At 72.8% G+C, this 57,671-nt stretch carries 48 protein-coding genes and 1 pseudogene (2 of these 49 running past the window's edge); 27 read left to right on the top strand and 22 right to left on the bottom strand.

Translation table 11 applies throughout. The features are described 5' to 3' along the window. Together FHU30_RS21775 and FHU30_RS21770 are read right to left on the bottom strand one after the other, a co-directional pair. A protein-coding gene (locus tag FHU30_RS21775) for an NUDIX hydrolase (RefSeq protein ID WP_253878385.1) crosses the window boundary here: on the bottom strand, positions 1-272 show its 5' portion. Its footprint begins 130 nt before the window's first position; only the first 272 of its 402 coding nucleotides appear in the window; the start codon lies at positions 270-272; its stop codon lies beyond the left edge, outside the window. A 52-nt stretch (positions 273-324) separates the two neighbouring features. Then, positions 325-1,671 (bottom strand): DUF1015 family protein, encoded by a 1,347-nt coding sequence (locus FHU30_RS21770; RefSeq protein ID WP_253878384.1) that lies wholly within the window; start codon positions 1,669-1,671, stop codon positions 325-327. Between the two features lie 70 nt (positions 1,672-1,741). On the opposite strand from FHU30_RS21770, the gene FHU30_RS21765 reads away from it, so the two are divergent. The 3 genes from FHU30_RS21765 to FHU30_RS21755 all read left to right on the top strand — a co-directional run bounded on the left by FHU30_RS21765 (position 1,742) and on the right by FHU30_RS21755 (position 3,422). Continuing rightward, entirely contained in the window at positions 1,742-2,173 is a 432-nt protein-coding gene (locus FHU30_RS21765; RefSeq protein ID WP_253878383.1) for a tetratricopeptide repeat protein, read from the top strand. 89 nt (positions 2,174-2,262) lie between these two features. Then, complete coding sequence (locus tag FHU30_RS21760) at positions 2,263-2,412, top strand: hypothetical protein (RefSeq protein WP_253878382.1); 150 nt, start codon at positions 2,263-2,265, stop codon at positions 2,410-2,412. Then, positions 2,409-3,422: an HAD-IIA family hydrolase gene (locus tag FHU30_RS21755; protein WP_253878381.1), complete on the top strand. Its 1,014-nt coding sequence runs from the start codon at positions 2,409-2,411 to the stop codon at positions 3,420-3,422. The genes FHU30_RS21760 and FHU30_RS21755 overlap by 4 nt, the downstream gene beginning before the upstream one ends. A 48-nt stretch (positions 3,423-3,470) precedes the next feature. Here the strand turns inward: FHU30_RS21755 and FHU30_RS21750 are convergent, their stop codons facing one another. Further along, positions 3,471-3,812 (bottom strand): SCP2 sterol-binding domain-containing protein, encoded by a 342-nt coding sequence (locus FHU30_RS21750; RefSeq protein ID WP_253878380.1) that lies wholly within the window; start codon positions 3,810-3,812, stop codon positions 3,471-3,473. Positions 3,813-3,927: 115 nt separating this feature from the next. Here FHU30_RS21750 and FHU30_RS21745 point away from each other — a divergent pair, with 115 nt between their 5' ends. The 11 genes and pseudogenes from FHU30_RS21745 to FHU30_RS21695 all read left to right on the top strand — a co-directional run bounded on the left by FHU30_RS21745 (position 3,928) and on the right by FHU30_RS21695 (position 17,640). Further along, positions 3,928-4,263 carry a hypothetical protein gene (locus FHU30_RS21745; protein WP_253878379.1) on the top strand — a complete coding sequence of 112 codons (336 nt, stop codon included), beginning with the start codon at positions 3,928-3,930 and terminating at the stop codon, positions 4,261-4,263. Continuing rightward, positions 4,260-5,069 (top strand): TlyA family RNA methyltransferase, encoded by an 810-nt coding sequence (locus FHU30_RS21740; protein ID WP_253878378.1) that lies wholly within the window; start codon positions 4,260-4,262, stop codon positions 5,067-5,069. Before FHU30_RS21745 ends, FHU30_RS21740 begins: the two co-directional genes overlap by 4 nt. Before the next feature lie 52 nt (positions 5,070-5,121). Then, a pseudogene (locus tag FHU30_RS21735) lies at positions 5,122-6,009 on the top strand (NAD kinase); the annotation flags it as partial. A 251-nt stretch (positions 6,010-6,260) separates the two neighbouring features. Continuing rightward, positions 6,261-7,958, top strand: coding sequence for a DNA repair protein RecN (recN, locus tag FHU30_RS21730; RefSeq protein ID WP_253878377.1), 1,698 nt, complete (start codon positions 6,261-6,263; stop codon positions 7,956-7,958). A 155-nt stretch (positions 7,959-8,113) separates the two neighbouring features. Beyond that, the gene (gene steA, locus FHU30_RS21725) at positions 8,114-9,352 is read left to right on the top strand and encodes a putative cytokinetic ring protein SteA (RefSeq protein ID WP_253878376.1); all 1,239 of its coding nucleotides are present in this window, start codon (positions 8,114-8,116) and stop codon (positions 9,350-9,352) included. Then, positions 9,349-10,308, top strand: a complete 960-nt coding sequence (locus FHU30_RS21720; RefSeq protein ID WP_253878375.1) for a copper transporter — start codon at positions 9,349-9,351, stop codon at positions 10,306-10,308. The genes steA and FHU30_RS21720 overlap by 4 nt, the downstream gene beginning before the upstream one ends. 6 nt (positions 10,309-10,314) lie before the next feature. Further along, entirely contained in the window at positions 10,315-11,244 is a 930-nt protein-coding gene (locus FHU30_RS21715) for a hypothetical protein (RefSeq protein WP_253878374.1), read from the top strand. Between the two features lie 114 nt (positions 11,245-11,358). Continuing rightward, on the top strand, positions 11,359-12,990 hold the full coding sequence (murJ, locus tag FHU30_RS21710) for a murein biosynthesis integral membrane protein MurJ (RefSeq protein WP_308211356.1): 1,632 nt from the start codon (positions 11,359-11,361) through the stop codon (positions 12,988-12,990). Further along, the gene (locus tag FHU30_RS21705) at positions 12,980-14,161 is read left to right on the top strand and encodes a glycosyltransferase (RefSeq protein WP_372503930.1); all 1,182 of its coding nucleotides are present in this window, start codon (positions 12,980-12,982) and stop codon (positions 14,159-14,161) included. The genes murJ and FHU30_RS21705 overlap by 11 nt, the downstream gene beginning before the upstream one ends. 199 nt (positions 14,162-14,360) lie before the next feature. After that, positions 14,361-15,377 (top strand): TerC family protein, encoded by a 1,017-nt coding sequence (locus tag FHU30_RS21700; protein WP_253878373.1) that lies wholly within the window; start codon positions 14,361-14,363, stop codon positions 15,375-15,377. A 79-nt stretch (positions 15,378-15,456) separates the two neighbouring features. Further along, positions 15,457-17,640: an acyl-CoA dehydrogenase family protein gene (locus tag FHU30_RS21695; protein WP_253878372.1), complete on the top strand. Its 2,184-nt coding sequence runs from the start codon at positions 15,457-15,459 to the stop codon at positions 17,638-17,640. 57 nt (positions 17,641-17,697) lie between these two features. Here FHU30_RS21695 and FHU30_RS21690 read toward each other — a convergent pair whose 3' ends face one another. After that, positions 17,698-18,042: a hypothetical protein gene (locus FHU30_RS21690; protein ID WP_253878371.1), complete on the bottom strand. Its 345-nt coding sequence runs from the start codon at positions 18,040-18,042 to the stop codon at positions 17,698-17,700. A gap of 146 nt (positions 18,043-18,188) precedes the next feature. On the opposite strand from FHU30_RS21690, the gene FHU30_RS21685 reads away from it, so the two are divergent. The 5 genes from FHU30_RS21685 (at position 18,189) to FHU30_RS21665 (ending at position 23,286) form a co-directional block, all read left to right on the top strand. Further along, positions 18,189-18,731 (top strand): hypothetical protein, encoded by a 543-nt coding sequence (locus FHU30_RS21685; protein ID WP_253878370.1) that lies wholly within the window; start codon positions 18,189-18,191, stop codon positions 18,729-18,731. Beyond that, positions 18,732-19,604 carry an AAA family ATPase gene (locus FHU30_RS21680; protein ID WP_253878369.1) on the top strand — a complete coding sequence of 291 codons (873 nt, stop codon included), beginning with the start codon at positions 18,732-18,734 and terminating at the stop codon, positions 19,602-19,604. A 32-nt stretch (positions 19,605-19,636) separates the two neighbouring features. Further along, positions 19,637-21,028 carry a vWA domain-containing protein gene (locus FHU30_RS21675; protein ID WP_253878368.1) on the top strand — a complete coding sequence of 464 codons (1,392 nt, stop codon included), beginning with the start codon at positions 19,637-19,639 and terminating at the stop codon, positions 21,026-21,028. Positions 21,029-21,089: 61 nt separating this feature from the next. After that, positions 21,090-21,608, top strand: coding sequence for an RNA polymerase sigma factor (locus FHU30_RS21670; protein WP_253878367.1), 519 nt, complete (start codon positions 21,090-21,092; stop codon positions 21,606-21,608). Positions 21,609-22,239: 631 nt separating this feature from the next. Further along, positions 22,240-23,286, top strand: a complete 1,047-nt coding sequence (locus tag FHU30_RS21665) for a hypothetical protein (protein ID WP_253878366.1) — start codon at positions 22,240-22,242, stop codon at positions 23,284-23,286. 1,109 nt (positions 23,287-24,395) lie between these two features. Here the strand turns inward: FHU30_RS21665 and FHU30_RS21660 are convergent. Next, positions 24,396-25,859 (bottom strand): MFS transporter, encoded by a 1,464-nt coding sequence (locus FHU30_RS21660; RefSeq protein ID WP_253878365.1) that lies wholly within the window; start codon positions 25,857-25,859, stop codon positions 24,396-24,398. Between the two features lie 94 nt (positions 25,860-25,953). On the opposite strand from FHU30_RS21660, the gene FHU30_RS21655 reads away from it, so the two are divergent. Both FHU30_RS21655 and FHU30_RS21650 read left to right on the top strand, forming a co-directional pair. Beyond that, the gene (locus tag FHU30_RS21655) at positions 25,954-26,454 is read left to right on the top strand and encodes a winged helix-turn-helix transcriptional regulator (RefSeq protein WP_253878364.1); all 501 of its coding nucleotides are present in this window, start codon (positions 25,954-25,956) and stop codon (positions 26,452-26,454) included. A gap of 550 nt (positions 26,455-27,004) precedes the next feature. Beyond that, on the top strand, positions 27,005-27,244 hold the full coding sequence (locus tag FHU30_RS21650) for a hypothetical protein (RefSeq protein ID WP_253878363.1): 240 nt from the start codon (positions 27,005-27,007) through the stop codon (positions 27,242-27,244). Positions 27,245-27,533: 289 nt separating this feature from the next. On the opposite strand, the gene FHU30_RS46215 is transcribed toward FHU30_RS21650, so the two are convergent. Both FHU30_RS46215 and FHU30_RS21635 read right to left on the bottom strand, forming a co-directional pair. Then, complete coding sequence (locus FHU30_RS46215; protein WP_301323472.1) at positions 27,534-28,211, bottom strand: TetR/AcrR family transcriptional regulator; 678 nt, start codon at positions 28,209-28,211, stop codon at positions 27,534-27,536. Between the two features lie 35 nt (positions 28,212-28,246). After that, entirely contained in the window at positions 28,247-28,576 is a 330-nt protein-coding gene (locus tag FHU30_RS21635; RefSeq protein WP_253878361.1) for an SPW repeat domain-containing protein, read from the bottom strand. A gap of 180 nt (positions 28,577-28,756) precedes the next feature. Here FHU30_RS21635 and FHU30_RS21630 point away from each other — a divergent pair, with 180 nt between their 5' ends. After that, the gene (locus FHU30_RS21630; RefSeq protein WP_253878360.1) at positions 28,757-30,379 is read left to right on the top strand and encodes an adenylate/guanylate cyclase domain-containing protein; all 1,623 of its coding nucleotides are present in this window, start codon (positions 28,757-28,759) and stop codon (positions 30,377-30,379) included. A gap of 303 nt (positions 30,380-30,682) precedes the next feature. Here FHU30_RS21630 and FHU30_RS21625 read toward each other — a convergent pair whose 3' ends face one another. The 5 genes from FHU30_RS21625 to FHU30_RS21605 all read right to left on the bottom strand — a co-directional run bounded on the left by FHU30_RS21625 (position 30,683) and on the right by FHU30_RS21605 (position 35,644). Then, on the bottom strand, positions 30,683-31,435 hold the full coding sequence (locus FHU30_RS21625) for a hypothetical protein (RefSeq protein ID WP_253878358.1): 753 nt from the start codon (positions 31,433-31,435) through the stop codon (positions 30,683-30,685). Positions 31,436-31,600: 165 nt separating this feature from the next. Then, complete coding sequence (locus FHU30_RS21620) at positions 31,601-32,230, bottom strand: MBL fold metallo-hydrolase (RefSeq protein WP_372503929.1); 630 nt, start codon at positions 32,228-32,230, stop codon at positions 31,601-31,603. Further along, positions 32,230-33,315, bottom strand: coding sequence for an S-(hydroxymethyl)mycothiol dehydrogenase (locus tag FHU30_RS21615; protein ID WP_253878356.1), 1,086 nt, complete (start codon positions 33,313-33,315; stop codon positions 32,230-32,232). Before FHU30_RS21615 ends, FHU30_RS21620 begins: the two co-directional genes overlap by 1 nt. Before the next feature lie 95 nt (positions 33,316-33,410). Further along, positions 33,411-34,085 carry a response regulator gene (locus tag FHU30_RS21610; RefSeq protein WP_253878354.1) on the bottom strand — a complete coding sequence of 225 codons (675 nt, stop codon included), beginning with the start codon at positions 34,083-34,085 and terminating at the stop codon, positions 33,411-33,413. Then, positions 34,082-35,644 carry a sensor histidine kinase gene (locus tag FHU30_RS21605; protein ID WP_253878352.1) on the bottom strand — a complete coding sequence of 521 codons (1,563 nt, stop codon included), beginning with the start codon at positions 35,642-35,644 and terminating at the stop codon, positions 34,082-34,084. Before FHU30_RS21605 ends, FHU30_RS21610 begins: the two co-directional genes overlap by 4 nt. Positions 35,645-35,806: 162 nt before the next feature. On the opposite strand from FHU30_RS21605, the gene FHU30_RS21600 reads away from it, so the two are divergent. The 4 genes from FHU30_RS21600 to FHU30_RS21585 all read left to right on the top strand — a co-directional run bounded on the left by FHU30_RS21600 (position 35,807) and on the right by FHU30_RS21585 (position 39,811). Further along, positions 35,807-36,982, top strand: a complete 1,176-nt coding sequence (locus FHU30_RS21600) for a glycosyltransferase 87 family protein (RefSeq protein WP_253878350.1) — start codon at positions 35,807-35,809, stop codon at positions 36,980-36,982. Between the two features lie 21 nt (positions 36,983-37,003). Next, positions 37,004-37,870, top strand: a complete 867-nt coding sequence (locus FHU30_RS21595; RefSeq protein ID WP_253878348.1) for an SCO6745 family protein — start codon at positions 37,004-37,006, stop codon at positions 37,868-37,870. A 74-nt stretch (positions 37,871-37,944) separates the two neighbouring features. Beyond that, positions 37,945-39,192 (top strand): lipase family protein, encoded by a 1,248-nt coding sequence (locus tag FHU30_RS21590; RefSeq protein ID WP_253878346.1) that lies wholly within the window; start codon positions 37,945-37,947, stop codon positions 39,190-39,192. 229 nt (positions 39,193-39,421) lie between these two features. Continuing rightward, positions 39,422-39,811, top strand: a complete 390-nt coding sequence (locus FHU30_RS21585) for a hypothetical protein (RefSeq protein WP_253878344.1) — start codon at positions 39,422-39,424, stop codon at positions 39,809-39,811. Between the two features lie 381 nt (positions 39,812-40,192). Here the strand turns inward: FHU30_RS21585 and FHU30_RS21580 are convergent, their stop codons facing one another. From FHU30_RS21580 to FHU30_RS21570, 3 genes are all read right to left on the bottom strand, one after another. Next, positions 40,193-42,565, bottom strand: a complete 2,373-nt coding sequence (locus FHU30_RS21580) for an ATP-binding protein (RefSeq protein ID WP_253878342.1) — start codon at positions 42,563-42,565, stop codon at positions 40,193-40,195. Positions 42,566-42,810: 245 nt separating this feature from the next. Then, on the bottom strand, positions 42,811-44,103 hold the full coding sequence (gene secY / locus FHU30_RS21575) for a preprotein translocase subunit SecY (RefSeq protein WP_253878340.1): 1,293 nt from the start codon (positions 44,101-44,103) through the stop codon (positions 42,811-42,813). Between the two features lie 66 nt (positions 44,104-44,169). Next, positions 44,170-44,655: a hypothetical protein gene (locus FHU30_RS21570; protein ID WP_253878338.1), complete on the bottom strand. Its 486-nt coding sequence runs from the start codon at positions 44,653-44,655 to the stop codon at positions 44,170-44,172. Between the two features lie 150 nt (positions 44,656-44,805). On the opposite strand from FHU30_RS21570, the gene FHU30_RS21565 reads away from it, so the two are divergent. Next, the gene (locus FHU30_RS21565; protein ID WP_253878336.1) at positions 44,806-45,858 is read left to right on the top strand and encodes a WD40/YVTN/BNR-like repeat-containing protein; all 1,053 of its coding nucleotides are present in this window, start codon (positions 44,806-44,808) and stop codon (positions 45,856-45,858) included. A 1,398-nt stretch (positions 45,859-47,256) separates the two neighbouring features. Here FHU30_RS21565 and FHU30_RS21560 read toward each other — a convergent pair. From FHU30_RS21560 to FHU30_RS21530, 7 genes are all read right to left on the bottom strand, one after another. Continuing rightward, positions 47,257-48,633: an aminotransferase class V-fold PLP-dependent enzyme gene (locus FHU30_RS21560; RefSeq protein ID WP_253878334.1), complete on the bottom strand. Its 1,377-nt coding sequence runs from the start codon at positions 48,631-48,633 to the stop codon at positions 47,257-47,259. A 283-nt stretch (positions 48,634-48,916) separates the two neighbouring features. Beyond that, the gene (locus FHU30_RS21555) at positions 48,917-50,530 is read right to left on the bottom strand and encodes an ABC transporter ATP-binding protein/permease (protein WP_253878332.1); all 1,614 of its coding nucleotides are present in this window, start codon (positions 50,528-50,530) and stop codon (positions 48,917-48,919) included. A 573-nt stretch (positions 50,531-51,103) separates the two neighbouring features. Further along, entirely contained in the window at positions 51,104-53,239 is a 2,136-nt protein-coding gene (locus FHU30_RS21550; RefSeq protein ID WP_253878330.1) for an MGH1-like glycoside hydrolase domain-containing protein, read from the bottom strand. A 2-nt stretch (positions 53,240-53,241) separates the two neighbouring features. After that, the gene (locus FHU30_RS21545) at positions 53,242-55,371 is read right to left on the bottom strand and encodes a beta-galactosidase (RefSeq protein WP_253878328.1); all 2,130 of its coding nucleotides are present in this window, start codon (positions 55,369-55,371) and stop codon (positions 53,242-53,244) included. Further along, on the bottom strand, positions 55,368-56,192 hold the full coding sequence (locus tag FHU30_RS21540; protein WP_253878326.1) for a carbohydrate ABC transporter permease: 825 nt from the start codon (positions 56,190-56,192) through the stop codon (positions 55,368-55,370). Before FHU30_RS21540 ends, FHU30_RS21545 begins: the two co-directional genes overlap by 4 nt. Beyond that, positions 56,189-57,118, bottom strand: coding sequence for a carbohydrate ABC transporter permease (locus tag FHU30_RS21535; RefSeq protein WP_253878324.1), 930 nt, complete (start codon positions 57,116-57,118; stop codon positions 56,189-56,191). The genes FHU30_RS21540 and FHU30_RS21535 overlap by 4 nt, the downstream gene beginning before the upstream one ends. A 3-nt stretch (positions 57,119-57,121) precedes the next feature. Further along, on the bottom strand, positions 57,122-57,671 hold the final stretch of the coding sequence (locus FHU30_RS21530) for an ABC transporter substrate-binding protein (RefSeq protein WP_253878322.1). 773 nt of this gene lie beyond the right edge of the window; the window shows 550 of its 1,323 coding nt (coding positions 774-1,323); its start codon lies off the right edge, out of view — the gene reads right to left on this strand; it ends in the stop codon at positions 57,122-57,124.

The raw sequence follows: 57,671 nt of genomic DNA, 5'->3' as shown, positions 1-57,671 counted from the left end.
TAGTCGGCGGCGTAGCAGGTCATCCGGACGACGGTGCCCTCGTCCTTGCCGTGCGCCTGGGCCTCCCAGGTGCCGACGTGCCGCAGCGTCGCCGGGTCCAGCGCGACGGTCAGCTCCTCGGCGATCTCGCGCAGCAGGGTCTGCTCGTCGGTCTCGCCCGGCTCCCGCTTGCCGCCGGGCAGGTAGTAGGAGTCCTTGCCATGCGAGCGGGCGCCGAGGACCCGGCCCTGTTCGAGCCGCAGCCACGCCACCTTGTCGATCAGTCGTCCCACGGCCCCGACCGTACCCGACCGGTTCCGGCGCGGCGCCCGCGCACCCCGCGGGTCAGGGCGGCGCCAGGAGGCGGAAGATCATGCCCATGCGCGGTTTGGGGCCGAACGAGGTGGACTTGCGCGGGACGCGCTCGCCGTTGCCCGCGACGGCCAGGACGTCCTCGAACCTCATCGGGTTGAGGATCACGGCGGTGCCGCCGGCCTGGCGGGCCCGGTCGAGCGCGGCGGCGGGATCGTCGTGGACGACCTCGACGCTGCGCTCGTTCTCCGGGACGCCCCAGACCCCCGCGATCAGCAGGTGGTCCAGGACGGCGGTGTCGAGGCCCTGCCAGCGCGGGGAGCGGTCCGGCGGCATGACGGCCGCCAGCCGCGCGGGGTCGGGGTCGGTGAGCAGGTGCAGGCCGTCCCCGCCGCCGAGCAGGAACGCCGGACGGTCCGCCGCGTCCGTGAGGGCTTCCAGGGCCAGCGGGAGCGAGTCCGGCAGGGACGTGACGTCCAGGACGCCCTTGGCCCGTTCCAGCGCCCGCCGCGGCGGCAGGCCGGGCAGGACGCGGTGGATGGCCCCCAGGCGCGGCGGGTAGCGGGTCGAGTCGACCAGCAGCGCGAGGCCGTGGTCCCACGGGCCGTCGCCGAAGCCGGAGCGGTGGTAGCGGGCCTGGAGCGTCCGGTAGGTGGCGTAGCGGTGGTGGCCGTCGGCGATCAGCGCCTGGCGCCCGCGCAGGTCGGCGGAGATCCGCGCGACCCGGACCGGGTCGGTGATCCGCCACATCCGGTGCACCAGGCCGTCCGCGGCGGTGAACTCCATGAGCGGGGGCGCCGCGGCGGCCTCGTCCACGATCCGGGCCGCGTCGCCGCCGCCCTCGTGGATCAGGAAGATCGGCTCCAGGTTGGCGCGCGCCTCGCTCATCAGGGCGAGCCGGTCGCGGACCGGGCCGGGGTAGACGTCCTCGTGCGGGAGGATCACGCCCTGCGACTCGGGGCGGAGCCCGACCGCGCCGACCAGGCCGCGCTGGAGCACCGCCGGGCCGTCCGCGGCCTCGTAGACGTACAGGGCGGGGTCGGCGTCGACGCTGAGCACGCCCTCGTCCAGCCAGCGGCGCAGCGTCTCGCCCGCCTCGCGGTACCCGCCGCCGGGCTGGCCGGGCAGGATCAGCCGGACGAAGTTGTGCCCGCCCTCCGACAGCAGCCGCCGCCGCTCGGCGTCGTCGATGAGGTCGTAGGGCGGCGTGGTGACCGTGGCCAGGTCGCCGACCACGGACGGGTCGAACCGGACGCCGCGGAACGGCGCCAGCTCCAGCCCCGCACCGGCCGCGGGCCCGGACGCGCCGAAGACGCGCGCACTGAACTCCTCCGAGGTCGTCGTCGGTCCGGAGGGGAGGTCTCGTTCCACTGTGGGCATGGTAACCGCCGGAGGGGATTCCCCCGGCGGCCGGGTACGGTCGAGATGATCGCAGTCCGAGGGAGGCCAGATGCGCGGTGACGGGCCGGAGCGGCGACCGGACGAGACCGGAGAGGATCGCGCCGCCCCCGAGGGCGGCGTCTACGACTGGTACACCCGGGGCCTGGAGCTGCTGAGGTCCGGCAGCGCCGCCGCGGCCGTCCAGCTGCTCGCGCGGGCCGCGGAGGCCGAGCCGTCCTCGCGCAGCGTCCGCGAGGCCCTGGCCCGCGCGCAGTTCGGCGCGCGGCTGTTCGAGCAGGCCGCCGAGAACTTCCGCATCATCGTCGAGCAGGACCCGGCCGAGGACTACGCGCTGTTCGGCCTCGGCCTGTCCCTCAGCCGCGTCGGCGACTTCTCCGGCGCGGTGGAGCACCTCGCGCTCGCCGTGGCGATGCGTCCGGACAACAAGGACTATGCGAACGCCCTCCGGCACGCCCGCGCCACCCTGGAAGCGCGCCGCTGACCGGCATCCTGTGGGATGGAACCCGCCCTCCGCCGAGCGCCGCGGCAGGCGCGCGACGCACAGGTGGACGGAAGAGTGGCTCGCCAGGGATGAAGATGTGGCCTGACGGCCGCTCTGGGACGCCGGGAGCGCGGACCGGGGCGTCCGGACGGCGCGGGCGCGGACCGGGGCGTCCGGACGGCGCGGGCGCCGAGGCCGGGACGGATTTGTCGGTGTGGTGGTGGAAGGGGCTGCGGTGAAGGGTTCGGACAGGCCGCTCAGCGAGGCGTACGACGTCGCGCTGCTTGATCTGGACGGCGTGGTGTACGTCGGGCGCAGGCCGGTGCCGAAGGCGGCGGAGTCGCTGGACAAGGCGCGCGCGGCCGGGCAGCGGCTGGCGTTCGTGACCAACAACGCCTCGCGGACGCCGGCGGCGGTCGTCGCGCTGCTGGGCGAGGTCGGCGTGCCGGCCGCCCCCGACGACGTGATCACCTCCGCGCAGGCGGCGGCGCGGCTGCTCGCCGAGCGGCTGCCCGCCGGCGCGAAGGTGCTGGTCGTCGGCGGGTCGGCGCTGCGGGTCGCGCTCTACGACCAGGGCCTGCGCCCCGTGTCGGTGGCCGCGGACGACCCGGCCGCGGTCGTGCAGGGGTTCAGCCCGGACCTCGGGTACGGGCTGCTCGCCGAGGGCGGGAAGGCGGTCGCGCGGGGCGCGCTGTTCGTCGGGTCCAACGGCGACACGACGATCCCCGGCGAGTCCGGACCGGCGAAGCCGGGCAACGGCGCGCTGCTGAGCGTGATCAGGACCGCGACCGGTGTCGCGCCGATCGTGACCGGCAAGCCGGAGCGCCCGCTGCACCGGGAGGCCATACTGCGCACCGGGGCCGAGCGTCCACTTGTGGTCGGCGACCGGCTGGACACCGACATCGAGGGCGCGTACAACGGCGGCGCCGACAGCCTGCTCGTGCTGACCGGCGTGACCGAGCCGCTCGGTCTCCTCATCGCGCCGCCGAAGCAGCGTCCGACCTACATCGCGCCGGATCTGACCGGGCTGCTCGTCCCGCATCCCGAGACCGTGCGGGACGGCGACGCCGACCGCTGCGGCGGCTGGACGGCCCGCTGGACCGGCGACACGATCGCGCTGGACGGCGGCGGCGACCCGTACGACGGGCTGCGCGCGCTGGCCGCCGCGTCCTGGCGGACGGACGGCACCGTCCGGCCCGACGCGGTGTGCGACGCCCTGGAGAAGCTCGACCTGCCGTCCGCGGACTGAGCCGGACGCCGGGGTCCGGCCTGCCGTCCGTCCATTGAACCGGGGGCGCTACATGAGCTTGCGGAGCCTGAGCAGGTCGAAGATGCTCGCCTCGATCTTGAGCCGGCCGGCCGCCCAGGCCTTGGCCGGGTTCAGCTCGTCGTAGGCGAGCGCCACCAGGTCGTCGCTGCTCGCGGTGAGCCGGACCTGCGCCGACCTCGGATCGTCGGTGGTCTCGAAGGGATCCAGGCCGCCCGCGTGCAGGCGGGTGCGGAAGGCCAGCCCGAGGTCGGGCACGCGGCAGCTGATCGTCCGCTCCACCACGTGCCGGGCGAGCTTGTCGGCGTCCACCTCGGCCAGCCGCTCTGCGATCTTGTCGAGCGCGGCGCGGCACTCCTCCTCGTTGGCCATGGTCAGGCCGTTCCCCGTTCGGTCGACAACGATGTCGTCCAGGGACGGTAGCGTTCTGACCGGACCCCGGGCGACCCGGGGCGCGCTGTTCGGGGTGTTTCTTGGAGGTAAAAGGGTGAGGTCCGACGAGGCCGGGGGGCCGGTGCCCGGCGGGGCCGCGGGGCCGCCGCCCGGGGGGACCGGCGCGCCCGCGCCGTCCGGCGACCCGCGCGTGGACGCGGTCGTCGCCCGCCTGGACGAGCTGGCCGGCCTGCCCGTGCCCGCGCACGTCGAGGTGTTCGCCGACGTCCACCAGGGGCTCCAGGAGCTGCTGGTCTCCGCCGACGGCGACCACGACAACGAAACCGGCACGGGTACCGTCCCGTCGCTCGGCGGCATGCCGCGCCCCGGCGCCCTCCAGCGTCCGCCCGCGCCCGGAGGGCAGCAGGGCGGGCCGGGCGGGGTGCTGTGAGCCGGCGCAGGCTGGACGCCGAGCTGGTGCGGCGCGGGCTGGCGCGGTCCCGCGAGCAGGCGGGCCAGCTGATCGCGGACGGCCGGGTGAAGGTCGCCGGGCAGGTCGCGGGCAAGGCGGCCACGCAGGTGGACGCGGGCGCCGCGATCCTCGTCACAGAGGACGAGTCCGGCCCCGACTACGTCTCGCGCGGCGGCCACAAGCTGGCCGGCGCGCTGGAGGCGTTCAAGGAACTCGACGTCAAAGGACGCGTCGCGCTCGACGCGGGCGCGTCCACCGGCGGTTTCACCGACGTCCTCCTGCGCGCGGGCGCATCGCGCGTGTACGCGGTCGACGTCGGCTACGGGCAGATCGCCTGGTCGCTGCGCACCGACGACCGGGTGACCGTCCTGGAGCGGGTCAACATCCGCGACCTGGAGCCGGAGCAGCTCGGCCAGCCCGAAGCGGAGCGGCCGAACCTGGTCGTCGGCGACCTGTCGTTCATCTCGCTGAAACTGGTCCTGGGCCCGATCCAGCGCTGCGTGACGCCGGACGCCGATTACGCGATCATGGTGAAGCCCCAGTTCGAGGTCGGCAAGCACCGCGTCGGCGCGGGCGGGGTCGTGCGCGACCCCGGGCTGCGCGCCGAGGCGGTGCGGGACGTGGCCGCCCATGCCGCGACCCTCGGCCTGGGCGTGCGCGGCGTCACGGCGTCGCCGCTGCCCGGGCCGTCCGGGAACGTGGAGTACTTCCTGTGGCTGCGGGCGGGCGCGCCGCCGCTGGCCGAGGCCGATCTGGAGCGCGCCGTCGCGGAAGGACCCCAGTGACACACACCCCACGGACCGCAACGGTGCGGTCCGTCCCCCTGAAGAGGTGGCGATGAGCGACAGGACGGTGCTGGTCGTCGCGCACACCGGGCGGTCCGAGGCCGTCCGCAGCGCGCAGCTGGTGATCGGCCGCCTCGCCGAGGCGGGCATCGCGGTCCGCGCGCTGGAGGGCGAGGCCGAGGACCTGTCCTGCCCGGACCTGGTCGAGGTGTGGCCGCGTACCCCGGCGGCGGCGGAGGGCGTCGAGGTCGTGATCGTCCTCGGCGGCGACGGCACGCTGCTGCGCGCCGCCGACCTGGCGCGTCCGGCGGGCGCGCCGCTGCTCGGCGTGAACCTCGGGCACGTCGGCTTCCTCGCCGAGGCCGAGCGCGAGGATCTCGCCACCACGGTCGACCGGGTGATCGAGCGCCGCTACGACGTCGAGGAGCGGATGACGATCGACGTGGTCGTCCGCCGCAACGGGTCGGTCGCGGGCACCACCTGGGCGCTGAACGAGGCGACCGTCGAGAAGGCCGAGCGGCAGCGGATGCTGGAGCTGGTCGTGGAGATCGACGGCCGCCCGCTGTCCCACTGGGGCTGCGACGGTGTGGTGATGGCCACTCCGACCGGTTCGACCGCCTACGCGTTCTCGGCGGGCGGCCCGGTGGTGTGGCCGGAGGTGGAGGCGATGCTGGTCGTCCCGATCAGCGCGCACGCGCTGTTCGCCCGTCCGCTGGTGGTGTCGCCGCGGTCGGCGGTCGCGATCGAGGTGCTCCCGGACACGGCGGGCGCGGTGCTGTGGTGCGACGGCGCGCGCACGCTGGACCTTCCGGCGGGCGCGCGGATCGAGGTGCGGCGCGGCGCCGAGCCGGTCCGGCTGGCCCGCCTGCATCTGACGCCGTTCACCGACCGGCTGGTCACCAAGTTCGGCCTTCCGGTGTCCGGCTGGCGCGGCCGCTCGCGGGTGGCCGCCCAGCACCACGATCCGGGCAAGGAGCCGCAGGTCGACGGCCCGGGCCCGCCCCGCTGCGAGCCTCCGCGCACCTCCGGTGGCGGCGGTGTTCCGGGCGACCGCGCGGGCGGCGTGCCGGGCGACGGCGCGGGCCCCGCGGCGGACGGTCACTCCACCGGCGCGGTCGAAGGGCGATAATCTCACCAGCGAGACGCGGAGAGCGGGCTGGATTGCGAGGGGTTGTGACGCGGGTGCGTCCCATGGTCGACGAGGTGCGGATCCAGGGCCTCGGCGTGATCGACGAGGCGGTGCTGGAGCTGTCGCCCGGGTTCAACGTCGTCACCGGCGAGACCGGCGCGGGCAAGACCATGGTGGTCACCAGCCTCGGCCTGCTGTTCGGCGGGCGCGCCGACCCGCAGCGGGTCCGGCCGGGAGCCGAGCGCGCCACGGTCGAGGGCCGGATCGTGGTCGACCCCGGCGGACGGGTGGTCGACCGCGTCGAGGAGGCGGGCGGCGAGCTGGACGACGGCACGCTGATCCTGCAGCGCTCGGTGTCGTCGGAGGGCCGGTCGCGCGCCTACGTCGGCGGCCGGTCGGTGCCGGTGAGCGTGCTCATCAACATGGCGGACGACCTGGTCGCCGTGCACGGGCAGTCCGACCAGCAGCGGCTGCTGCAGGCGGGCCGGCAGCGCTCCGCGCTGGACCGGTACGCCGGGTCCGCGCTGACCAAGCCGATGCGCGCCTACACCCGCACCTACCAGCGGCACCGCCAGGTCACCGCGCTGCTGGACGAGCTGACCACCCGCTCGCGCGAGCGCGCGCAGGAGGCCGACATCCTGCGCTTCGGCCTGGAGGAGATCGAGAAGGTCGATCCCAAGCCCGGCGAGGACGTCGAGCTGGCGGCCGAGGAGGAGCGCCTCGGCCACGCCGACGCGCTGCGCGGCGCCGCCGACACCGCGCACGAGTCGCTGCTCGGCGACCCGGCCGCCGCGTTCGAGGCGGCGAACGTGGTCAGCCTGCTCGGTTCGGCGCGCAACGCGCTGGAGGCCGTCCGGGAGCACGATCCGGAGCTGGCGGCGCTCGCCGACCGGCTCGCCGAGGCCGGGTACCTGGTCTCGGACGTCGCGACCGACCTCGCCGCCTACGCCGAGTCCGTGGACGCCGACCCGGCGCGGCTGGCGGCCGTCCAGGAGCGGCGCGCCGACCTGACCGGGCTCGTCCGCAAGTACGGGCAGTCGGTGGACGAGGTGCTGGAGTGGTCCCGCACGTCCGCCGCGCGGCTCACCGAGCTGGACTCCGACGACGACCGCATCGAGGAGCTGCGCGCCGAGCACGAGGAGCTGACCGCGCGGCTGGAGACCGACGCGGCGGAGCTGACGGCCGTCCGGTCGCGGGCGTCCGAGCGGTTCTCCAAGGCCGTGACGGCGGAGCTGTCCGCGCTCGCGATGCCGCACGCGCGGGTCGAGGTCGCGGTCACCCCGACCGGCGAGTACGGCCCGCACGGCGCGGACGAGATCGAGGTGAAGCTCGCGCCGCACCCCGGCTCCCCGGCGCTGCCGCTGCACAAGGGCGCGTCCGGCGGCGAGCTGTCCCGCGTGATGCTGGCGATCGAGGTGGTGTTCGCGGGCGCCGACCCCGTCCCGACGTTCGTGTTCGACGAGGTCGACGCGGGGGTCGGCGGCAAGGCCGCGGTGGAGATCGGGCGCCGGCTCGCCAAGCTGGCCCGCAACGCGCAGGTGATCGTCGTCACCCACCTGCCGCAGGTCGCCGCGTTCGCCGACCAGCACCTGCTGGTGGAGAAGTCCAGCGACGGCCTGGTGACCAGCAGCGGCGTCACCGCCCTCGACCGCGAGGGCCGCGTCCGCGAGCTGTCCCGGATGCTCGCGGGCCTCGCCGACTCCGAGCTGGGCCGCGCGCACGCCGAGGAGCTCCTCGACCTCGCCGCGCGCGACCGCTGATCCGGACACCCCGAGGTGTGCAGGGTTCCAGAGGATCATTTGTGCGCATCTGCGGGCCACGAGGTGCGCAAAGCGACAGACAGTGCGCGAACGAACACGCCCCCTCGACCGGCGTTACCGGTGTCTCCCTCCGCCCTCTGGCAGGATGTCAAGCGATGAACGACCCGTCTCCCACCACCGACAGCCCCGTGCGGCCCGCGAAGAAGCGGCCCCGCCGGGTGCTCGCGCTCGGCCGCGGTCGGGGTGACGGGCGGCCGGGGGTGGCCGCGACCGTCCGGCTCGACCGGCGCACCAAGAACCTCACCAAGCGGCTGCAGCCCGGCGACATCGCGGTGATCGACCACGTCGACCTGGACCGGGTCAGCGCCGAGGCACTGGTGTCGTGCCAGGTGGGCGCGGTGGTGAACGTCGCGCCGTCCATCTCGGGGCGGTACCCCAACCTCGGCCCGCAGATCCTGCTGGACGCCGGCATCCCGCTGGTGGACGACGTCGGTCCCGAGATCTTCACCAAGCTCAAGGAGGGCGACGACGTCCGGGTGGACGGCGGCGCCGTGCACAAGGGCGCCGAGGTCGTCGCCAAGGGCATCGAGCAGACCGCCGAGACGGTCGGGACGTCCATCACCGAGGCGAAGGCCAACCTCGGCCACCAGCTGGAGGCGTTCGTCGCCAACACGATGGAGTACGTCAAGCGCGAACGCGACCTGCTCATCGACGGCGTCGGCGTCCCGGACGTGGCGACCCGGCTGGACGGCCGGCACGCGCTGATCGTCGTCCGCGGCTACCACTACCGCGAGGACATCGCGACCCTGCGCCCCTACATCCGGGAGTACCGGCCGGTGCTGATCGGGGTGGACGGCGGCGCGGACGCGCTGCTGGAGGCCGGCTACCGCCCCGACATGATCGTCGGGGACATGGACTCGGTGTCCGACGCCGCGCTCACCAGCGGCGCGGAGATCGTCGTGCACGCCTACCGGGACGGCCGCGCGCCCGGGCTGGCGCGGGTGGAGGAGCTCGGCCGCGAGGCCGTGGTGTTCCCCGCCGCCGCGACCAGCGAGGACATCGCCATGCTGCTGGCCGACGAGAAGGGCGCCACCCTGATCGTCGCGGTCGGCACGCACTACAACATGGTGGAGTTCTTCGACAAGGGCCGGGCCGGGATGTCCAGCACGTTCCTGACCCGGCTGCGCGTCGGCAGCAAGCTCGTGGACGCCAAGGGCGTCTCCCGCCTGTACCGCAGCCGCATCTCGGGCTGGTCCCTGCTCCTGCTCGTGCTGGTGGCGTTCATCGCCATGACCACCGCCGTGTTCATGTCGCCGGCCGGGGACGTCATCCGCCCCCTGCTGGCCGGCCGCTGGCACGCCTTCCTCTTCTGGCTGACCGGACTCTTCACGTGATCGACTTCCGCTACCACCTCGTCTCCATCGTCGCGATCTTCCTGGCGCTGGCGCTCGGCATCGTGCTGGGCTCCACGACCCTGTCGCAGTCGGTGACCAACCAGCTCAAGCAGGAGGCGAACCGGGCCACCCGGCGCTCCGAGGACCTGTACCACAAGCAGCAGAAGCAGGACGCCCAGCTCAAGGGCGAGGAGCAGTTCGCCGCCACCACCGGGCCGCAGTACGTCGCGAACCGGCTCAAGGGCCAGTCGCTGGTGCTGGTCGAGACGCCCGGCGCCGGCGAGGACGGCGTCTCGCAGGTCATCGACCTGGCGACCAAGGCCGGCGCGACCGTCACCGGGCGCGTCGCGATCCAGAAGAAGGCCCTCGACCCCGACCAGAGCCGCACCCTGGACGAGCTGGCCACCCAGCTGAAGCCCGCCGGCACCGAGTTCCCGGCCGGCGCGGACGCCTACGCCAAGGCGGGCACCGTGCTCGCCGGCGCGATCGTCACCAACGACCCGGCCAAGGCGGGACGCGAGGACGCGACCGGCGCCGGCGTCCTGACCGGCCTCCGCGAGGCGGGTTACGTGACCACCAGCGGGAAGCCCGGCCAGCATGCGACACTCGCGGTGGTGATCGCGCCCGCCACCCCGTACGGCCCGGACACCGCCGACGCCACCAAGGCCCTGGTCACGCTCACCGCGCAGCTCGACGCCGCCGACCGCGGCACGGTGCTGGGCGGTCCGAACACCGCCGCGCAGCAGGGCGGCCTGATCACCGCGCTGCGCGACGACTCGGGCGTGAGCAAGAAGGTGTCCTCGGTGGACGTGCTGGACACCGCGTCCGGGCAGGTGGTCGCGATCCTGGCCCTGCAGAACGAGCTGGGCGGCAAGTCCGGGCAGTACGGCGTCGGCCCGGGCGCGAACGGCGGGTACCTGCCGTCGCCGCCGCCCGCCGCCGGGAAGAACGGATGACCCCTCATGAGCACTGACCCAGCCCGGTCCCCGCGGCGCGCGCTGCGCCTGCTGGCGGGCGCCGCGCTCGGCGCGGCCGCGACCCGCGCCGCCTACACCGCGCTGACCCGCCGCCCGCCCGGTGTCGCCGGACGGTCCGGGAACGAGTTGTGGGACCGCACCAACCACCGCGGCGAGCCCGTGACGCTGCTGGAGGGCCCGGCGTTCGCCGCGGGCGCCGCGGCGGCCGGGCTGCTGGCGCCGGGCGTCCCCGGGCGGGTGCGCGCCGCCGCGCTGCTCGCCGGCGCGGGTTCGGGCGTCCTCGGCGGCTACGACGACCTGGCCGGCTCGGGGGCCTCGCGGGGCTTCAAGGGCCACCTGGCCGCGCTGGCCAAGGGCGAGGTCACCACGGGCGCGGTCAAGATCCTCGGCATCGGCGCGACCGGGCTCGCCGCCGCGGCGCTGGCTGGCTCGCCCGCCCGCACCCGCACCGGACGCGCCGCCGACACGCTCCTGAACGGCGCGATCGTCGCCGCGTCCGCGAACCTGATGAACCTGTTCGACCTGCGCCCGGGCCGCGCCATCAAGGTCGGCCTCCTCACCGGGACGCCGCTCGCCCTCACCTCGTCCGGTTCGGCCGTGGTCGCCGCGCCGCTCGGGGCCGCCCTCGCGCTGCTCCCCGAAGACCTGGGCGAGCGCGCGATGCTCGGCGACACCGGTGCGAACGCGCTCGGCGCGCTGCTCGGCCTCGCCGCGACCCGGCTGCCCCTCGGCCCGCGCCTGGCCGTCCTCGCCGGTCTGGTCGGCCTGAACGGCGCGAGCGAGTTCGTCAGCTTCACCAAGGTCATCGCGGGCAACCCGGTCCTGAACCGGCTCGACATGCTCGGCAGGCGGCCCCCGGAGCCCGTCCGGACGGCCTCCGAGCCCGTCCCGGCGACGCCTCCCGCCCCCGCCTAGCCCGCGCCGCCGCGCCCCTCCACTCCACTTCACCGACGCACTGGATCAGCCACCGCCCATGCCCGCCACCACTTCGTGCCCAGCCTCCTTTGCCGTTGCTTCCGGTGGTGCGGGGTGAGCCTGACCGGGCGGCGGAAGGTCGCCGCCGGGCTGGCCGGGGCGGCGGTGCTGATCGGGGTGCTGACCGTCCTGTCGCGGCTGGCCGGGTTCGCGCGGACGTTCGCGCAGTCGCAGGCGGTCGGGCCGACCTGCCTCGGGCAGGCGTACTCGACGTCCACGCAGTTCCCGAGCATCGTCTACGAGATCGTCGCGGGCGGGGCGCTGGCGAGCATGGTGGTGCCGGTGCTGGCGCGGCCCGCCGAGCGCGGCGACACCGAGCAGGTGCGGCGGATCGGGTCGGCGCTGCTGACCTGGGTGGTGCTGGCGATGGTGCCGCTGTCGGCGCTGCTCGCGGTTACCTCGCGTCCGGTGATGGAGCTGCTGGTCGGCGGCACCGGGGACGGCTGCGTGCGGTCCGACATCGTCCGGGTCGGCGGCGACATGCTCGCGATCATGGCGCCGCAGATGGTGATGTACGGGATCGCGGTGGTGCTGTACGGGCTGCTCCAGTCGCACCGGCGGTTCGTCGCCCCGGCGCTCGCGCCGCTGGTGTCGAGCGTGGTGGTGATCGTCGCGTACGTGGTGTTCGTCCCGCTGGGGCGGGGTCACCAGAACGACCTGTCGGGGCTGCCGCTCTCGGCCGAGCTGGTCCTCGCGATCGGGACGGCGATGGGCGGCGTGGCGATGGCCGCGACGGCGGGCGTCGCCGCGTGGCGGCTGAAGCTGGGGCTGCGGCCGTCGCTGCGGTTCCCGGACGGGGTGGCGCGGCGGGTCGTCCGGCTCGCGGTGGCGGGGCTCGCCACGGTCGCCGCGCAGCAGGTGTCGGCGCTGCTGGTCGTCCGGCTGAGCTACGAGGGGACGCGCGGCGCGCTGAACCTGTACCAGTACACGTGGGCGATCTACCTGCTGCCGTGGGCGATCCTGGCGGTGCCGATCGCGACCAGCGCGTTCCCGATGCTGTCGGCGCGGACGGACGAGGAGCACCGGGCCGAGTTCGACCGCATCACCGCGCAGACCACGCGCGCGGTCATCCTCGTCTCGTGCGCGGGCGCGGCCGTGCTGGCTGCCGTCGCGCTGCCCGCGTCGGCGGTGTTCACATGGAAGGTCGCCGCGTCCGATCCGCAGCAGCGGATCGTGATGGCGCGGGCCGTGCTGGCATTCGCGCCCGGCCTTGTCGGCTACGGCTTGGTCGCGCATCTCGGACGCGTTCTGTATGCCTGCCACCGGGGGCGCATGGGCGCGATCGCGACGGTGACGGGCTGGCTGGTCGTGATGGCCGTCGATGTCGTCCTGGTCGTCACGGTCGATCGGGCGTGGGTCGTGGCGGCGCTGGGGTTGGGCAACACGGTCGGGATGACGGTCGCGGGCGTCCTGCTGTTGGCGACGCTCGTGCGCGCGCGTGGGGCGGCTGCCTTGCACGGGGTGCCACGTGTTCTGCTTGCGGGTCTTGTCGGTGGGGGCGCGGGTGCGGCGGCCGGGTATGCGCTGTCGTCGTGGTTCGGCACCGGGCATCGGCTGATGGACGTGGGCGTCGGCGTGCTCGCCGCGCTGGTCGCGGTCGTGGTGTTCGTTGCGGTGGTGTTCGTGATCGACGGCCGGGATCTGCGGGCCGTCCTGAGCCGGAGGGTCGTGCGTAGTGGGGACTGAACGGTCCTGGGCGGGGGATGGCCAGGCCGGGTCGCGGGAGGGGCTGGCCGGGACGCGCGTGGCGCTGGTGCTGGGGACGAGCGCGGGCGGCGTCGGACGGCATGTCCGGTCCGTCGCGGCGGGCCTGGTGGAGCGCGGCGCCCGGGTCGCGGTGTTCGGCCCGGCGGCGACCGAGGAACTGTTCGGGTTCACTGGCGTCGGCGCACGGTTCGCTGAGGTGGACCTCGCCGACCGGCCGCGTCCGGTGAGCGACGCCCGTGCGGTGGCGCGGCTACGCGGGCTGCTCCGGGACGCCGATGTCGTCCACGCGCACGGTCTACGCGCGGGCGCGCTAGCCGTCGCCTCGTGCGCGCGCGTTGCGCCCGGCCCACTGCGTATGGGACGCGGCTCGACACCGATCGTCGTGACACTGCACAACGCCGTCATCGCAGGCGGACGCACCGCCGCCATCTACGGAGCGCTCGAACGCGTCGTCGCGCGCGGCGCCAGCGTCGTCCTAGGCGTTTCACCCGACCTTGAGGAGCGGATGCGGTCGCTGGGCGCGCGCCACGTCGGGCACGCTCTCGTCCCCGCGCCCGCGCGAGGGCCGCTACCGGGGCCGGAGGTGCGCGGACAGGTTCGCGCGGAGCTGGAGGTGGGGGAGCGGCCCCTGATCGTGACCGTCGCGCGTCTGGCCGACCAGAAGGGCCTGCCGACGCTGCTGGACGCGTCCGCCGGATGGGCCCGCCGCGCGGTGCCGCCGCTCGTGGCGATCGCCGGGGACGGTCCGCTGGAGGAGGCCCTGCGCGCCCGGATCGACGCCGAGAACCTGCCGGTGCGGCTGCTCGGCCGCCGCACGGACGTCCCGGAACTGTTCGCCGCCGCCGACGTCGCCGTGGTGCCGAGCGTGTGGGAGGGGCAGCCGCTGGTCGTCCAGGAGATCCTGCGGGCGGGGCGTCCGCTCGTCGCGACCCGCGTCGGCGGCGTCCCGGGCATGGTCGACGACGCCGCCCTGCTCGTCCCCCCGGACGACGCGACGGCGCTGGAGAAGGCGGTCGGCCGCGTCCTGGACGACTCGGCGCTCGCGGTGCGCCTGGGCGCGGCGGCGGCCCAGCGCGCGACCGCGCTGCCGACCGAGAACGACGCGGTGGCACAACTTTCCGAACTTTACGAGGATCTCGCGCGTCCATAGTCTTCGGGGATTCCTTGCGCGAGGGCTACGGGAATGTGCCGCCCCTGATGTACGGTTGGTACCAGGTGGAGGGGAGTATCCCTGCGCGCGGTTCCCGTCAGTACGGGCGGTCGGTATCGTCCCGGGTTCCGCGGTCCGGCACTTTCGGTGCCCGGCGGGAGAGACCTCCGGCAGTTTCGCATGCCGGAGGAATCCTGAAATGCACGTCTCCCCGTGGGTCTGGGCACTCACACTCGTCGGCCTCGTGGCGGTCATCGCCGTCGACCTGTTCGTGATCAACCGGGACGACACCAAGGAGTTCACGACGCGCCGGGCCGCGTTCTGGTCCTGCGTCTACATCGGGCTCGCCGTCCTGTTCGGCTTCGGCGTCTGGGCCTTCTCCGGCGGGACGTACGCGGCGCAGTACTTCGGCGGGTTCGTCACCGAGAAGAGCCTGAGCGTCGACAACCTCTTCGTCTTCATGGTCATCCTCAGCCGGTTCGCGGTGCCGAGGCACGCCCAGCACACCGTCCTGATGGCAGGGATCGTCATCGCGCTGGTGCTGCGCGGCATCTTCATCGCGGTCGGCGCGGCCGCGATCGCCCAGTTCACCTGGGTCTTCTTCATCTTCGGCGGGTTCCTGATCTGGACCGCCTGGGGCCTGGCCCGGGAGAAGGACGAGGAGGCCGAGTTCAAGGAGAACGCGCTGCTGCGCTGGTTCCGCCGGGTCGTCCCCGTCCGCGACGAGTACGCCGGGAACCGGATGCTGGTGCGCAGCGGCGGCCGCTGGACCGTCACCCCGCTCATGGTCGTCATGGTCGCCATCGGCAGCACCGACGTGCTGTTCGCGCTCGACTCCATCCCCGCGATCTTCGGCCTCACCGCCGAGCCGTACCTGGTCTTCACCGCCAACGCGTTCGCGCTGATGGGCCTCGTCCAGCTGTACTTCCTGCTGGAGGGCCTCGCGACGCGGCTGGTGTACCTCGGCAAGGGGCTGGCGTTCATCCTCGGGTTCATCGGCGTCAAGCTCGTCCTGCACGCCCTGCACGAGTACGGTGCCGACTGGGCCCCGGACGTCCCGATCTGGCTGTCCCTGTCGGTGATCGTCGGGACGCTCGCCGCGGTCACCGTGGCGAGCCTGGTCGCGCAGCGCCGCCAGGACGCCCGCGAGGCCGCGGATTCGGCGGGTTCGGGCGCGGCGGATGCCGGTGCGCCGGTGGAGTCCGGCAACGGGTGAGAGTAGGGTCACAGCCGCCAAACAACAGAACTCCGTTCTAGAATCGGAGTCAATCTGCGGTCTGAGGAAAAGGTGACGCATGGCCATCGGGTTGACCGAAGAACATGAGGCCCTCGCCGAGTCGGTACGCGGCTTCGCCGAGCGGTACATCACCGAGGGCGTGCTGCGGGCGGCCCTGGAGGCGGACGCGGAGACCCGGCCGCCGTTCTGGTCGGCCCTCGCCGAGCAGGGGCTGCTCGGCCTGCACCTGCCGGAGGAGCAGGGCGGGCAGGGCTACGGCCTGCTGGAGCTCGCGGTGGTCCTGGAGGAGCTCGGCCGCGCCGCCGCGCCCGGACCGTTCCTGCCGACCGTCCTGGCCAGTTCGGTGATCGCGGCGTCCAGCAACGCCAAGGTCCGCGCCGAGCTGCTGCCCGGCCTCGCGGACGGCTCGGTCACCGCGGCCGTCGCGCTGGGCGGGAACCTGTCCGCCGTCCGCGACGGCGACGCCCTGAAGGTCACCGGATCGGCCGACACGGTGCTCGGCGCGTCCCTCGCCGACGTGATCGTGCTGCCCGCCGGGGACGAGTGGGTCGCGGTCGACGCCGCCGCCCTGACCGTCACGCCGGTCGAGTCGCTGGACAAGGTCCGGCGAGTCGCCAAGGTCGAGGCGGACGGCGTGCAGGTCGACGCCGACCGCGTCCTGGACGGCGTGACCGAGCGCCGCGTCGCCGACCTCGCCGCCGCGCTGTTCGGCGCGGAGGCCGCCGGCCTGTCCGGCTGGCTGGTCGACACCGCGGCCGACTACGCCAAGGTCCGCGAGCAGTTCGGCCGTCCGATCGGGCAGTTCCAGGGCGTCAAGCACAAGGCCGCCCGGATGCTGATCGCCGCCGAGCAGGCCCGCGCCGCCGCCTGGGACGCCGCCCGCGCGCTGGACGAGGGCACCGGCGAAGCGGCGTTCGCGGCCGCCGTGTCCGCCGTGATCGCGGCCGACGCGGGCGTGAGGACGGCCCGCGACGCCATCCAGATCCTCGGCGGTATCGGGTTCACCTGGGAGCACAACGCGCACGTCTACCTGCGCCGCGCCCTGACCCTGCGGGCGCTGCTCGGCTCGTCCAAGCAGTGGGCCTCGCGCGTCGCCGAGCTGGCGCTGGCCGGCGGCCGCCGCGAGGTCGAGCTCGAACTGTCCGACGACACCGAGCCGCTGCGCGAGCGGATCCGCGCCGAGATCGCCGAACTGGCCGCGATCGAGGACAAGGGCGAGCGCAACCGCCGGATGGGCGACGACGGCTGGACCGTCCCGCACTTCCCCGAGCCGTGGGGGCGCGGCGCCGGGCCGATCGAGCAGATCCTCATCCAGCAGGAGCTGAAGGCCGCCAAGGTCAAGGCCCCGAACCTGGTCATCGGCGCCTGGCTGGTGCCCTCGCTCGTCCGCTACGGCACCGAGGAGCAGAAGGAGCGCTTCCTGCGCCCGACGCTGCGCGGCGACCTGGTGTGGTGCCAGCTGTTCTCCGAGCCGGGCGCGGGCTCCGACCTCGCCTCGCTGTCGATGAAGGCCGAGCGCGTCGAGGGCGGCTTCCGCCTCACCGGGCAGAAGATCTGGACGTCGGTCGCGCAGTTCGCGCAGTGGGGCTTCTGCATCGCCCGCACGAACCCGGACGCGCCCAAGCACGACGGCATCACCTACTTCCTGGTCGACATGAAGGCCGAGGGCGTGGACGTCCGGCCGCTGCGCGAGCTGACCGGCGAGGCGATCTTCAACGAGGTGTTCCTGGACGAGGTGTTCGTCCCGGACGACTGCGTGGTCGGCGAGGTGGACCAGGGCTGGCAGGTCGCCCGCAACACCCTGTCCAACGAGCGGGTGTCGCTGTCGACCGGCGGCGGCCTCGGCATGGGCGTGCCGGAGCTGCTCGACTTCTTCAAGGGCAAGGAGCTGGACGCCGTCGCGACGGCCGAGGTCGGCGCGCTCGTCGCGCAGGGCCAGTCCATCGACCTGCTCGGGCTGCGCACGACCCTCAAGCAGCTGAACGGCGTGGAGCCGGGCGCGGAGTCCAGCGTCCGCAAGCTGCTCGGCGTCCAGTTCAACCAGGAGGTCGCCGACTACTGCTGGGGCTCGCAGGGCGCGACGGCCGCCACCGAGGTGCCGCTCACCGAGGCCGGCATCGTCGCCCGGGCCATGCTGTTCAGCCGCGCGATGACGATCTACGGCGGCACCACCGAGGTGCAGCTGAACATCATCGGCGAGCGGCTGCTCGGCCTGCCGCGCGACCCCGAGCCCGGCAAGTGACCTCTCGTTCGTCCTAGCCGGATCGTTCGTCCTCGTCGGATGCGCCGTCCCCGGAGGTCAGTCGCGCCGGGGGCGGTGCATGTACGACACGTTCAGGACGACCAGGGCCAGCCAGACCAGCGTCACCGCGCCGGGACCGCCCATCGACACGCTGATCGCGGTGAGCGGGACCGAGATCACCAGGCTGACGATCAGCAGGGTGAGCGAGTGGTCGCGTCCGGTCCGGCGGGCGCGGGGGAGCGGCCGCGGCGCCGGGGCGGGGAGCGGCGCGGCGCCCTGGCGGGCCGCGAGGTGCTCCTCGAAGCGCGCCGCGATCACGTCGGCGAACGCCGCGTCGTAGTCGGGCCCGAGCTCGCGGCGGGCGGCGAGACCGGCGGCGAGGTCGTCACGTGGAAGGGTCATGGTCCTGTTGTAGGACGGGCCCTCCCGGGCCGTCCTCACCCCGGCGGGCGATCCCTCGGCTGGCTCCTCCGGGTGAGGACCGCCACCGGGGTCTACCCGCCGGTAAACTGCCGGTTCCGTCCCCCAGAGATCATCCGGAGGTCCAGGTGAGCAAGCGGACACGCGCCGTGTCGCGGCTCGGCCGCGCCGCGCTCGTCGCGGCCCTCGGCATCGGCGTCCTCGGCGGCTGCGGAGGCGGCGGCGGCGACAAGGCGAAGAGCGCGGGGGACAACGCGCCCGTCAAGCTCGCGCCGCTGCCCAAGGTCGACCCCGCCGACGTGAAGGCCCTGGTCGGACGCTGGGACGGCGCGGGCAAGGACTACTTCCAGTTCAAGACCGACGGCTCCGGCGTCTGGAGGAAGGACGGCCAGACCCTCTGGAGCGGCCTCGCCATCCCGGACGAGAAGGGCAAACTGCGCTTCCGCTTCTCCTGGCAGGGCGGCGACCCCAAGAGCGGCAACTACTGGGGCGCGACCGTCAGCGACGACGGCGGCAAGATGACGTTCTCGGGCACTGGGCAGACCTACACCAAGGCGTCCGGCGGCAAGAGCGGTGACGACAAGTCGCCCAGCGACGGCAAGTCGCCCAGCGGAAAGCCCGGCGACGGCAAATCGCCGAGCGGCAAGCCGACCTCCCCGAAAGGCCACTGAATGACGGTCCACGCCCTGTTCGCCTCACCTGACGACGTCGCGGCGCGGCTCGCCGAGGGCGGCTACCTCACCGACGAGGCCATCGCGACCACGGTGTTCCTGGCGCAGGCGCTAGGGAAGCCGCTCCTGGTCGAGGGGCCCGCCGGGGTCGGCAAGACCGAGCTGGCCAAGGCCGTCGCGCGCGCGTGCGAGGCGGAGCTCATCCGCCTCCAGTGCTACGAAGGGCTGGACGAGGCACGCGCGCTCTACGAGTTCAACTACAAGAAGCAGCTCCTCGCCATCCAGGCCGCGCCGTCCGACCGGGGCTGGCAGGAGACTCACGACGACATCTTCTCCGAGGACTTCCTGCTGGAGCGGCCGCTGCTCGCCGCGATCCGGCGCACCGGGCCGACCGTCCTGCTGATCGACGAGGCCGACAAGGCGGACGTCGAGATGGAGGGCATGCTGCTGGAGGTCCTGTCGGACTTCCAGGTCACGATCCCGGAGCTGGGCACGGTCGCGGCGACGCGGCGGCCGTTCGTCCTCATCACCTCCAACGCGGCGCGCGAGCTGTCGGAGGCGCTCAAGCGCCGCTGCCTCTACCTGCACCTGGACTACCCGGCCGCCGACCGGGAACGTGACATCGTCCTCGCCCAGGTCCCGGGGATCGAGGCCGAACTCGCCGCCCAGCTCGTCCGGACGGTCGGGACGCTGCGCGCGCTGGAGGTCAAGAAGGCGCCGTCCATCGCCGAGACGGTCGACTGGGCGCGCACCCTGCTCGCCCTCGGCCTGGACGACCTGGACGAATCCGCCGTCGACCGGACGCTCGGGGTCGTCCTCAAGCACGTCTCCGACCAGGAGCGCGCCCGCAAGGAACTGGGCCTGAAGAGCTGACATGGCTCTTTTCCTTGAGCTGAAGGCCTGACATGGCGTCGCTGATCGACCGGCATACGGCGTTCGTCGCGGCGCTGCGCGAGGCCGGCTTGCCGGTGTCGGTCGCTGAGGGCCTGGACGCCGTCCGCGCCCTCCAGACCGTGGACCTCCTGGACCGCGAGTCCTTGCGCGCGGCCTACGCCGCGACCGTGGTGAAGCGTCCGACGCACCGTCCGGTCTTCGACACCCTTTTCGACCTCTGGTACCCCGCCGCCTTGGGAGACGGCTCGGTGCCGGCGTCCGAGCGTCCCGCGCGCACGAGGGGCGAGGACGGACGCCCTCTGCCGCCACCCCTCGACCCGGCCGTCCAGGAACGCCGCCAAGCGCTCTTCGACCTGCTCCTCAACGGGGACGACGCGGGCCTGCGGCAGTTCGCGCGCAGCGCCGTCGCCGAATACGGCCAGGCCGAAGGCCAGCAATCGTGGTTCGCCTCGGGTGTCACGCGGGCCCTGTCGCCCGAGACCCTGATGGCGAACCTCCTCAACGCCGTCCTGAACGGGCAGGAAGGCGGCGGCATGGCCGAACGCGTCGCCCGCCGCACCTTCGACGAGCGCATCTCCCGCTTCCAGGACCTGGTCGCCACCGAGGTCCGCCGCCGCATCGCCGAGGACACCGGCGTCGAGCGCACCGCCCGCATCTCGACGCGTCCGCCGATCGAGCACCTCGACTTCAACCGCGCGAGCCGCGTCGAGATGGCCGCGCTGCGCCGCGAGGTCTACCCGCTGGCCCGGCGGCTCGCGACCCGGCTCGTCCAGAAGCAGCGGGCCGGCAACCGCGGGCGGCTGGACTTCCGCCGGACCGTCCGCGCCTCCCTGGCCACCGGCGGCGTCCCGCTGACCACCCGCTACCGTCCGCGCCGCCCGCACAAGCCCGAGCTGGTCATCCTCTGCGACGCCAGCGACTCGGTGTCGGCCTTCGCGCACTTCACGCTCCTGCTGACCTTCGCGCTCCGCGAGCAGTTCACCAAGGTCCGCGCCTTCGCCTTCATCGACGGCACCGACGAGATCACCAAGTACTTCGCCCCCGGCAGCGACGTCGCCGACGCCATGACCCGCATGGCCGCCGAGGCGAACCTCGTCTGGATCACCGGCCGCTCCAACTACGGCAACGCCATCAAGGTCTTCGCGGACAGGTACGGCGACGCGGTCACCTCCAAGACGTCCCTGCTCGTCCTGGGCGACGCCCGCTCCAACTACGGCGACCTGTCCCTGCCCATCCTGGAGACCCTCGTGGACCGGGCCCGGCACGCCTACTGGCTCAACCCCGAGCCCCGCGCCCAGTGGGACACCGGCGACTCCGCCGCGTCCCGGTATGCCGCACTCGTCCCGATGTTCGAGTGCCGCAACCTCACGCAGCTCGCGAGTTTCATCGAGGAACTGGCGTAACGCTGCAACCTCCGGTCGGCCTGGGGCGTGTATCCCGCGAGAGCCGACGGAAGGAGGGGAAGTGGCGAAGGACGACGCGAGTTTCGCCGAGTTCTACCGGGGTGCGTACCCGAGCCTGGTGGCCGAGCTGTACGCCTGCACCGGCGACCGGCCGGACGCCCAGGAGGTCGCACAAGAAGCCTTCATGCGCGCATGGTCCCAGTGGGGGCGCGTGCGCGATCTCGACCACCCGCGCGCCTGGGTGGCGCGCGTCGCCTACCGGCTGGCCGCCAGCCGATGGCGCCGCACCGCCATAGCCTTACGCGCCCTGCGCCGCCACGGCCCCCCGCCGGACGTCCCGCCACCGGACGGAGCGTCCGTCTACCTGGTCTCCGCCCTGGCCAAGCTCCCCGAGCCCCAGCGCCGGGCCCTCGTCATGCACCACATGGGCGGCTACACCATCAGCGAGATCGCGGCGGTGGAAGGCGTCGCCAACGGCACCGTGAAGGCCCGCCTCTCCCGCGGCCGCACCCGCCTGGCCGCCCTACTGGACGACTCACCGTCGCACCCTGCCGAGCCAAAGGAGGCCCGCAGTGTCTGACCCAACCCCCACCCCGCCCCACCCCAACACAGACGGCCCCGCCCCGGACCGCCCCGCCCCGGACCGCCCCACCCCGGACCGCCCCACCCCGGACCGCCCCGACCCGGATCGCCCCGCCTCGGAAGCCCCCGGCGGGCGACGCCCCGGCCTGAACCGCCCCGAGGCGCGCCGCTCCGCCCCTGACCGCCCCAGTGAGGTCGGCCCCGACACAGGCGGCTCCGACTCGGATCGCTCCGCCCCGGAAGCCCCCGGCGGGCGACGCCACGTCCTGGACGGCCCCGAGGCGCGCCGCTCCGCCCCCAGCCGCCCTGAGACGGACGGCTCGGACCCAGATCGCCCTGCCCCGGAGGGTCCTGGCGAGCGACGCCCCGCCCCGAGCCGCCCCGCCCCGAGCCGCCCCGACACGGACAGCCCCGCCACGGAAGGCCCCACTGCGGAAGGCCCCGGCGGGCGACGCCCCGGCCTGAACCACCGCGCCACGGACGGCCCCGACCTGGACCGCCCCGACCCGAGCCGCTCCGACCTGGATCGCCCCGGCCCCCCGGATCGCCCCGCCCCGGAGGGCCCCGAGGGGCGACGCTCGGGCCTGAACCGCCCCGAGATACGCCGCTCCGGCCCGGGCCGACCCGGCGTGGACGGCCCCGGCCTGGCCCGCCCGGACGGGCGACGCTCTGACCTGGACAGACCGGGCCCGGACGCCCCTGACGCGGACGGTCTCGACCTGAGCCATTCCGACCTCGGCGGGCTCGACGGGCTCGACGTGGGCGGCTCCGACGGGCGAGGCTTCGACTTGGACGGTCTCGCCTCGGGCCGCTCCAGCGTGAGCTGGCCCCAGCTCGACCCGGGCTGCAGCGGCTCAGGGAGCGGCAGCCTGGGCCATGCGGACGGGCCCCCGTCCGGCGCCTTCGAGTTCGACGCCGTCTTCCGTGACGTGGACGTCGATCTCGACGCCGCCTTCGCCGCCCTGCACCGCGACATCGCGGGCGCGACGCTCGCGCCGGCGGCGTCCGAGATCGTCCACCGAGCCCGCCGCCGCACCCGCATCCGCGCGGCCAGCGTCACCGTCGCGCTTGCCGTCGCCCTGACGATGTCCCTGGGCACCTGGGCCACGGCCGACCTTGCCCATCCACCTGACCATCCGACCTCCGTGGCCCCGGGCGTCCGGCCCCTGACCGCAGCCGACCTCTCGCCTCAACAGGGCGCGGCCGACCTACAGCGCGACTGGGCGATGAGCGCTCAACCCCAGCCGTCCGTCCCAGGTTGCGGTGGAGCAGGGCCCGACTTCAGGGACACCGTCCAGCACCTCACGATGACCTACAAGCATCGTCACCTGGGGCCAGACGGCCGCGGCGAAATCCGTCAATCCCAGTACTTCGTCTTCCCCACCGCTCGGGCTGCTCGCCAAGCAATGGCCGTCCTCGCCACCCGTGCGCAAGCCTGCGGTCCCGAACTCCGGCTGTCCCGCCCGAAGTCCGGCGAGGAAGCGCTCTCCCTGAGCCTGCTCCAACACCCCACGGACGGCCCGGTGGAATATCGCGCAGCAGTCGTCCGCCAGGGCCCGGCAGTCCTGGTTTTCTCCGACTACCGAAAGGCTGTGACGACCCTGGACCTGGCTCTCGTCGACGAACCCGCCCGAGCAGCCGCCACCCACATCAGCACCCTGGGATACCGATCATGAAGCGAGCCCCTCCGCCACCACAGAATGGGCCAAGACCTCAGTCCCTCGGCCAGGCGCCTCGGCCAAGCGACTCCACCTGACAGCTCGCTCAGCACGCCACGTCCCGCATGGCTCGCCTCTCGGATGGCTCGCCCAGGACGGCTCATCCCGGACAGCTGGCTAAGTACGGCTCGGTTTGAGCGGCTCGGCCTGGGCGGCCCGTTGTGCACGGCGCGGCCTGGTCGGCTTGGCCCAGGCGGCTCGCCCCGGACAGCTCACTCGGCACGGCTCGTCCTGGACGGGTGGCTAGGGGTTGCTCGTCCGCGGCTCGACCCGAACGTCTAGGCCTGGTCGGCCAGTCGCGTGCGGCTTGGCCTGGTCGGCTCGGCCCGGGTGGCTCGTCCCGGACGGGGCGTACCGGTGGGCTGGCTGGGGACGGCTCGCTCAGCACGCACCGTCCCGCATGCCTCGCCGCTCGGATGGTCTTGCCCTCGCACCCCTGCGCGAGGAGGCCATGCGGGTGGTCCCGAGCGGCCAGGACGGGGACGGCTCGACCCGGACGGCTGGTTAAGGACGCCTGGCTCAACATGCCCCGCCCCGCATGCTTCGCCTTTCGGATGGCTTGCCCCTCGCGCCCCAGACGAGGGGGCCGTCCGGGTGGTCCAGAGCGGGCAGCACGGGACGGCTCGACCCCGACGGCTGGCTTGGAGGGCTCGCTCAGCATGCCCCATCCGCATGCCTCGCCTTTCGGATGGCTTGCCCCTTGCACCGCTGCGCGAGGAGGTCGTCCGGCTGGTCTAGGGCAGCACGGCTTGACCTGGAACGCCCATCGCGCGCGGCTCGGCCTGGGAGGCCGGTCGCGTGTGGCTTGGCCTGGTCGGCTTGGCCCAGGTGCCTCGTCCCGGTCGGCTCGGCTTGAGCGGCTCGGACGTGGCGGCTCGGACTGGGGGCCAGTCGCGGGCGGCTTGGCTCGGGCTGGGGGCTTGGTCGGGCGGGTTGATGGCGGGTGGCTCGTGCTCGATCAGTGCGTGCCGATGACCTGGGTCGGCCAGCCCATGAGCCGGGTGGCCTGCTGGTGGCCTGGGGCGTGGATGCCGCTGTCTTGATGAGCGGGGAAGGGGTGGGCTTGGTCAGCGGGCGGCGGGGGCTGGGGTGGTGCCTGCGGAGGTGCTGGTGATGGACGTGGACGTGGTCGGAGTGGCGCTGTTGGCGGCGCGGCGGCTCAGGGGGATGGCCGCGAGGGCGCCCGCCGCGCACAGGATGGCGGAGACGATGAGAGAGAGGTTCAGGCCGTGGGTGACGGCGTGAGGCGTGGTGCCGGAGCTGGTGTTGATGGCGAAGACCATCGCGACACCCAGGGCGGCGCCGGTGTAGCGGGCCGTGTTGTTGGCGCCCGAGCCCATGCCGGCGCGCTGCGGCGGGACGCTGTCGACGGCCAGGCGGGCGAGCATCGCGTTGGCAAGGCCGCTGCCGACCCCGGCGATCACGAGGCCCGGGATGAGGCGCGTCCAGGACGTCCCGGGGCTGAGGCCCAGCATGGCGAGTTCGCCGACCGCGCTGAGGGCCAGGCCGGCGCCGAGCAGGACGCCCGAGGGCCAGCGCGCGGGGAGGCGCCGGGCCTGGAGGGCGGCGACGTAGGAGAGCCCGGACCAGATGCCGAGGACGAAGGACGCGGCGAGCGGCGAGAGGCGCAGCGCACTGACCATGATCGTGACGAGGTTGCTCATCAGGCCGATGACGGCGAGGCCGGTGACCAGCGCACCGCCGATGGAGAGCAGGAACGCCGGACGGCGGAACAGGCCCAGGTCGAGCATGGGGGAGGTGCGGCGGGCCTCCACGGCGACGAACGCGATCAGCAGCACGATCGCGGCGGCCAGCAGGGCCAGGACGGTCGGACGCGTCCAGCCGGTGCGTCCCAGGGTGACGGCGGAGAGCAGCGCGGAGACGCCTCCGACCATGGTGATCAGCCCGGGGATGTCCAGGCCGCGGCGCAGTTCGGCGCGGGACTCGGGCAGCGCGCGGGAGGCGGCGGTGAGGGCCAGGGACGCCACGACCGTGACCCAGTACCAGAGCCGCCAGTCGACCAGCTGGGTGAGCCAGGCGGCGGCGATCGGCCCGAGCGCGATGCCGAGGCCGAGCATCGCGCCCCAGATCCCGGCGGCGCGGGCCCGGGCGTGCCCGGTGAAGGTGTGGCCGATGATCCCGAGGCCGGTGGCGAGCAGGGCCGCCGTCGCGACGCCCTGGACGATCCGTCCGGCCACGAAGGCGGCCGAGTTCGGCGCGAGCGCGCAGCCGATGCTGGACAGGGCCAGCAGGGCACCGCCGAGCGCGAACACGCGGCGGCGTCCGTGGTCGTCCGCGAGCGCGCCGACCACCAGCAGGGCGGCGGCGAGACCGAGGCTGATCGAGCTCATCACCCAGATCCGCGCGGTGGTCCCGGCGTGCAGCCCGTCCGCGGTGTCGGTGAGCGTCGCGATCGGCGCGGTGTAGTTCATCAGGCCCAGCAGCGTCGCCGCGCCTGGCAGGGCCAGTGCCGCCGTCGCGCCCGGCGGACGGGCCTCGTGGCGGGAGCCGTGGGGCGCCTGCGTCGTCATGCGGCCTCCAAGTTCAATGAACGAACCATTCCGCCGGTGACTCTAACACGCCGAAGTTCGTTCATTGAACCTGCGAGGAGGTATCCTGCACGGCATGGCACTCGGGAAGGACTACACCGGGCAGGACTGCACCCTGGCCCGGGCGCTGGAGGTGGTCGGCGAGCGCTGGACGCTGCTGATCGTCCGCGACGCCTTCTACGGCGTCCGCAGGTTCAGCGACTTCCTCGTCCACCTGGACATGCCCCGCGCCGTCCTGTCGGCGCGCCTGTCCACGCTGGTCGAGCACGGCGTCCTGGCGAAGGAGGGGCACGAGTACGTGCTCACCGAAGCCGGCCTCTCGCTCTGGCCCGTCGTCCACGGCCTCGCCTGCTGGGGCGAGCAGAACTTCGGCGAGCTCGGCCCCCACCGGCTGTTCGTCCACGCGGACTGCGGCACCCGCATCGCCCCGGACGGCACCTGCCCGACCTGCGGCGGCGCCCCCGTCCGCCCCGCCGACCTGGAGATCCACCCCGGCCCCTCCGCCGGCCTCCGCGACGACGCCGTAAGCAAAGCCCTCCGTACCCCCCACCGCATGCTGACCCCCATAGAAACCTGACCCTCCCCGCTCATCCCCTCCCCAAGACCACCCCGCCCCCCGGCCACCCCTCCCACGCCCGAACCCCCGCGCCCCCCCGGGCGACTACCCCTCCCCACCCAGGCAGGCGAGCGCCCCAGCCAGGTAGGCGAGTGTCCCAGCCAGGTAGGTGAGCGCCCCAACCAGGTAGGCGGGTGCCCCCAGCCAGGCGGGCGAGTGCCCCAGCCAGGTAGGTGAGCGCCCCAACCAGGCGGGCGAGTGCCCCCGGCCAGGCGGGCGAGTGCCCCCAGCTAGGCGGGCGAGTGCCCGCAGCTAGGTAGGCGGGCGCCCCAATCGGGTAGGCGAGCGCCCCAACCAGGCGGGCGAGTCCCCCCGCCAGGCGGGCGGGCGCGCCCGGCCGGGTAGGCGAGCGCCCCAGGCGGGCGGGCGCGCCCCAGCCAGGCGGGCGGGGGCCCCGGCCAGGTGGGCGGGTGCGCCCGGCCAGGTGGGCGGGGGCGCTCAGACAGGCGGGCGCGCCTCGTTGCTAGAGCCGTGACCGTTATGGTTCACCGCGTTGAGAGGGAGGGCCTCGGTGTTCGTTGAGATCGTCTTCGTGGGCCTGCCGATCGATCGTGACGAGGTGGAGGAGGCCCTGGAGGTTGAGTTCGGGCTCGACGGCGAGGTCACGGGCGCGGGGAGCGGCATGGGTCGCTGCCATCTTGACCTTGAGATCGCAGACGGCTCGGACGCGAGTGCGGCACTGGAGCGGTTGAGTGCGGTGCTGTCCGAGCTGGGGGTCGCGGACTGCGCGAGCCTGAACGTCAGTGAGTGATCAAGCCGCGATGCGCGCCCGTCCGTCCCAGCGGATGCCCTCTCACCACGGACGCGGTCGCGTTCACGGCGTTCGGCTGCCAGGACGTCCCGGTGGCGGGCGGGCTCGCTGGCGGTAGTGAACGGTCGGGGTCCGAACGCCATGTTGGGCTGGCCAAGGCGAACAGCCGGGGGTTCGGAGTGTGGCCTTGGGCCGGAGCCGGGCTTCTTGGCTGCGTTGGCGTGCCCGTGCCCGTGCCCAGCTCGCGTGGCGAACGGTCGAGGGGGCAGCGTGTAGGCGGCGGGTTGGGTTAAGTGCCTAGGGCTCGGGCTATGAGGTCGGCTACGGCGTCGGGGTCGACGTGGTGGCCGCTTAGCTGGGCCAGGTGTTCCTGGTAGAGGAGGACGGCTGCGAAGGTGGCGGCGGCGACCTCCAGGCGGGCCTGGTCGCCGCGGGCGCCGGGGAGGGCGAGTTCGAGGGCCAGGCGGGCGCGCCTGACGACCTCGCCGTTCAGGAGGCGGAGGCGTTCGCGGACGGTCGTGTGCGTGTCGGCCTCGCGGAAGAGGATGCGGCGCATCGAGGGGGAGGCGTGCAGCGGGAAGCCGTGTGCCAGCCGGGCCAGGGTGCCCGCCGGGTCGCCCGGAACGGCTCCGAGCGCGGCCGTGTCGGCGGTCTGCTCGATCCGGGTGCGCTCGGCGACCAGGGTGACCAGGACGTCCATCTTCTGCGGAAAGTAATGGAACACCAGCCCTTTGGGTACCTCGGCGTTCCGCGCGATCCGCGCCGTGGACGTCCCCTCGTACCCGCTCTCCGCGAACAGCCTCTCGGCCGCGTCCAGAATCCGCGTCCGTGCGTCAGGCCCGGGCCTCCCACCCGAGCCGCCGAGCCCCGCCCCGCCAGAGGCAGGGACTTCGGGAGAGCGAGGCGGTGCGCCGGTCGCGGGGGGAGGTGTGCGGGCGGGGGGCCTGGCGGGGGGTGTTCGCGTCATGGTGGGCCTCCCCTGCGGGCGGCCCCCGCCGGTGGTCAGTGTTTTGCGGTGCGGGCGCGGTAGGCGACCCACAGGCCGACGATAGTCGCGGCGCCGCCTGCGATCCATGCCGTCCAGGCGGCGGGGTGGTGGGCGTCGTACTGCCAGGCCCAGGGGGAGATGAAGATCAGGAGGGCGAACGCCGTGGTGGTCCAGGCGGTGGCGCCGACCGAGCCGAGGAGCGGGTACAGGCCCGCGACCATGAGCAGGGCGCCGAGGACCATGAGCGGCAGGCGGCCGTAGCCGTCGGTCCACAGGTCGGGGGCGACGAGCGCGGCCAGTCCGGCGGCGAACGCGACGGCGTCCTCCCATGCCGGCTTGCCCATGAGGAACCTCCGGGGAGATGGGCGGTGTGTCCGGACTGAAGGGATGCCCTGACTGACCGACCGGTCAACCCGGCGCGAACGCCATACCGCTGTGTCCGGATTGTCATATTTCCATGGCGGACAGTGAGGGACGACTGTGATGTACGGAACACCTGGGACGACCGGATACGCTCCACCTTCGTGGGGAGCGATGCGGTGGACGAGGGCGCGGGACGGCGTGCCCGCGCGCCCATCGGCGTCCTCCGGCGGCTGATCGACGGCTGGCCCGAGGACTCCCGCCCGCAGATCGCCCGCCGGGCCCGCGTCCTGGTGACCCTCGCCACCGGCCTCGCCAACCTCGGCGGCGCGCTGGTGGTGCTGGTGTTCACGCTGATCGTTCCCAATCCGGGCGGCCAGTCGCCGCACCGGATGCAGGCCGTCAACGTCTGGGTGTTCACCGCCTACGTGGTGCTCGCCGTGCCGGTCGGGCTGCTGCTCGGCGAGCGGTTCTTCCGGCGCGTCCGCCGCCTGGTGGACAAGCACGAGGAGCCGGACCGGCGCGAGCGCGCCCTGCTGCTGTACGGGCCGCTGCGGCTGATGGCCGTCCACCTCACGCTCTGGGCGGTCGGGACGGTCGGCTGGGTGCTTATCAACCTGCCGTTCTCCGCGCTGGTCGCGGTCAAGCTCGGCCTGACGAGCCTGCTCGGCGGGCTCACCACCTGCACGATCGTCTACCTGCTCGCCGAGCGGCTGCTGCGCCGCTCGGTGACCACCGCGCTGCGCGCCGGGACGCCGCGCCGCACCGGGCTGCCCGGCGTCGTCGCGCGTTCCGTGCTGGCCTGGGCGCTCGGCACCGCGGTGCCGATCCTCGGGCTGATCGTCCTCGCGGTCGGCTCGTTCGTGCTGAACCGGGTCACCGTGCACTCGTTCGCGGTCGCGGTGCTCGCGCTCGGCGGGACGGCCCTGGTCGTCGGGCTCGGCGTCACCTACGGCGCGGCGCGCGCGATCGCCGACCCGGTCGAGTCGGTGCGGCTCGGCCTGGCCCGCATCCGGGGCGGTGACCTGGACGTCGAGGTCCCCGTCTACGACGCCAGCGAGGTCGGCCTGCTGCAGGCCGGGTTCAACCACATGGCGGCCGGGCTGCGCGAGCACGAGCGGCTCCAGGACCTGTTCGGACGCCAGGTCGGCGAGGACGCGGCGCGCGTCGCGCTGGAGCACGGCGTGGACCTCGGCGGTGAGATGCGCGAGGTCGCGGTGCTGTTCGTGGACGTCATCGGGTCCACCCGGCTCGCCGCCGAGCGCCCGCCGACCGAGGTCGTCGCGCTGCTGAACGACTTCTTCGCCGTCGTCGTCGAGGTGGTCGGACGGCACGGCGGCTGGATCAACAAGTTCGAGGGCGACGCCGCGCTGGCGATCTTCGGCGCGCCGCTGGACCTGCCCGGCGCCGCGGGCCGCGCGCTCGCCGCCGGACGCGAGCTGGCCGCCCGGCTCCAGGACGAGGTCCCCGGCCTGTCGGCGGCCGTCGGCGTCTCCGCGGGCGAGGCCGTCGCCGGACACATCGGAGCCGAGGAGCGCTTCGAGTACACCGTGATCGGCGACCCGGTGAACGAGGCCGCCCGCCTCACCGACCTGGCCAAGGGACGTCCCGACCGCGTCCTCGCCGCCGCGACCGTCGTCGAGAGCGCCGACCCCGAGGAGGCCGGCCGCTGGGAACTCGGCGAGGAGATCCTCCTGCGCGGCCGCATCCGCCCGACCCGGCTCGCCTCCCCACGCCCCCCGGACCGAACAGCAAAGCCTCTTCCGTCCTCATTCAGCCCCAACTGAACCGAACGCCTCCGCCGTCGATCAGACCCAGCTGAGCGGGGCGCCTCCACCGTCGGTCAGGCCAATTGAGCCGCCCCCGTCAATCAGCCCCGACTGTGCCGAACGCCCCGCTGTCGATCGGCCCCGGCTGGGCGGGACGGCTCCGCCGTCGATCAGGCCCAGCGCCTCCGCGCTCGATCAGCATCAAATGGGCTGAATGTCCCTGCCGTTGATCGGTCCCAACTGAGTCGAATGTCCCTGTCTTCGATCAGTTCCAACTGGGCCGTGCGTCCTCAAGGTGGCGTTGCCGAAGCGGGCGGGGCGTTAGATGGCGCCTAGGGAGGCGCCGTTGAGGGTGGTGGAGTAGCGGGAGAAGTCGGGGCCGGTTTCTTCGCCGAGGTAGACGTCCGCGTGGCGTTTGCCGCCGTAGCCGGGGCGGAAGAGGTCGGTGACCGTCCAGCGGGCCTGGCGGAAGCGGGCGCAGACGGCCGCGGGGACGCCGGTGCCGCAGTCGGTGATCACGAAGCGCTGGCCTCGGGCCAGGACGTCGCGGTCGGCGGCGGCCGACTCCCACGCCTTGAGCGGACGGCCCGCCGGGTCGCGGGTGCTGTCGTCCAGCCAGTAGCCGGTGCTGTGCGACCAGTTGAGGAAGCGGCCCTTCTGCGGGCCGGAGGTGATGCGTCCGCTGCCCTCCGTCCGGATGATGCGGAGGAAGTCGGACGGGTAGGCGCCGAGCGGCGCGTGCCCGTTCGAGCAGTGGAGCGACGGGCAGCCCTTCACGGGCGTCATCGCGCCGCCGTGCAGGCTCTCGACGGCCGTATAGTAGGTCGTCACGCGCCACGAACCGGGCTTGCCGATCGGAGTGGACGCTATCGGATCCGATGCGGGCGGCGGCGTGCTCGCGGTCGGGGACGGGGACGGCGCGAGGGCCTCGGGAGCGCCGCTCGCCACGGGCGGCTGGACGTTCTGCTGCGGGTCGAACTTGCCGGTGGACGCGCTGGACGTCCCGCATCCCGCGCCGAGCGGGCCGAGCACGAGCAAGCCGAGCGTCGCGACCATGCCGTGCCGCACCCGCATCGCACCTCCCGGAAGTCACCGGATGTTCGCCGTTACCGGTCGTTCGCGGGGGCGCGTTCCGGCCCGTCCGCCAATCGGACACTATGCCGCACCATGGCGGCCCGTCCCGGGTTCGTCAAGACGGCGGCGCCGCGCAGGGAGCCGCCGTCGAGACGAACATCCAGGTCAGTGGCCGCGTGCGATCCACTCGTCCAGGTGCGGGGCCTCATCGCCGATCGTGGTGCTGTCGCCATGCCCGGTCCGGACGACGGTCCCGGCCGGCAGCGCCAGCAGCCGCTCCCGGATCGAGGTGATGATCGTCGGGAAGTCCGAGAAGGACCGTCCCGTCGCGCCCGGCCCGCCCTGGAACAGCGTGTCACCGGAGAACACCGTGCCGAGCGACGGCGCGTACAGGCAGACCGCGCCGGGGGAATGGCCCGGAGTGTGCAGGACGGTCAGCTCCGTCCCGGCGACCTCGATCACCTGGCCGTCCGCCAGCTCGCCGGACGGCGAGGCGTCCGGATGCCGCTGCTTCCACAGCATCAGGTCGTCCGGATGCAGCAGGACGGGCGCGCCGGTACGGACGGCGAGGTCGGGCGCGGCGTCGATGTGGTCGTCGTGCCCGTGCGTGGACACGATCGCGACGAGCCGCCGGCCGCCGACGGCCGCGGCGATCGCGTCCGCGTCATGTGCGGCGTCGATGACCACGCACTCCTCGTCGTCCCCGACGATCCAGACGTTGTTGTCGACCTCCCAGGTCCCGCCGTCCAGGGAGAACGTGCCGGACGTGACGACCTGGTCGATCCGCGCGGCCATCAGAACACCACCACCGAGCGCAGCACGTCGCCGTGGTGCATCTTCTCGAACGCGGCCTCCACGCCGTCCAGCGGGATGGTCTCGGAGACGAACGCGCCCAGGTCCAGGCGGCCCTGCAGGTACAGGTCGATGAGCATCGGGAAGTCGCGGGACGGCAGGCAGTCGCCATACCAGGACGACTTGAGCGAACCGCCGCGCCCGAACACGTCCAGCAGCGGCAGCTCCAGCGTCATCTCGGGCGTCGGGACGCCGACGAGCACGACCGTCCCGGCGAGGTCGCGGGCGTAGAACGCCTGCCTGTAGGTCTCCGGGACGCCGACCGCGTCGATCACCACGTCCGCGCCGAACCCGCCGGTCAGCTCCTGGACGGCCTCGACCACATCGATGCCCGTGCCGTTCACCGCGTGCGTCGCGCCGAGCTCCTTGGCGGTGGCGAGCTTGCGGTCGTCGAGGTCGACGGCGATGATCCGCGCCGCTCCGGCGAGCCGGGCGCCGAGCACCGCCGCCGCGCCGACCCCGCCGCAGCCGATCACGGCGACGCTGTCCCCGCGTCCGACGTTCCCGGTGTTGATCGCCGCGCCGAGGCCCGCCATGACCCCGCAGCCCAGCAGCCCCGCCACCTCGGGCTTCGCCGCCGGATCGACCCGGGTGCACTGCCCGGCCGCGACGAGCGTCTTGTCGGCGAACGCGCCGATGCCGAGCGCGGGGGACAGCTCCGTCCCGTCCTCAAGGGTCATCTTCTGCTTGGCGTTGTGGGTGTTGAAGCAGTACCAGGGACGGCCGCGCAGGCACGCCCGGCACTGCCCGCACACCGCGCGCCAGTTCAGGATCACGAAGTCGCCCGGCGCGACCTCCGTGACCCCCTCGCCGACCGACTCGACCACCCCGGCGGCCTCGTGGCCGAGCAGGAACGGGAAGTCGTCGTTGATGCCGCCTTCGCGGTAGTGCAGGTCGGTATGGCAGACCCCGCACGCCTGCACCTGGACCACCGCCTCGCCCGGCCCGGGGTCCGGGATCGTGATGGTCTCGATCCGCACCGGCTGCCCCTTGCCCGGTGCGATGACCCCGCGTACCTGCTGCGCCATCCTCGCCGCCTCCTGTCGGGTGTGATCCTGTCGCTCCGACCCTAACCGGGACCCGTCGCCCGTTTGCCCAGCTCCCCGCCCGAACCGCCGCGAGCTCAGGTCGAGGGGGCGACCAGGCCGGCGTTGTAGGCGATGATGACGAGCTGGACGCGGTCGCGGGCGTCGAGCTTGGTGAGCAGCCGCGCGACGTGGGCCTTCGCGGTGGCGACGCTGATGGAGAGCCGCTCGGCGATCTCGGCGTTGGACAGCCCGCGTCCCACCAGGGTGAGCACCTCGCGCTCGCGTTCGGTCACCGCGGACAGCGCGGCCGGGCGTCCGGCCGAGGACGGCTCGGGCCGGGCGGCGAAGTCGGCGATCAGGCGGCGGGTCACGCCGGGCGCGAGGAGCGCCTCGCCGGCCGCGACCACGCGGACCGCCGCGAGGATGTCCTCCAGCGCCATGTCCTTGACCAGGAAGCCGCTCGCGCCCGCGCGCAGCGCGCCGTAGACGTACTCGTCGTCGTCGAACGTGGTCAGCATCAGGACGCGCGCGGTCGCGGCCCGGGTGATGCGGCGGGTCGCCTCGATGCCGTCCATGTCCGGCATCCGGATGTCCATGACGACGACGTCCGGACGCCGCTCCTCGGCGAGCCGGACCGCCTCGGCGCCGTCGCCCGCCTCGCCGACGACCGCGAGATCGGGGCAGTCGGCGATGAGCACCCGAAGCCCGGCGCGGATCAGCGGCTGGTCGTCGGCCAGCAGCACACGGACCGCCCCGTCGGCCCCACTCACCGAACCACCCGAACCCGCCCCGAGAACGCGCTTTGCGTCGCGGACGAGCCTTGCGCCGCGGACGGGTCTTGCGCCGGGGACGAGGCTTGCGCCGGGGGCGGCACCTGCGTCGGGGACGGGCCCTGCGTCGGGTACGGAGCCTGCGCCGGGGACGGGCCTTGCGTCGAGGACGGGCCCTGCGCAGGGGACGGGCCTTGCGTCGGGGTTGGGGCTTGCGTCGAGGACGGGGCTTGCGTCGGGGGTGCGGTTCGCGGTGGGACGGGGATGTGGGCGGTGACCTGGAAGCCGCCTTCGGGATGCGGGCCGGCGGTCAGGTCGCCGCGCAGCAGGGCCGCCCGTTCGCGCATGCCGACGATGCCGAAGCCGCCGCTGTCGCCGGACGTTCCGCCCGTCCCGTCGTCCTTTACCGTGACGGTCAGCTCGTCCTCCCCGAATCCGATGGTCACGCGGCACAGGTCGGCGCGCGCGTGCCGGACGACGTTCGTCATCGCCTCCTGGACGATCCGGAACACCGACAGGTCGATCTCCGGTGGCAGCGGCCGCCGCTCGCCCTCCCAGCGGACCTCGACACGGAGGCCCGTGTCGCGGGTGGCGGCGACGAGCCTTTCGAGATCGGCCAGGCCCGGCGCCGGTTCGAGTGGTGCGGGCGCCGGGACACCGTCCTCCCCGTTGCCCTCGCCGGATTCCCGCAGCGTGACAAGCATCCGGCGAAGCCCGGCGAGGGTCTCGCGGCTGGTCGCCTCGATGGCGGCGAGCGCGTTGCGCGCCTCGTCCGGCTGGGTGTCGATGACCCGTCCGCCGACCCCCGCCTGGATCGCCACGATCCCGATGCTGTGCGCGACCATGTCGTGCAACTCGCGGGCGATCCGCAGGCGCTCGGCGGCGAGCGCGCGCTCGGTCTCCCGCGTGCGAAGCTCGACGACGTGCTCGCGCCGCTCGCGCATCATCCGCGCCGTGGTCATCGCCGCGAGGAACCCGAGCACCGCCACGGCGATGGCCTGCACCTGGTTCTCCGGGCCGGGCGGCAGGGCGGCGGCGACCGCCAACTGGGCGGTGAAGACGATCGAGCAGGCGATGGTCCTCGTCCGGCGGGGCCTGTGCAGGGCGATGTAGGCGAGCGCCACGTCGTCGATGAGCAGCTTGGTATAGCCGGTGCCCCAGGTGATGTGCTCGGCGAAGGCGACGAGCCACCCGAGGAGCAGCAGGAAGACGACCGCCGGGGTGCGGCGGCGGAGCAGCAGCGCGGGCACCGCCATCAGCACGGCCGGAATCATGATCGCCTGGGAGATCTCCCTCGGCTGCCTGTGCAGCTCCAGATCCAGCAGCATCGCGAAGAACACGACGCTGAGCCACGCCAGCACCGACATCGTGGCGCGCCGCAGGAACGCGACCGCACCCGCCCGCCCCGCCGGACCGTCCGGTCGTGCGCTCGGCTCGTCCGACCGTCGTGCGCCCGGTTCGCCCGACCGTCGTGCGCTCGGCTCGTCCGACCGGCTCCAGCGGGCGTCCGGACGGGCCGGTGGCGCGTGGGGGTGCTGGTCAGCGGGCTCGGGGGGCATGTCGCGATCGTAACCGGATGCGGCGTTCGCGGGTATTAGCCGCCGGGCGTACGCCCACGGGCTACCCGGGGCGCGCGGATTGTGGCCGGTGGCCCGACGACGCGGCGGGTGGGCGCGGGCGATCTTTGCGGCATGAAAATGTTCGTCCGTATCGTGCTGGCCGTGGAAATCGTGGCCCTGGCGGTCTGGTCCGTCCTCTGGGACTCGCTCGATTTCCGTATCTATCGGCTGGGCGGGGGAGTCGTCACAGAAGGGACGCGCCTCTACACCGAGCAGCTCGCCGCGCATTGGTACACCAATACGCCGTTCTTCGCGCTGCTCTGCGCGCCGCTTTCCGAACTGCCTCTCGCGGCGTCGCGCGTGGCCTGGCAGTTCGCCTCGCTGGCGGCGCTGGTCTGGGCGTGCGCGGGCATCCTGGAGCTGGCCGGACGACCCGTCTCACGGAACACGGTCGCTGCCATCGTCGCTATCGCGATACCGCTGGCGCCCGTCTATCACACCTTTTTCGAAGGCCAGGTCAACCTCTTCCTGCTCGCTCTTGTCATCGCTGACATCAGAGCCATCAAGCGCGGCGGGATGGCCGGTCTCGGAATCGGCATCGCAACGGCAGTGAAACTGACTCCGGGCATTTTCATCGTCCTTCTCCTGGTGACCGGACGTATCCGCGCGGCGTGCATCGCCGCCGGGACGTTCGCCGCCGCCGTCGCGGGAACCTGGCTCGTCGCGCCGGACGCCTCGCGCGTCTACTGGTCGGGGACGTTCCGCGACACCTCGCGCGTTGGCGTGACCTACATCAGCAACCAGTCGCCGTTCGGCATGCTCTCCCGGATGGTCGGCGGCCATCCGGACCGCGTCCAGAGCTGGTATCCGCTCGTCTCCATCGCGGTCGCGGGGTTCGGGCTGGCGGTCGCGGCCGCCTGGGCCCGGCGCGGGGACTGGCTGGGCGCGACGGCCGTGACCGGGACGACCGGCCTGCTCGTCTCGCCGATCTCGTGGGCGCATCACTGGGTGTGGGTGCTGCCGGTGCTGGTCCTGCTGGTCCGGGACGGGCGGCGGGTGGCGGCGGGGTGCGTGTACGTCCTGTTCGTCCTGTCCCCGCTGTGGTGGACGCCGCATGACAACACCTCGCGGGAGTGGGGGTTCCACGGCCTGATCACGCTGGTCGCCAACTGCTACCTGATCTCGGCGTTCGCGTTCCTCGCCTACGCGGCGGTCGAACTCCGCCGGACGCGGACCCGCACTCGCCCGCACTCGACCCGGTTCCCCGCGCCGCAGGAGGTCCCGCCACTCGAACTTGCCATTGACAAGACCCCGGTTCCGGAGGCATCTTGTCAGTGACAAGTTAACGGAAGGACCCTGATGCCGCTCCAGCCCGCCACCGCCCGGCAGCTCTGGCACCTCACCGAGCCCGTGCACGCCGTCCTCTACTACGCGCCCGAGGTGTTCGCCGAGGCCGCCGCGCTCGGCTACGCGACCGACACGCGCTGGCCGTCCTACTTCGCCTGGCGCGCCGCACCGCTGGGCGCGGCGGGGGCGAAGGCGGTCGGCTCGGCGTTCTACAGCTTCGCGCCGTCCATGGTCGCCGAGCACGTCCCGGCGGCCTGGCGGGTCGCCGCGCCCGGCGCCGTCCTGGACGCCCGCCTCCACGCGATGGACGCCGCCTACCGAACCCTCCTCGGCGACGACCTCGGATCACCCGAAATCGCCGAAGCGGCCGAGCTGGCACGGACCGCCGCCGAAGCCGCCGACCTGGGCGGACGCCCCCTGGCCGCCGCCAACGCCGAACTCCCCTGGGCGGACGAGCCGCACCTCGTCCTCTGGCAGGCCGCCACGCGCCTGCGCGAGCACCGCGGCGACGGCCACGTCGCGGCCCTGCTCAACGCCGGCCTCGACCCGACCGAGGCCCTCGTCTCCTTCGCGGCGATCGGCGCGGCGGGCCGCGCGACCTTCGACAGCCGCGGCTGGAGCGAGCAGGAGTGGGCGGACGCCGCCGAACGCCTGCGCTCGCGCGGGCTGATCGACGCTGATGGCATCGCCACCGAACAGGGACGCGCCCTCCGCCAGACCGTCGAGGCCCGCACGGACGAACTCGCGCTGCGGCCCTGGACCGTCCTCGGCGAGAGGGGAGTCGAACGCTTCACCGAGGCGATCACCCCGGCCTGGGTCGCCGCCGTCGGCAGCGGCCTGCTGCCCGCCGAGAACACCCTCGGCATCGGACGTGTCTGACCCCTAGGGGTGAGGCCGGGGTTCACCAGCTCGCGCGATGTGCGTTCGGACAGCCCCGGCCGAAGCTTGTTCGTATGATCACCAAGAACATCACCGCTCTCACCCTGACCGGCGCGACCGTCGTCGGCCTCGGCTCGTTCGCCGCCGGGCCGTCGCCCTCCGCGCACTTCGGCACCCCCGCGAACGCCGAGGCGCGCGGCTCGCTCGTCTCGGCCGAGCGGTTGCGCACGCTGTCCGCCGATGACGTCCGGAAAGTGCTCGGCCAGGCCGGTTTCGACGCCTCGCCGGTGCGGAGCGGCGTGGACGCCTACCGCCTGACCTACCGGACGATCGACACGAAGGGTCGTGCTACCAACGCGTCCGGACTGTTCGTCGTGCCGCGCGACAAACGCGGCAAGCTCACCGCCGTCTCCTACACGCACGGCACCACCAGCTACAAGCCGGACGCCCCGTCCACCAGCAACACCCCCTGGGCGGTCGGACCCGCCTACACCTACGCGGGCGCCGGGTACGCCGCGGTCGCACCCGACTACCTCGGGCTCGGGACGGGCCCGGGCGTCCACCCCTGGAAGGACGTGCCGTCCGAAACGTCCGCCTCCCTGGACATGCTGCGCGCCGCCCGCGCCTTCGCGCCCCGCACCGGCCACTCGCTCGACCGGAACGTCCTGCTCACCGGCTTCTCGCAGGGCGCCTCACCCGCGCTCGGCCTGGCCCGCGCCCTGCAGAACGGCGCCGACCGGCACTTCCGCGTCAAGGCCGTCGCCCCCGTCAGCGGCGGCTACGACTTCGCCCGCGCCGAACTGCCCGCCCTGCTGGACGGCCGGCTCGACGCCAAGTCCAGCACCCTCTACGTCGCGTACCTGCTGACGTCCTGGCAGCGCATCCACGGCGGCATCTACCGGACACCGCAGGAGGTGTTCCAGTCCCCGTACGCCGAGCACGTCGAGAAGTACTTCGACGGCACGACACCCGGCCAGGAGATGTTCCGCGGCATGCCGAACCGCCTCGCCGACCTGCTGACCCCGCGCGGCTGGGCCGTCCTCCAGCACCCGTCCGGCCGCTTCGCCGCCGCCCTGCGCACCGACGGCGAGGTCTGCACCGCCTGGACGCCCCGCATGCCCGTCCGCTTCTACCGGGCCGACACCGACGAGCAGGCGACGACGCTCAACACCGACCACTGCGTCACGTCCCTCCGCACCCGAGGCGCGAACCCGCAGGTGGAGAACCTGGGCAGGCCCCTCTACCAGGGCTCTCTCCACCTGGGCACCAACGTCACCGCCCCGGGCCAGATCGTCCGCTGGTTCGCCTCCCTACCCCGCTGAGGCTGGAACCGCCGACCGTCCGCTGGCCCCGGGCCCGGCCCCACCGACGCTCGGACCTCCTCGCACTGACCGTCCGCTGGACTGGGGGCGCCGCCGCGCTGAGGCTGGACACTCTGAGCACTGATCGGACGGAGAACGGGCACGGAACGGCCTCGAAACCGAACCTTCCGTGCCCGTACGTTCCTCGCGTCCGGCCCGAACCGAGGGCCGCTCGTGAAGGGGGCAACCCATGAAGATCAGGCGAATCGCCGCCGTCGGAACGCTGGCGGCGGCCACCGCCGCGACCGCGCTGCTCACCGCGTCCGCCGCCGGCGCCTCGTCCCAGGCGTATGGCTGGGTCGCGGCGAACGGCCAGCTCTGCGTCTACCAGAACGCCGCCTACCAGGTGCGCGGCGAGGGGCACGCGAACCTCCCCGGCGTCACCTTCCGCCTCCGCAAGACCGGCGGCACGACCGTCGCCGTCTCACCCGGCGCCGTCACCGACTTCACCGGCGAAGGCCGCACGTCCCTGGGCACCTTCCTGGGCGCCGGCCAGTACCAACTCTGCGCGAACAACAACAGCCCAGGCAGCGTTTACGTCAAGCAGCTCCTCATCCTCTCCGACAACGAGTTCAACTAACCCCACTCACCACCCCGCCTCGCACCTTCCAAACCCCGCACCCCCGCACCTGCCTTCCCCACGCCTCACGCCCCCGCCCGCCCGTCCGGCCTGGTGACCTCCCGGACGCGCCCCACCCCCGCCTGAAAGCCCACACCGCGCGTCCCCGCGCGGAAGCCCCACACCGCGCGTCCCCGCGCGGAAGCCCCACACCTCGCGCCCCCGCCAGTGCCCACGCGCGGCGCTGCCCAAGCGCACGCAGCGCGCTGATCACCTGCGGTGAGCTGCCCTTACGGAAGGCGTGAGCTTTCCGTGCGTGGAAGCTCCGGGGGCGGGATTCCTCTGCGAGGAAGCTTCGCGGGCCTTGGGTTGGTTGGGTGGGCGGACGTGCCGCGGAGGGCTTCAGGTGGGTGGGCGTTCGGATTGTTCTTGGCGCCAGAGGAGGTCGGTCAGGCGGTCGATGCCGGTGGCCAGGTGGCGGCGGTAGGTGCTGGTCGGGAGTGACAGGAGTTCGGCGGCGTCGCGTTGGGTCGGGGCTGGACGCAGGTAGGTGTGGTGGAGGGCTCGGTGGGCGCGGAGGTCGCGCGGGGAGGCCGCCAGTTCGTCGGCGGCGTCCTCGATCGCGGAGCGTAGTGCTGCCTCCGGGGACATTCCCGGACGCAGAGCAAGGGAGGTCGTGAGCAGGGGGTTGTCGCGCAGGCCGTCCGCCCGGCCCAGGCCGCGGAGCGCTTCGCGGACGGCTTCGGCGAACGCGACCCTGCTGAGGGGCTCGGCTCCGGCGGCGGGAAGGGGTTCGCCGGTCTCGCGCTCGATCAGCCCGGACAGCCAGGCCAGCGGCGATTCGCGCCGCCAGTCGTGCCAGTACACGCCGTGGTGGCGTCCGCCGACCTCGAAGTCCGCCTCGGGCAGGCGTTCGTAGCCGAGTCGCGCGCAGCCGTCCGCCCAGAAGTCCGGGTCGGTGAACGGGAGGAACGTCGCCGCAAGGAACGGCGTGGACAGTGCGGCGCGTGCCATGTGCAGGGTGATGAACGTCTGGACGGGGGAGAGCGCCTGGTGAGTGTCGGCGGCCATCCAGAATCGGACGAGCTCGGCTGTTTCGTCCCCGCGAAGTGCGGCGTCCCCGGTGAGTCGGGTGAACGCGCCCAGCACTGCTGGGTCGTCGCGGCGTTCGCCCGGCGCAACCTGCTCCAGCTTCAGGACGGTGCAGAATCCAGCCGGGTCGCCGCCGTCCGCGCGGACGACCCGGAACGCGTCCGGCTGCCTCTCCTGCCAAAGGTCGAAGTACGCGGCGGACGCCTCGCCCTCGTGCCGGACGACCCAGGCGCGCAGGACAGGCCAGTCGCCGGACGCGGGCGGCGTCACCGCGAACCGGCCCTCGTCCAGACCCGCAGGTCCGGGTAGGAACCGGCCTAGCACTGACCGGTCGCGATGCAGATACACCAGGTCGAGCAGGAGCGTCTGCCGGATGGCCGGGGGCGCGCTGCGCAGCCGATCCCGCAGGTGGTCGGCCACACGGGCGCGGATCTCCTCGCGTCCGGCCGGATCACGCCAGCCCAGCTCGGCGGCCAGCACCTCGCGGACCAGATCGTGCGGGACGAGCCCGCGCGGCCCGTGCTCCACGATCGACAGGCCGCGCAGCCATTCGAAGACCGCCGCCGCGTCCGCCCGTCCGTCGTCGGCGCCGGGCCGCCTGCCGGGTTGTGGGGGATACCCGGTGGAATGTGTGCGGTAGGCGTCCGGCTGTGTGCGGAAGGCGCCAGTGAGGGCGCTGTCATCGCTGGGGACGCTGGGATCGCGCCCGTCTGGATCCAGAACGGCCGCGAGCAATGGTTCGGTGACCGTCATGACCAGCGCGCATGTCTCCAGCGCCCGTCGGTGTGCGGGTGAGGGGACGCGGTCCACGAACGCTTTGAGCAGCGTTGCCAGGACCTCTGGTTCTGCGGCGGGCGCCGGACCGTCCCGCGGAGGCAGGTCCGCGACCAGCGCCAACGCCAGCGGATGGCCGCGGGTGAACGCCAGTGCCGCGTCCCGCCGTCCGGGCGCGAGGCCGCGGCGGTCGAGCAGTTCGCCCGCTTCGTCCGCGTCCAGGTTGCGCAGCGGGAGGTCGGCCAGCAGCTCGCGCCAGCCAGGATCCGCGCGCCAGGCCGCGGACGGACGGTCCCGGTCGGCGAGCGCCACGATCCACCGGTCGGGCAGCGACGGGATCAGCTCGTCGCGAAGCCAGCGCTCCAGCGTCCGCAGCCCCTCAAAGGTGTCCACCACAAGCAGGACGTCCCCGTCCCGACCACCCGAAGCACGTGCATCCTGTCCCGGCGCGACGTTGGTGTCCATGCCGGACGGGACGGCACCGTTCCGTCCAAGCGGCAGGCCGTCGCCGTCTCTATCCGACATGACGGCGCCGTCGCCAATGGACGGGACGGGACCGACCCGTTCTGACGGCAAGCCATTGCGGTCTCGTTCTACTGCGAGGCCGCCAACCCTGATGGACGGAACGGTACCGTAACGTTCTAACGAAAGTGCCGCGAGGACGGCGGACGCGTCGGCGGGTGTCTCTCGGCCGTCCAGCCAGATGGTCCGTCGTCCGGCGCGTCCGGCGAGCCAGGCGAACTGGCGCAACAGCGCGGTCTTGCCTATCCCGCCCGGGCCGTGGACGAACAGCACCCGCGCGTCGTCCGTGCCCGCGAGCACGGCCCGGAACCGGGCCAGTTCCGCCCGCCGCCCTACGAATCCCCGCCGCCGGGCCTCGTCGAGCCGGTCCACCAGTCGTGCGGTCACGCCGCCATCATGAACCGCCCCGCCACGCCGAGGAAGCGCCAGACCAGAACGGTTCCGGAATTCGCGCCGACCGTCTGCCCCACGGGCTGTCGCATGGCCGTACCCGCGCCGCCCGGACCCTCGCGCGGCGAGACGCGCACGGTCTGGCCTCGGCCGTAGGTCGTGAGCGCAGGGAAACGAAACCGCCCCGGCACGGGGAACCGTGACCGGGGCGGATGCGGAAGGAAAGCGCGGCGGCTGGTGCGTTAGCGCAGGAAGCCTTCGTAGTTGCGCTGCTGGAGTTGGGATTCGATCTGCTTCACCGTGTCCAGTCCGACGCCGACGACGATCAGGATGCTCGTCCCGCCGAAGGGGAAGTTCTGCGTGGCGTTCAGCAACGCGAACGCGACCATCGGGATCAGCGCCACCAAGCCCAGGTAGAGCGCGCCGGGCGTCGTGATGCGGGTGAGGACGTAGTCGAGGTACTCGGCGGTCGGGCGTCCGGGGCGGATGCCGGGGATGAACCCGCCGTACTTCTTCATGTTGTCGGCGACTTCAGTGGGGTTGAAGGTGATCGCGACGTAGAAGTAGGTGAAGAAGATGATGAAGACGAAGAAGATCGCCATGTGCCACGGGTTGTCCTGCTTGAGGTACGGCTGGACCTTCTGCAGCCAGTGCACATTCGGCCACAGCTGGGTCGCCAGCACCGGCAGGTACAAAAGCGACGAGGCGAAGATCACCGGGATGATGCCGGCCTGGTTGACCTTCAGCGGGATGTAGGTCGAGGTCCCGCCGTACATCCGCCGGCCGACCATCCGCTTGGCGTACTGCACCGGGATCCGGCGCTGCGCCTGCTCCACGAACACCACACCCGCCATGATCGCCAACCCGACGACGATCACCAGCGTGAACACGAACCCGCCCTTGGCCTTGTAGATCGACCAGAACTGGGACGGGAACACCGCCACGACCTGCGTGAAGATCAGGATCGACATGCCGTTGCCGACACCCCGGTCGGTGACCAGCTCACCCAGCCACATGATCACCGCGGTGCCCGCGACCATGCAGATCACCATCGTGATGATCGGGAAGATCCCGGTCTTGTACAGGATGTCGGCGCCCGAGCTGCCCTGGAACAGGTTCCCGGTCGAGGCCATCGCCACGATCCCGGTGCCCTGCAGGATCGCCAACCCGACCGTCAGGTACCGGGTGTACTGGGTGATCTTGGTGGTGCCGGCCTGGCCCTCCTTCTTCAGGGCCTCCAGCCGCGGGATCACCACCGTCAACAGCTGCAGGATGATCGAGGCGGTGATGTAGGGCATGATGCCCAGCGCGAACACCGACAGCTTCAGCAGCGCGCCACCGGAGAACAGGTCCACCAGACCATAAAGCTGGTTGGACTTCTTCGCGGCGTCCGCCGTGGACTTCAGGACGGAGACGTTGACGTTCGGGGTCGGCAGGTTCTGGCCGATCCGGAACACCACGATCATGAAGATCGTGAAGAGCAGTTTCTTGCGTAGGTCCGGGGTTCTGAACGCCCGGGCAAAGGCCGTGAGCACGGTGGGGCTCCATACGGATCAAGCCGCGCCGCCTCTCCTCGGCGGCCGCGGACGGGAATCGGGCTGCTACAGATCCGTGCTGGAGGGCGGTCCGCGAACGGGGTCGGTCTCGCCGAAGGCCCCCGACGGCGGACGCTGGTCACGAGCCGTCGAGAGGACGGCCCGGACGCCGCGCGCCGGAGCCGCGTCCGGACCCGGACCCGCCGTCCGCACGACGGCCTGGACGGCCGACGCCTCGGGCAGGGCCGCTGGGACGCTCTGCTTCCCCTGGTGACGCGACAGGACGGCCGCGTAGTACCGGTGGTAGAAGGCCGCGCCCGCCCGGAGCGCCTCGCTCCGCTGGGCCGCGCGCTGCCGGTCGCAGTGCTGGTCGGGGGCGTGCCGTCCGGCGGCCGCGCACTCCTGCCCGGCGACACCGGACGAGGTGGCGGAACTGTCCGGCGACACGCCGGCCATGCCGCCCGGAAGCGCGGACGCGACGGTCGTGACGAGCCCGAACAGGCCCGCCAGGAGCATGAGCAGCCTGCGGTGACGTGGCGTCGTGCCCTCCACGTACCTCCCCCGTCCGCTCGCGTGCCGTCCAGCGCACACCTTAGTGGCGGCCGGGAGCACCGTCCACACGGCCGACCCGACCGCGCGGCCCCGGTTTCGCGGCGATCATGGGCCTGGACGGGGCGATCCCGCTTCGCTACCTTCCGCGCCATGACTCTGACGCGGAAGATCGTCCGGAAACTCCCGATCGCGGGCCTGGCGGCGGCGACCCTGGCCGCGGGCCTCGGCGGGACGGCGCACGCGGGGACCCCGCACCTCGGATGGAAGATCACCGACACCGGCGTCCAGGCGCGGTTCCGCGGCCTGGCGGCCGTCGACCGGCACACCGCCTGGGCCGCGGGCAGCGGCGGGACCGTCCTGCGCACGGTGGACGGCGGCCGCACCTGGGCCAAGGTCGCCCCTGCGGACGCGGCGGGCCTGGAGTTCCGCGACGTCGAGGCGTTCGACGCCGACCACGCCGTCGTGCTGGCCATCGGCGAGGGCGACGCGTCCCGCGTCTACCGGACGTCCGACGGCGGCCGCACCTGGACCACCGGGTTCAAGAACGACGACCCGAAGGCGTTCTACGACTGCCTGACCTTCTTCGACCGCAGGCACGGCCTCGCGGTCAGCGACCCGGTGGACGGCAAGTTCAGGGTCATCTCGACCTCGGACGGCGGCCGCAGCTGGAAGGTCCTCCCGAACGCCGGCATGCCCGCCGCGCTCCCCGGCGAGGCCGCGTTCGCCGCCAGCGGCCAGTGCCTGGTCTCGCACGGCGCCCGCGACGCCTGGATCGCGACCGGCGGCGGCTCGCACTCGCGCGTCTTCCACAGCCGCGACCGCGGCCGCACCTGGACGGTCGTGGACTCGCCGCTGCCGAGCAGCGCGGCCCAGGGCGTCTTCGCACTCGCCTTCCGGGACGCCCGGCACGGCGTCGCGGTCGGCGGCGACTACCGCAAGGGCGAGCCGTCCCCGAACGCCGCCGGGACCACCGCCGACTCCGGCCGCACCTGGCGCCTCGCCCCGCGCCCGCCCGCCGAGTACCGCTCCGGTGTCACCTACTTCGGCCCCCTCCTCCTGGCCGTCGGCCCAACCGGCAGCGACCTGTCCCGCGACAACGGCCGCACCTGGACCCGCTTCGACACCGGCAGCTTCGACACCGTCTCCTGCACCCGAACCACCTGCTGGGCCTCCGGCGAAAAGGGCCGCATAGCCCACCTCTGACCCCCACCGCAACCCGCAGCTGCCCTCCCACCACCCCAACCCGCGCCCCCACCCCGCCCCCCGAGACAGCCGCGGCGCCCGTCCCAGCCCCCCGAGACGGGCGCCGCGCCCGTCCCGGGCCACCGAGATGGGAGCCGCGCTCGTCCTGGGCCGCCGAGGCGGGGGCCGCGCTCGTCCCAGCTCACCGAGATGGGGGGCGCGTTCGTCCCGGGCCGCCGAGATGAGGGCGCCCGTCCCAGGCCTGCGAGAGGGGGGCCGCGTCCGCCCTAGGCCAGCGAAGATGGGAGCCGCGCCCGCTCTGGGCCGCCAAGGCGGGGGCTGCGCTCGTCCCGGCCCACCGAGGACGGGCGCTGCGCTCGTCCCGGGCGGCCGTGGCGGGAGGCGTGCCCGTCCCAGCCCATCGAGACGGGGCCGCGCTTGTCCCGGCACGCCGAGGCGGGCGCCGCGCTCGTCCCGGGCCAGCGAGGCGGGGGCGGCGCCCGTCCCAGCCCGCCGAGGACGGGCGTCGCGTTCGTCCCGGGCCGCCGTGGCGGGGGCGTGCCCGTCCCAGCCCATCGAGACGGGGCTGCACTTGTCCCAGCCCCCCGAGGCGGGGGCTGCGGTCGTTCCGGGCCAGCGAGACGGGGGCCATGCCCGTCCCGGCCCACCGAGGACGGGCGCCGCGCTCGTTCCGGGCCGCCGTGGCGGGGGCGTGCCCGTCCCAGCCCATCGAGACGGGGCCGCGCTTGTCCCAGCACGCCGCGACGGGCGCCGCGCTCGTCCCGGGCCAGCGGGATGGGGCCCGCGCTCGTTCCAGCTCACCGTGATGAGGGGTGCATTCGTCCCGGGCCAGCGAGATGGGGGCCGCGCCCGTTCCGGGCCGCCGAGGCGGGGGCCACGTCCGCCCCAGGTCATTGAGACGGGGCCGCATGCCCTTTCCGCCGCGCCCAGGCATCCCGCCCGTGTCTGGGGGCTTCGCGAAGGTGAGGTGCGGTCGGTGATTGTTGACGCTGCTCGTAGGAGGGCTCACGTCTGTTAGAGGGTGTAACAGTTGGGAGAGGGTGCGGCGGGCGGAAGGGCCTGCAGCGTTTGAGGGACGGTGTAGCGAACCGGAGAGCCTGCAGCGTTTGACGGAGGGCGCGGCAGGACGGAGAGCTTGCACTGCTTGGGGGAGGGCGTAGTGAAACGGGCTCGCAGCGTTTGGGAGTGGTTGCAGGGGCCGGGAGCTTGCGGCGCTTGTAAGAGGGCGTAACGGCGCGGGCGCCTTGCAGCGTCTGGGGGAGGGAGTAGCGGGACGGGGGCTTCAGCGTTTGCAAGGGGGCGTAGCGGGGTCGGGAGCTGGCAGCAACCTGGGGGAGGGGGCGGTGGGCTGGGGGACTGGCAGCAGTCGGGGAGGGTGTGGCGGGGTGGGGGTGGGGGCTAGCAGTGTTTGCGGGGGGCTAGGCCGGTTGGGGCGGGGGAGCGGTCGCGGTAGGTGTCGGCGAGGAACAGGAGGAGGCGGTCCACGTCGGCGGTGTTGGAGGCGACGCCGAGGGACGCTCTGATGGCTCCTCCGGTGGGGAGGCCGAGGCGGTCCAGGTACTCGTCCAGCGTGCGGGCGCGGGTGCGGGCGGCGGCGCGTAGGAGTGGCAGCTCGATGCCGAACGCGGCCTCGCCTGCGCCCGGGTTGCAGAAGCAGCCCGTCCGGACGGAGATGCCGTGCGCGGCGGTGTCGCGGGCGACGAGCCGCTCGTCCACGATGCGTCCGTCCGCACCGAGGACGTTGAAGGCGACCGTCCCGCCGCGTCGTCGGACGCCGCGCGGCCCGTAGAGCCGGATCATCGGACGGCCCGTCCCGTGCCGGAGGGCGCCGAGGCCGTCCAGGAGCCGCGCGGTGAGGGACGTGACGTGCGCGTGGATGCGGTCCATCCCGAGTTCGGCGATCCATTCGACGCCTTCGGCGACGTCCGGGATGGCGAGGAAGTTCAGAGTGCCGTCCTCGAAAGCGCTCTCGTCGGGACTCAGCACATGCCAGCCGCCGAGTGCGCTGACCGCCTTGATCGTCCCGCCGGCGAACCAGGGGCGGCGCAGCCGGGCGAGCGCGGTGCGCCGCGCGATCAGGCAGCCGACGCCGGTCGGATAGCCGAACACCTTGTACCAGCTCACCGGCACGAAGTCGGGCTTCACGGCGGCGAGGTCGAGTTCGTTCGCGGGGACGAACGCCGCCGCGTCCAGGAGGACGTCGTATCCGCGCCGCTGCGCGAGCGTGATCCATTCCAGCGGGTGTTGCACGCCGGTGAAGTTGCTTTGCGCCGGGTACACGAACAGGCTGGGGGAGTGCCGTCGTCGCGGGAGGGCGGCCCGCACCTGCACGCCGTCCGCCCGCAGGTCACCGGGCCTTAGTGGGACGTACCGGACGTGCGCGCCGCGTGCTTTCGCGAACTCGCGGATGCCGTTCACCGAGTTGTGGTCGTCCAGCAGCATCACCAGCCGCGCCCCCAGCCGGAACGGGTACGCCTCGCCGACCAGGCGGCACGCGCCGGTCGCGTTCGGCGTGAAGACCACCGCATACTCGTCGGGATCGGCGTTGAAGAACCGCAGCACCGCCGCGCGCGCATGCTCCACGAGATCGGTGGACGCGCGCGAGGACGGGTTCTCCGAATGCGGATTCCCGAAGACACCGTGCAGGTTACGGTCATGATGACCGTCGATCAGCAGTCGTGGTGCGAGGCCCGCCCCGGTGAAGTCGAGATAGGTCTGACCCGTGTCGTCCAGCCGGGCGAACTCGCGCTTGCGCACCTCGTCGAACACGTCCATCAGGGGCACCTCCGGCACACCAGGACCTGCGCACCCTAAGACGATAAATCGCCCGAGGCGGTTCAAGTCAGCCCGCCCATCTCCCCACCGCCGACCCGCAAACCCGAACCCCCACCAAACCCGGCGCGGTGCCCCCCGCCGTCCATGGGCGCGCCCGCTGCGCCGACCCCGCCCCCCGCGCCGCCGCGCGGTGCCGTGTCGCGCTTCGCGCCGTCGCGCCTCGTGCTGGTGTCCACGGGGTGTGCTCTGCGCTGGCGTTCGTCGGTCGCGTGGGTGGCTGGGGTTAGGGGGTGGTGGGGAGGTGGGGGTTGCGGTGGGCTACTACTGCTATGGCGCTGGTTAGGGAGGTCAGGGTCAGGGTTGCGAGGATCAGCCAGTCGAGCCAGAGAGCGTGGTCGAAGGTTGTGCCGTAGGACGCTAGGAGGGGTGGGCCCAGGGGGGACGCGCCGGATGACCAGAGGGCGCGGATGCCCAGGCTGTGGCCCAGGGCCTCGAAGGCCCAGCGGTTCGACATGGCGTAGCTGATCCAGCGGCCGCCGGAAGCCATTACCGGGACGGGCAGGATCGCGCCGACGAACAGCACCTGCGGGAAGCACAGCATCGGGAGCGCGAGGGTCGCCTGGGACGGGTCGGTGACCGCTGCCGAGATGAGCAGGCCGAGGGTCAGGGCCGCTGCCGAGGACAGCGTCAGGGTGACCATGACCTCGCCGTATGCGCTCCAGGACGCGGACGGCAGGCGGTCCAGGACGCGCAGGACGGCCAGCATCAGCGCGTCCACCGCGACCAGCAGTGGGAGCAGGACGCCCACCTTGGACAGGACGTAGGCGGTCGCGCTCAGTCCGGCGAGCCGTTCGCGGCGCAGGACGGCGGCCTCGGTGCAGATCTGCAGGAGGCCGTACGTGAGGCCGAAGAAGAAACCGCCGAAGGCGATCCAGAACAGGATCATCACGGTCGTGCCGGGGTTCGGATGCGTGGGTGAGAACGCGCCGGGTTTGAACAGCAGCGCGAACATCGCCAGCACCATCACAGGTGAGCCGACCAGGATCGCCAGGGTGAGGCGGTTGCGGACGAGGATGTCGAGCGTGCGGCGGACGAGCAGGCCGCATTGGCGCACCGGTCCGATTCGTTGGCCGGATGTGTCGCCAGCCTGCGTGTCGTGCATTGTCGGACGTTCGTTCCGCAGGGCGGACGCGCCGTTCAGGGTTGTGTAGATGCCGGAGATCGTGGGTGTTCGGAAGTGTTCCAGCGCTTCGGCCGGGGTTCCGGTGAAGGCCAGCGTGCCGTCCGGTGAGAGGACGGCGATCCGGTCGCAGAACTCCACGTCCGGCGGGTTGTGCGTGGTCAGGACGGTCGTGGTTCCGGACGCGGCGAGACCGCGGAGCAGGCGCATCACCTCGGCGGCCGTGGCCGGGTCGAGGCCCGAGGTCGGCTCGTCCAGGAACAGGACGGGCGGACGCGTCAGCAGCTCGACCGCGATGCTCGCCCGCTTGCGCTCGCCGCCGCTGAGCCATCCGACGCGCTGGCCGGACTTGGCGGTCAGGTCGAGCGCGGCGAGCACCCACTCCACGCGGCGGTCGATCTCGGCGCGGGTCGTGCCGGCGGGGAGGCGGAGCCGCGCTTCGTACCGGAGTGTCCGGGCGAGGGGGAGTTCGCGGTGCACGATGTCGTCCTGCGGGACGAAGCCGGGCGGGCCGAACGCGCCCTCCCGCAGGACCTCCCCGGCGTCCGGACGGCGGATCCCGGCCAGCGCCTCCAGCAGGGTCGTCTTCCCGGCGCCGCTGCCGCCGATGATCGCCAGCAGCCCGCCCGGGCCGACGTCCAGGCTGATCCCCGTCAGGATCGGCCGCCGGGAGACTCCTCGTACGGTGATCCGCGCGCCCGCCGCCTCGGTCGTCATGAAGGCGAACCTAATCGACGCATGGCGCGTGTTGCGCGAGCTTGGGTTGGTTGCCGGGTCTCGGCAGCGGGCCATGCTGATCTCGGGCCTGGCGGTATAGCGTGTGCGCATAGCGTTCCGGCGTTGGAAAGATCCAATACGGTGGGCCTTCCGGACGATTCCAAAGAGCGGCATCAGCCCAAGAGGTTGTTTAGGGCGCTGCTGGGTAAGCCCTATGACCGCTATCTTGATTGGACGATCGCAAGAAAGATGGCGAGGTGGGAAGAGGGCCTCGGGCTCGACAAAGCCGAACCATTGGATATGTGGTCCGATGTTCCTCCTGGAGAGCCGAAGCGGAAGCAGGACGGCTTGCCGGAGGAGCGAAGTTCAGCAGTTGAGGGGTCTTCAGGGCGACCCAGAAGCGGGCGGCGTCCCCGCCTCACTGTTGCCGCTGAGATTTCGGCGGTACTTTCAGTGGTCGTTGCTGTAGCGGCACTTGTCATTACGTTTGCCCATTGACACGCTCCCACGGGTCGTCCAAAAAAAGAAGCGCGGCCCCAATTCGGAAAGGTGGGGCCGCGTTTCTGTTCAGGGTCAGTCGTCCAGGGCTAGGAGGAGGGCGGCGGACCAGCTGAAGTTGGGGGAGTTGAGGGGGGCTCCGGTGAGCGGGTCGTAGTTCTCGTGGAGGGCGCCGTCGCCTTGCATGCCGGACGCGTTGGTGCGGAGGCGGTCGGCGAGGGTGCGGGCGTCGGTGCGGTAGCCGTAGGTGCGGAGGCCGGTGAGGGCGAAGTACGCCTGGTCGATCCAGACCGGGCCGCGCCAGTACTTGGTCGACTGGAAGTACGGCGAGCTCTTGGAAACGGTCGGGAACGGCACCTTCGTAGCGAACTCGTTCGGATCGACCATCTTGCCGCGGACGGCGGCGGCCTGCGCGCGGGAGGCGACGCCGGCCCAGAGCGGGATCGCGCCCTCGATGCCGCGCCCGCGGGCGGTCAACGTGCCTCCGCCGTCAGAAGCCATGGACGCGTCGTAGAAGAAGCCCGTCTTCGCGTCGTACATACGCGCGCGCACGAGACCCGCGACCTTGGCGGACCCGGCGGCGAACCGGGCGGCGTCGGCCTTCTTGCCGAGGCGGGACGCGATGAGCGAGAGGTAGTGCTTCTCGGCGGCGAGGTAGGCGTTGAGGTCGACCGACTCCTGGTTGACCGAGTAGCCGACGACCTTCCCGGACGCGTCGGTGTTCGCCAGCATCCTCACGCCGAGGGACGCGTCGAAGCGCGGCGCGTTGTCCATGCCGCTCTCCCAGGCGGCGGCCTGGCGCTGGTCCTCTTCGGTGGCGTTGGCCGGGTCGACCGTCGCGCCGTACTCGGCGAGGCCGTTGCGGTCGTGGTCGCGCGTCCGGTACCACCAGTCGTGGTAGGCGACCAGCTTCGGGTACATCTCGCGCAGGAACGAGGCGTCCCGGTCCTGGAGGTAGACCTGCCAGACCGACCAGGCGGCGAGCGGCGGCTTGCTGTTGCGCTCGTTCCAGTTGCCGCCGCCCTCGGACGGGGTGTTGTAGAAGATCGCGTCCGGGATCATGCCGGCGTCCTGCGGGCGGTCCTTGGACGCGCCGGTGATCTGGTAGTCGAACATCGAGCGGATCTGGTCGCGGGCGAGCGACGGGTCGAACCGCGCCGTCCCGACCGCCTGCTTCCAGGTGTCCCAGGACCACAGGCCGCTGAACCACTTGTAGGTGATGGACGGCGTGATCCCGTTGTGCCGGATCGCGCCCGCCGGGCCGCGCCAGTTCGACACCAGCGTCTCGACCGACTTCACGGCCAGCCGGCGCCTGTCGGCGGGGACGCCGCGCGTCGCGCGCGCCACGTAATCGGACCAGCGCGCGTCGCCCTGCGCGGCCACGCGCGAGGGCGAGCGGAGCATGCCCGCGACCGCGGGGGCCTCCGCACGGCGCTCCGCGTCGTTGAAGGTGTAGGTCTCCGCCCAGGTCAGGGCACTGGACGAGCGCGGACGCACGGTCAGCGGACGGGCCAGGTCGGTCGTGTACGAGTCGCCCTGGACGGACGTCCGGACCGGCTCGGCATGGACGATCTGGAACCGCTCGGTGCCGTCGGTCAGGTAGTCCCAGGTCTTGCGGACCTTGGCGAAGTCCACCTGGACGCCGTTCCCGGTCGCTTTCAGCGACGGCGCGCTCTTCATCGGCTCGGCATCGGGACGCAGCAGCGAACCGGTCCAGCCGACCTGGATCGTCCGGGCCGTCCGGCCGGTGTTCTCCACGTACGCGCGCACGAGGGCGGTGTGGGCGCTGCCGAAACGCAGCTCCAGCGTCAGTTTCAGGCCGTCCAGCTGGTAGACCTGCCGCAGCAGCCCCGGCAGGGACGAAAGCTGAGGCGCGGCCCCGGACAGGTTGATCGGACGGCCGTTCTCACTCAGCCGGATGCGGCTGAACGCCTTGCTCAGCCACCACGGGTACTCCTGCGCGATGTACAGGGGGCCGGTGAAGCCGCCGTACGTCGAGGGGTCCTTCGGCAGGGCGTAGGCATGCCACGCGCCCTGGTCGGAGAACACGTTGATGTCGTTGAACTCCGGCGGCTCGGACGCGGGCGGCGTGCCGCGCAGGTCCAGCACGTTGGCGTAGTCGGCGCGGTGGGCGGGGCCCGCGTGCGCGGGGACCGCCGTCAGGGGGAGGAGAGCGACGACACCGACGGCGGCGCTCAGGGGTTTGCGCATGGTCACCTTTCAGATGCTGGGGTGAGGACCGCCGCGCCGAGGGGGCCGAGTTCGAGCTCGCCCTCCACGGTCGCGCCGGACAGCAGATCAATACCGGACAGGCCGGAAACGCGGGCGGGGGCGTCCGCGTGGTTCAGCAGGAACAGGTGCCGGCCGCGCCGGGTCGCCTCCACGCCCGCCGGCGTCTCGTGCACGGGCCGCACGCCCGCCGCGTCCAGCACCAGGCCGAGCGCGGACGGCAGGTGGCAGCTGAAGTACCAGCCGACGCCGTCCCCGTGCGCGTTCCGCGTGATCGCGGGCCGTCCGGCCAGCGGCCCCGCGCCATAGGACGCGACGGGTTCGGCCGTCGTGACCTCCAGCCACTCGCTCCACAACGTCGCCGCCCCCGGCCCCGAGACGGGCAACGACGCGTCGTCCGCGGCCTTGACCGGCACGGATGCGTCGGCCGCGGCCATGACGGGCACGGATGCGTCGGCCGCGTCCTTGACCGGCACGGATGCGTCGGCCGCGGCCTTGACCGGCACGGATGCGTTGTCCGCGGCCGTGATGGGCACGGATGCGTCGTCCGGGACGGGCCAGAACTCGTCCACGATGACGCCCAGCGCCTCGCGCAGCGGGGCGGGGTAGCCGCCGAGGTGGATGTGGTCGTGCTCGTCCACGATGCCGGAGAAGAAGCCGCAGGCCAGGTGGCCGCCGTCCGCGACGAAGCGGGTCAGCCGCGCGGCCGCCTCCGACCGCAGCATGTACAGGTTCGGCGCGAGGACGACCTTGTACCGCGAGAGATCGGCGGACGGCGGGACGAAGTCGACCGCGATGTTCCGCAGCCACAGCTCCCGGTACCAGGACGAGACGAGCGCCTTGAGGTCCAGCCGTGTGGACGGGTGGTCCTCCTGCTCCAGCGCCCACCACGAGTCCCACGACAGGACGATCGCGACAGAAGCCTCGGAAACGCTCCCCGCGACCGGGCCCAGCTTCGCCAGCTCGGCACCGAACCGGACGGTCTCGGCCCATCCGCGCGACGAGGTTCCGCCGTGCGGGAGCAGCGCGCTGTGGAACTTCTCCGCGCCCGCGCGCGAGGCCCGCCACTGGAAGTACATGACGCCGTCCGCGCCGCGCGCGACCGTCTGCAACGACCACAGCCGGTGCAGTCCCGGACGCTTCGGCACGTTCACCGGACGCCAGCTGACCGCCGACGGCGCCTGCTCCATCAGCAGCCACGGCCGGCCGCCCTTGAGCGAGCGCATCAGGTCGTAGTTCATCGCGGCCGAGATGTGCGCCTCGGGATCGGCCGGGTCGGGGTAGGCGTCGTCCGAGACGAAGTCCTCGCGGGACGCCCACTCCCAGTAGTCCAGCGGCTTGAACATCGACATGAAGTTCGTGGTCACCGGGACGCCGGGGGAGACCTCGTCCAGCACGTCCTTCTCGCCCTGGTAGCAGGCGAGCAGCGCGTCCGAGCAGAACCGCCGCCAGTCGAGCGTCTGCGTCGGGTTGACCGGGCCGGGCGCGTCGCGCGGCGGCTCGATCTCCTCCCAAGCGCCGTACCGCTGCGACCAGAACGCCGTCCCCCACGCCGAGTTCAGCACGTCCAGAGAGCCGTACCGCGCGCGCAGCCAGCGACGGAAGTCCGAAGCCGACTCCGCACAGAAGCACTCGGTCACGTGGTCGCCGTACTCGTTGTGAATGTGCCACAACGCCAGCGCCGGATGGTCGCGGTACCGCTCGGCGATCCGCCGCGCCAAGGTGACCGCCGCCTCCCGGTACACCGGCGAGGACGGGCAGTAGTGCTGCCGCGAACCGAACTCCAACCGCACCCCGTCCGACCGCACCGGCAGGACGTCCGGATGCGCGCGCACGAGCCACGCCGGAGGCGACGCCGTGGCAGTGGCCAGATCGACCGCGATGCCCTGGCCGTGCAGCAGATCGAGCAGCCGGTCCAGCCAGCCGAAATCCCAGGAAGTCGGGCCGGGCTGGAGGCGCGCCCACGAGAACACGCCGACCGTGACCAGGTTGACCCCGGCCTCCTTCATCAGCGCCGCGTCCTCGGCCCACACCTCCTCGGGCCACTGCTCGGGGTTGTAGTCCCCGCCGTACAGCAGCCCCGGCACCCGCGTGAGGCGTCCCGTGGCGCTCATCCCTTCACCGCCCCGCCGAGCAGCCCGGCGACGAACTGCCGCTGGAAGACGAAGAAGACGACCATGATCGGGAGCGTCGCGGCGAACGAGCCGAGCATCAGGCCCGAGTAGTCGACGTGCGACAGCCCGATCATCTGGTTGAGGGCGATGGGCACCGTGAACTTCTCCTCGGTGTTCAGCATGAGCAGCGGCCAGATGAAGCTGTTCCACTGGCTCGTGAAGGTGAAGATGACCAGCGCGCCGAGCTGCGGCCGGACGCCGGGCAGCACGACCTGGTAGAAGATCCGCAGGTCGCCCGCGCCGTCGATGCGGGCGGACTCGATCAGCTCGTCCGGGAAGGCGAGGAACGCCTGCCGCATCAGGAAGATGCCGAACGCGTTGGCCAGGAACGGCAGGATGACCGCCTGGTAGGTGTCGGTCCAGCCGAGGTTCGCCATCATCTGGAACAGCGGCACCAGCAGCACCTGCATCGGGATCATCATCGTCGCGAGCACCACGCCGAGCAGCACGCCCCGGCCGCGGAACCGGTACTTCGCCAGGCCGTAGCCGCACATCGCCGAGATCAGCGAGCTGAGCACGGTGTAGACGACCGCGACGCCGAGGCTGTTGGCGACGACGCGTCCGAAGTGGTGCTCGGACTGGAGCCGGGACAGGTTGTCCATCAGCGCGCCGCCCGGCATGAACGGCGGCGGGGACCTGAACAGGTCGGCGGTGTCGTGCGTGGCCGCCACCGCCATCCAGTAGAACGGGACGAGGCTGACGACGGCCCCGGCCAGCAGCACCAGGTACGCGCCCGCCCGGCCCAGGATCCGCGGGCTCACCGCGACCCCCTTCCCAGGAACCGGAACTGGATCAGCGAGATCAGCCCGATGAGCAGCACGACCACCCAGGCGATCGCCGCCGCGTAGCCGAAGTCCATCTGGTCGAAGCCGACCTTGTAGAGGTAGAGGACGGGCGTCATCGTGGCGTTGTCCGGCCCGCCGCGGGTCAGCACGTAGTTCTCGTCGAACAGCTGGAGCGTGCCGATCGTGGAGGTGATCGAGCAGAACAGGATCACCGGCCGGAGCTGCGGGACGATCACCCGGACGAACGTGGTGACCGCGCCCGCCCCGTCGATCGACGCCGCCTCGTACTGCTCCCGGCCGATCGCCTGGAGCCCGGCCAGCAGGATCACCGCGTTGTAGCCCGTCCACCGCCAGGTGATCGACAGGACCAGCGAGATCCGCGCCCAGGTGGCGTTGTTCAGCCAGTCGACGGCGCCGATCCCGATCCCGTCCAGCAGCTGGTTCACCATGCCGCCGTCGGTCTTCAGCAGCACCCGGAACACCACGGAGTACGCGACCAGGGTGGTGACGGCCGGCAGGAAGTACACCAGCCGCCACCCGCCGCGGAACCGCAGCCAGGACGCGTTCAGCACCCCGGCCAGCACCAGCGCCAGCCCGATCATCACCGGGACCTGGATCACGAGCAGCAGCGCGGTGTTGACCAGCGACTCGGCGAGCACCGGGTCCTGGAACATCCGCCGGTACTGGCGGAGGCCGACGAAGACGGTCGCGCCGTCCTGGTCGGCGGTGAAGCTCTGGTACAGGCTCGCCGCGAGGGGATAGGCGAAGAACGCCACGAACAGGACGGTCGCCGGACCGGTGAACCACCAGTGGGTCAGGCTGAACCGCCGCCGGCGCGGCCGGGGAGCGTCCGCCACGGGGACGCTCTCAAGCTTCGCGGGCTCGGTCTGCAATGCGGCCATGGGCTATCCGGCGGTCTGGCGGCCGGTGGCGGCCGCGATCTGCTTGGCCGTGGAGTCGAGCGTCGCCTTCGGGTCCTTGCCGCGCAGCGCGACGCCCGCGAACGCCGTCCAGACCAGCTCGCGCGCCTTCGCGCCGTCCTTGGTGTACTCGATCGGCGGGACGGACGAGGACAGGTCGGCGAAGACCTTGTTGACCGCCTGGCCGCCGTAGTACGGGTCGGGCCGCGCGATGAACGGGTCCTTGAGCGCGGGCAGGAACGCCGGGAACAGGCCCTCGTTCTTCAGCATCGAGACCTGGTTCGCGGTGTTGGCGAGCATGAACTCGGTGAACGCCCACGCCGTCTTCGGGTTCTTGGTCTGCGAGGTGACGGTGAGCAGCGAGCCGCCGTTGTTGGACGTCCGGACGCCGCCCTGCTCGAACGCGGGAAGCGGGAACACGCCCCACTTGCCGCTCATCTCCTTCATCTCGCCGGTGAGCGTGCCGCCCCACCAGACCGCCTGCGGCGTCGTGGCGGACTTGCCGGTCTTGGTCGAGCTGACGTTGGCGTCCCAG

Source organism: Actinomadura rupiterrae (genome assembly GCF_024172125.1).
GTDB lineage: Bacteria > Actinomycetota > Actinomycetes > Streptosporangiales > Streptosporangiaceae > Spirillospora > Spirillospora rupiterrae.
The sequence above is the reverse complement of the archived record's forward strand: the minus strand, read 5'-3'. Positions and strand labels throughout refer to the sequence as shown.

Coding starts and splice junctions, on each gene's coding strand:
- FHU30_RS21770 (WP_253878384.1), bottom strand. CDS start 1,671: ATGCCCACAGTGGAACGAGACCTCCCCTCCGGACCGACGACGACCTCG.
- FHU30_RS21765 (WP_253878383.1), top strand. CDS start 1,742: ATGCGCGGTGACGGGCCGGAGCGGCGACCGGACGAGACCGGAGAGGAT.
- FHU30_RS21760 (WP_253878382.1), top strand. CDS start 2,263: ATGAAGATGTGGCCTGACGGCCGCTCTGGGACGCCGGGAGCGCGGACC.
- FHU30_RS21750 (WP_253878380.1), bottom strand. CDS start 3,812: ATGGCCAACGAGGAGGAGTGCCGCGCCGCGCTCGACAAGATCGCAGAG.
- recN (WP_253878377.1), top strand. CDS start 6,261: ATGGTCGACGAGGTGCGGATCCAGGGCCTCGGCGTGATCGACGAGGCG.
- steA (WP_253878376.1), top strand. CDS start 8,114: ATGAACGACCCGTCTCCCACCACCGACAGCCCCGTGCGGCCCGCGAAG.
- FHU30_RS21715 (WP_253878374.1), top strand. CDS start 10,315: ATGAGCACTGACCCAGCCCGGTCCCCGCGGCGCGCGCTGCGCCTGCTG.
- FHU30_RS21700 (WP_253878373.1), top strand. CDS start 14,361: ATGCACGTCTCCCCGTGGGTCTGGGCACTCACACTCGTCGGCCTCGTG.
- FHU30_RS21695 (WP_253878372.1), top strand. CDS start 15,457: ATGGCCATCGGGTTGACCGAAGAACATGAGGCCCTCGCCGAGTCGGTA.
- FHU30_RS21690 (WP_253878371.1), bottom strand. CDS start 18,042: ATGACCCTTCCACGTGACGACCTCGCCGCCGGTCTCGCCGCCCGCCGC.
- FHU30_RS21680 (WP_253878369.1), top strand. CDS start 18,732: ATGACGGTCCACGCCCTGTTCGCCTCACCTGACGACGTCGCGGCGCGG.
- FHU30_RS21675 (WP_253878368.1), top strand. CDS start 19,637: ATGGCGTCGCTGATCGACCGGCATACGGCGTTCGTCGCGGCGCTGCGC.
- FHU30_RS21660 (WP_253878365.1), bottom strand. CDS start 25,859: ATGACGACGCAGGCGCCCCACGGCTCCCGCCACGAGGCCCGTCCGCCG.
- FHU30_RS21655 (WP_253878364.1), top strand. CDS start 25,954: ATGGCACTCGGGAAGGACTACACCGGGCAGGACTGCACCCTGGCCCGG.
- FHU30_RS46215 (WP_301323472.1), bottom strand. CDS start 28,211: ATGACGCGAACACCCCCCGCCAGGCCCCCCGCCCGCACACCTCCCCCC.
- FHU30_RS21635 (WP_253878361.1), bottom strand. CDS start 28,576: ATGGGCAAGCCGGCATGGGAGGACGCCGTCGCGTTCGCCGCCGGACTG.
- FHU30_RS21625 (WP_253878358.1), bottom strand. CDS start 31,435: ATGCGGGTGCGGCACGGCATGGTCGCGACGCTCGGCTTGCTCGTGCTC.
- FHU30_RS21620 (WP_372503929.1), bottom strand. CDS start 32,230: ATGGCCGCGCGGATCGACCAGGTCGTCACGTCCGGCACGTTCTCCCTG.
- FHU30_RS21615 (WP_253878356.1), bottom strand. CDS start 33,315: ATGGCGCAGCAGGTACGCGGGGTCATCGCACCGGGCAAGGGGCAGCCG.
- FHU30_RS21605 (WP_253878352.1), bottom strand. CDS start 35,644: ATGCCCCCCGAGCCCGCTGACCAGCACCCCCACGCGCCACCGGCCCGT.
- FHU30_RS21595 (WP_253878348.1), top strand. CDS start 37,004: ATGCCGCTCCAGCCCGCCACCGCCCGGCAGCTCTGGCACCTCACCGAG.
- FHU30_RS21590 (WP_253878346.1), top strand. CDS start 37,945: ATGATCACCAAGAACATCACCGCTCTCACCCTGACCGGCGCGACCGTC.
- FHU30_RS21585 (WP_253878344.1), top strand. CDS start 39,422: ATGAAGATCAGGCGAATCGCCGCCGTCGGAACGCTGGCGGCGGCCACC.
- FHU30_RS21565 (WP_253878336.1), top strand. CDS start 44,806: ATGACTCTGACGCGGAAGATCGTCCGGAAACTCCCGATCGCGGGCCTG.
- FHU30_RS21560 (WP_253878334.1), bottom strand. CDS start 48,633: ATGGACGTGTTCGACGAGGTGCGCAAGCGCGAGTTCGCCCGGCTGGAC.
- FHU30_RS21555 (WP_253878332.1), bottom strand. CDS start 50,530: ATGACGACCGAGGCGGCGGGCGCGCGGATCACCGTACGAGGAGTCTCC.
- FHU30_RS21550 (WP_253878330.1), bottom strand. CDS start 53,239: ATGCGCAAACCCCTGAGCGCCGCCGTCGGTGTCGTCGCTCTCCTCCCC.
- FHU30_RS21545 (WP_253878328.1), bottom strand. CDS start 55,371: ATGAGCGCCACGGGACGCCTCACGCGGGTGCCGGGGCTGCTGTACGGC.
- FHU30_RS21535 (WP_253878324.1), bottom strand. CDS start 57,118: ATGGCCGCATTGCAGACCGAGCCCGCGAAGCTTGAGAGCGTCCCCGTG.